The organism is Aestuariivivens insulae (assembly GCF_022662195.1).
Classification (GTDB): domain Bacteria; phylum Bacteroidota; class Bacteroidia; order Flavobacteriales; family Flavobacteriaceae; genus Aestuariivivens; species Aestuariivivens insulae.
The window spans coordinates 1-57671 of record NZ_JAKMCS010000014.1 but is presented as its reverse complement, the minus strand read 5'-3'; the positions used below and the strand labels follow the sequence as shown (position 1 = coordinate 57671).

Here is a 57671-nt window from a genome sequence, read left to right as displayed (position 1 = left end):
GCGGTAAGTAAAGCTTTAGAAATGTTGCAAAAAGAAATTTTTAAAAATTGATTAAAATTAGATTGCTATAATCTAAAGAATTAGTATATTTGCACCTCGTTTTTAAACAACAACAAATTTAAAGGTAGAAATAATGTCAAGAGTTTGTGAACTTACAGGAAAGAAGGCAATGGTTGGAAACAACGTGTCTCATGCATTAAATAGAACTAAACGCAAGTTCGATGCAAATTTAGTTAAGAAACGTTTTTACATTCCAGAAGAAGATAAATGGATTACTTTAAAAGTTTCTACTTCTGCTTTAAAAACTATCAATAAAATAGGTATTTCTGCGGCAATTAAAGAGGCTAAATCAAAAGGCTTTTTAAAATAATAGCTGTATTTAATAAATAAAATAAGATGGCAAAAAAAGGAAATAGAATACAGGTAATTTTAGAATGTACAGAGCATAAAGAGTCTGGACAACCAGGAACATCTAGATACATTACAACTAAGAATAAAAAGAACACGCCAGATAGAATGGAGATTAAAAAATTTAATCCTATCCTTAAGCGTATGACCGTTCACAAAGAGATAAAATAATAAGTCATGGCAAAGAAAGCAGTAGCATCATTACAGACAGGATCTAAAAGATTAACTAAGGCTATAAAAATGGTTAAGTCTCCAAAAACAGGAGCTTACATGTTTGTAGAGTCCATTATGAGCCCAGAATTAGTAAATGACTATTTAAACAAAAAATAAGTTATATACTTTATAATATATACAAAGCTGCTTTCAATTTTGAGAGCAGCTTTTTTTATGCTTATATTTTACTAAATTTACTGCCATAATAGCAGTAAAAAACTGTGGAATAGAAATTGACTGTAACAATATGGGATTTAACCGGTAGTTAGGCCAAGCACAAAAAAGAAGTGTTGATTTTTAAACAAGTAAACAACAAACGAACAAACATTTTTAATGAGTTTTTTTAAAAAAATATTTTCTTCAGAAAAAAAGGAAACCCTTGATAAAGGGTTGGAAAAAACCAAATCCAGTTTCTTTAATAAATTAAGTAAAGCAGTAGCGGGTAAGTCTAAGGTAGATGACGAGGTCTTAGATAATTTAGAGGAAGTTTTGGTAACCAGTGATGTTGGAGTAGAAACAACACTTAAAATTATTGAGCGTATAGAAGATCGTGTATCAAAGGACAAATATTTGGGTACCGAAGAGTTAAACCAAATTTTACGAGAGGAAATTGCAGGCTTGTTGAGTGAGACGAATGTAGGGGAAGAATCGGAATTTACCATACCACAGGATAAAAAACCTTATGTTATTATGGTGGTTGGTGTTAATGGCGTTGGGAAAACCACAACCATAGGAAAGCTGGCAAGCCAGTTTAAAAAACAAGGGCTGAAAGTCGTATTGGGAGCAGCCGATACATTTAGGGCCGCAGCTATAGACCAATTGCAGGTATGGGCAGATCGTGTAGATGTTCCTATTGTAAAACAGTCTATGGGAAGTGATCCAGCATCGGTGGCCTTCGATACACTTAAAAGTGCCGTGTCCCATGATGCCGATGTCGTTATTATTGATACAGCTGGGCGTTTGCACAATAAAGTGAACTTAATGAACGAATTGACCAAAGTAAAGCGCGTGATGCAAAAAGTGGTAGCAGACGCACCGCACGATGTACTTTTGGTTTTGGACGGCTCAACAGGACAGAATGCTTTCGAACAGGCTAAACAGTTTACTGCAGCAACCGAAGTTGCTTCTTTAGCTGTAACTAAACTTGATGGTACAGCAAAAGGTGGTGTCGTAATAGGTATTTCAGACCAATTTAAAATACCAGTAAAATATATTGGTGTAGGAGAAGGTATAGACGACTTGCAAGTATTCAATAAATACGAGTTTGTAGATTCGTTTTTTAAATAAACCCATGTTTATCATTTCTGCGAAGGCGGGAATCTTATAATCTATAAATTTTGTATTTTTATAGATATGAGTTGTAATATTTACCATAATCTTCAAATCAATGTGTCCCCTAAAGCGGTGTTCAATGCGGTGACACAACCAAAGCATCTCGATAATTGGTGGACACTTAAAAGTTCTGGAAAGCCATTGTTGGGAGACATGTATAATTTGAATTTTACAGATGACTACGACTGGTATTGCCAGGTTTCCAAATTGGAAGTAGATAAGTCCATTCACTTTAAAATGACCCAGTCGGATGCCGATTGGAATCCAACAACATTTGGTTTTGATATGGAAGAAAATGATGGTGGGACCTATTTGAAATTCAGTCATATAAACTGGCCAGAGGCCAATAATCATTTTAAACACTCGTCCTTTTGTTGGGCCTTATTGCTTAATGGCTTAAAAAACTACCTAGAAAGCGGGGTTGTAGTGCCTTTTGAAGAAAGGAATTAGTTGCTCCAGAACTAATTTATTTAAAATCCACATGCTTTCCGTATCTTTGCAGCCTTAAAAATAGGGCATGAGGACAAAATCACTTAAAAAGAACAAAATTAACGTTGTTACACTAGGCTGTAGTAAAAATGTTTACGATAGCGAAGTGCTAATGGGGCAGCTAAAAGCCAGCGGTAAAGAAGTGGTTCATGAGGATGAAGGTAATGTCGTGGTGATTAACACGTGTGGCTTTATAAATAATGCCAAAGAAGAAAGTGTTAATACCATTTTAGAGTATGTTCAGAAAAAAGAGGAAGGCGAAGTTGATAAGGTTTTTGTAACAGGATGTCTTTCCGAAAGGTATAAGCCCGATTTAATTAAGGAGATTCCCAATGTGGACCAGTATTTTGGAACTACCGAATTACCAGGGTTGCTCAAAGTACTAGGAGCCGATTATAAACATGAACTTATAGGGGAACGCCTAACTACTACTCCTAAAAATTATGCCTATTTAAAGATCGCCGAAGGTTGTGACAGGCCATGTTCGTTTTGTGCCATCCCATTAATGCGGGGTAAATATAAAAGTACCCCTATAGAAGATTTGGTTACCGAAGCCGAAAAATTGGCGGCAAAAGGAGTCAAGGAATTGATTCTTATAGCACAAGATCTAACCTATTATGGGCTGGATTTATATAAGAAAAGAAATTTGGCAGAACTACTGGAAGCTTTGGTTAAGGTGGAAGGTATTGAGTGGATTCGATTGCATTATGCCTTTCCTACTGGTTTTCCGTTGGATGTGCTGGACGTGATGAACAAAGAGCCTAAGATTTGTAATTATATCGATATTCCATTGCAGCATATTTCAGACTCAATTTTAAAGAGTATGCGTCGTGGTACAACAAAGGAAAAAACCACCAAACTTCTAAAGGATTTTAGAATAGCTGTACCAGGGATGACTGTTAGAACAACTTTGATTGTTGGGTATCCTGGGGAAACAGAAGCCGATTTTCAAGAGCTAAAACAATGGGTGCAAGATATGCGTTTTGAGCGCTTAGGATGTTTTACCTATTCGCACGAAGAAAATACCCATGCCTACAATTTAGAAGATGATGTACCCGAAGATGTTAAACAACAGCGGGCTAATGAAATCATGGAAATTCAATCGCAGATTTCATGGGAACTCAACCAAGAGAAAATTGGGAAGACCTTCAAAGTGGTTATCGATAGAAAAGAAGGCGGTTATTTTGTGGGGCGTACAGAGCATGATTCTCCCGATGTGGATAATGAAGTTCTTATAGACGCTTCAAAAACCTATTTAAAAACAGGGGAATTTGCAAACGTAAAAATTACCGATGCGGCCGATTTCGATTTGTATGCCGAAGTGGTGTAGCCCTGAGCGTAGTCACTCAGGTACTCCAAGTGCAGTCTAAGGGTTGGTCTATATGCTGAGGCTGTTAAAATCATTAAAGAACCTTTAGGGTCCTTTGTGCCTTTTTTGGTGATTTCTTTGTTTAAATATAACCACAAAGCCAGCAAAGAAGGACAAAGAACTCAAAGTTAAGTATAAGGTAAAACCTTAAGTCCGCTTCAATTGTTTTTGTATCTTTTTAATAGCCGATTCAATAGATTTTTCCGGTTCTATAATGTTGTATTCACCCCAAAATCGTGGGTCTGAAAAACCTGAAGCCTTATCGGTTAAAATAGTTGTTGGGCGTATTAACTGGCTTTTAATATGTGCTATTTTAGATTCGTTCAATTCCCAATCGGTTATGGCCATTTCACTGCTTAGCGTATAAATACTGTTAAACAGTTTGCCTCTCCAGTTTACTTTAAACGTTAACGAAATATTGCTATAGGCATAATGCCATTTGCCGTTGCTGGTGCGGTAATTCACTCTATATGAAGCTTCGGTGGGATAAACATCCACTTTTCTAGGTTTTTTTCGAATATACATTTGACTGGATAGTTCCCTGTTTTCAACATTAAGGCTGTATACCGCACTGGTAAGGGCTAAAGTTTTGGAGTCTATATAAAGCTTTCCGTAATATAACGGTTCATCAATATGGTCTCTTTGTTTGAAGTTAACCACATAAATTAAACTGTTATTTATTTGGGTAGACTCCCCAAAGTTGAATTCATAATTAGGAATGTTCTCTGGGGTAAAAATGTATTCAGGATATTTAATAATATCGGTATAAAGATTTCCAAAAGGCCCTCCCTGTAATTTTAATGCTATAGTATCAAGCCTTGAGTAATTAGTGCTTTTACGGGCTTTTATAAGTTCGATATGGTCGTTCCTGTAGTTGTTGTAGGGCTGTTTGTGGATCTTAACAACAGCTTCAGATAAGGAAGCATTTTTGCGTCTTTTTTTAATGGTTTCTCTATAAAAAGCAGTCATTAAAGTATTTTCATTAGTATAGGTCGAACTCTTTTTTTTAAGGGTTTCTAGAACCAGCTCATTAGCACTCATTTTTAGTGAAGTGATATTAATGGCACTAAGCTCGGTATAAGCAGGAGTTAGTTTAATTTTAGAGTGGTTTTCTATACGTTCAATATTGAGTATTTTATCTTCATAACCTAAATAGGAAATGGTGAGGGTCTCTTTTAGGAGGGAGGGAGGTATTTTTAATAAAAAATCTCCGTCACTATTGGTAACTGTACTAATATTGGAATTGCTAACAGTTAAGTCGGCAAATATTAAAGGCGATTTATTGGTTTCGTCTACAACTTTACCTTCAATTTCTTTAAAAGCTGTGTTGGTTTGTGTAAAACCTAGTGAGGTGTATAGGGTCACCATTAGGCAAACAAGTATAAGTCTAAAGATGGGTTTCGTTTTCATAACTAGCTTAACAATAAGTTTATAGTGCTATTAATTTACGAAAATTCGCTTAAATTTTTAAATATTTAACCTATTTTATGATTCTAGTCTTAACTAAATTTTTAGAATTTCGAAATGGAATAGCTGTATATTTACACAATTTTTAATAGCAGTATGCAACAAGATTATATTACGTTTAAGGATACAGGTTATTTTTCGTCGATTATTTGTGATTATTTGGATGAAGACAAAACGTTATCACCGTTTTATAATCGTTTTCCAAAAATAGAAAACTTCAAAGGGCAAATAGAAGAAAAATGTAAGTTGGTTCAAGCGCAGTCGAGATCTGTTTTAGTAGAAATCTTGAAAAAACAGTATCGCAACATTGATGCTTCAGAAGCTACATTAAGTCATATTGAATCCCTAAAAGAGGAAAACACGTTTACTGTTACTACTGGGCACCAACTGAATTTATTTACTGGGCCCTTGTATTTTCTATATAAAATTATTTCGACCATAAATCTTACCAAAGCGCTAAAGCAGGAATATCCCAATTATAATTTTGTGCCTGTATATTGGATGGCTACCGAAGACCATGACTTTGATGAGATTAACTTTTTCAATTTTAAAGGGAAAAAGTTCCAGTGGAACAGAGAGGCTAGTGGTGCCGTTGGCATGTTGTCGACAGAGGGGTTAGATGAGGTATTAAATTGGTTTTCAAAAGAACTTGGGCTTAGTAAAAATGCTAATAAGATAAAAGAGCTATTTGAAACGGCGTATTTAAAAAACAATAATTTAACCGATGCTACCCGTTGCTTGGCTAATGCCCTGTTTAAGGATTGTGGTTTGGTAATTATTGATGCAGCCGATAAGGAGTTAAAACAACTATTTGTTCCTTTTATAAAAGAAGAGCTGCTTGACCAAACCTCTTTTAAAATGGTTTCAAAGTCGAATCAGCAAATTAGTGCGGCATCCGAAAATTATAAAATACAGGTCACGCCAAGGGAGATCAACCTTTTTTATTTAAAAGATAACTTAAGGGAACGTATTGTTTTGGAAGAAGGTGTTTATAAGGTGTTGAATACCAACATAACGTTCGGTAAGGAAGCGCTATTACAGGAAGTGGAAAACCATCCCGAACGGTTTTCTCCTAATGTTGTTATGCGGCCCTTGTACCAGGAGGTTATTTTACCTAATTTGTGCTATATAGGTGGCGGAGGAGAGTTGGCCTATTGGCTTCAGCTAAAAGATTATTTTAAGGAAGTTAACATAGCCTTTCCAATACTTTTGTTGCGTAATTCGGTACTCATTCAATCTGAAAGCCAACATAAAAAACTTCAAAATTTAAGCATATCACCAAAAGATATCTTTTTAAAAAGGAATGCCTTCATCAATAAAAAGGTAAGGGAGATTTCAAATATAGATATTGACTTTTCAAATCAAAAAGAACATTTAAAACAACAATTTGAAGCTTTGTACAACCTGGCCGATCAAACCGACAAATCGTTTTTAGGAGCCGTAAAGGCACAGGAAGCAAAACAATTAAAAGGTCTGGATAAACTGGAAAAGCGACTGTTAAAGGCTCAAAAGAATAAGTTGTCCGATCATGTACAGCGTATGACCGAGCTTCAAAATGAATTGTTTCCTAACCAAGGACTACAAGAGCGTAATGCTAATTTTTCTGAGTTTTATTTGGAGTATGGAGATGACTTAATATCAAAATTGATAGAACAATTACAGCCTTTAAAGGAAGAGTTATTAATCTTAACTTTATGATGGATAATTAATATTTCAATTTTTTTATCATTTCATCCATTTCATCTAAAATTAAACCGCCAGCCCCCATGTATAATATTTGTTGATTTTTGTCTATCAATAAAAATGTAGGGAAAGATTTGATATTCCAAGTGTCTATAATAGTATTGGTTTTATCTTTTCTGTCAACAAAACCGTGAAACCATTGCATGTTATTTTCATCAGTGTATAGCTTGACATCATTAACATTTTCATCATAGGCAATGCTCACAAATGAAACATTGTTACCATGCCTTTTATACATGTCTATTAACTTAGGGGTAAGTTTTTTACATGGACCACACCATGTTCCCCAAAAATCAAGTAACATGTATTCTTTGTCATTCATCTCAGAAAAAAGATTTTTTTCGGTGCCATCAATTGCTGTTATTATGGGATTATTAAGTTTTTTACCTAATTGAATCCCTTTTTTTATAAGTTTAGGAGCACTAGCTACTTTTGTAAATTCTATCTTTTTAAAATCAGGAGAAATCCCTTTTATTTTATACCATTTACGCCCCAAACTTACAGTGTCCCCCTTTTTGTGTGAAAAATAGGATTGCATTAAAAGGTTATGGCTATGGTAAAAGACAGAATCTGGTTTTATAACAATATCGGAAAGAAATGGCTCTTTTCCTTGAACAGCAATAGTATAATGTATTGAATCTTTTGTGATTGTTCCTTTGGCATAATCTTTTAGCTCTAAAAATAGGGTGTAGGCATTTAAAGTTTCGTTCAAATCATTTTTCAATAAATATATATGTCTATGCCTGGCACTGGGATAAATTATTACTTTTCTGTCTATATTATGGATTTTCCCATTTTTTAATAACTGATAGGAAAAGTCCAATAACGGTAAGGTGTCCAGTACTGAAGAGTTGTCTTCTTTTTGATTATGGAATTCTTTTGGAAAAAGAAGCCTTTGGTCATCTGAGAAATCACCATTGTTATTAAGGTCTGGAATAACAATTTGTTTATCGTTCAAAAATCCAGAAATCGCATTAAATTCGTATTTGAGATTTTTATTTTTAATAATGACTGTGTCTTTTAATTGGTCATTAAAAGCCTTAAAAAGATAGTCTTTTCCGCCATAGTCATTTATATATTTTCTGTATACCGAAGGGAATTTTTGCATTGGTGTTGAAACAAACAAAAGACTATCAAATTTAGTTGTGTTTTTGAACTTTTTTATTTTTTGTTCGTAAATTTTAGGATAGGCTTTCTTTGAAGTGTAAACGGGAAAATTAGTATAATAAATTTCGAAAAAATCAAATTCGTTATCGGCTTTCCATTGTAGAGAAACACTTAAGAGGGTGTCATTTATTTTTGGAGTACTATTTTTTTTATTGTTTGAACATGAGAAGAATGTTGATGCTATTATTAGTAATAATAAACAGTTTTTCATAGATAAGATTAATATGTTATTTTATAAAGTTAATTTGTAAATATAAGTTTTTAATTACGATCGTATTATAAATACCTTTCATTTTTAAATCGAGTTATTTGTTGATTTACTGTATGGAAATGGTAACTATGCTCTTCTAAATCTTTATTTTTGCAAAAATTGATTCAAGAATGCACAAAATAGATATAGAACTTATTGAGATGACCTTAGATGTCATGAAATATGCCATTGAAAGGATTTCATCAACAAACCCCAAAATAGGGAAACCTAAAAAAGAGGAACAGCTTAAAGCTTTGGTAGGTGAAACAGTTACAGCTGACGGTGTGGGCGGAGAGTATGCCTTTAACCTTTGGAAAAAACACCTAATGAAAGCGACGGTCCCTATAGATCATCCTAGACATTTGGCATTTGTGCCAGCCTCACCAACACGCGCGGCCATTATGTTCGATTTGGTGACTTCGGCGTCCAGTATTCATGGAGCCTATTGGATGGAGGGAGCAGGAGGTATCTTTTGTGAAAATGAAGCCATGAAGTGGATCGTTTCATTAACAGGCTTGCCAGATGGTGCTTTTGGGGTCTTTACCAGTGGCGGAACGGCAGCAAACCTTTCGGCTATTGTGACGGCACGCGAGCATTGGCGGGAAGACGATACCTTTAAAAGGGAAAAAGGCTTGATTATCACGTCTATAGGGGCCCATTCGTCAATCAAGGCTATGGCCAAAGTAGCCGATGTAGATATACTGTTGGTTGATTCTGAAGAGAAATTAACGGAAATGGCCCTTCGTGAAACGATTGATAATCTAAATTTTCATCAGCGTAAGCGGTTGTTCGCGGTTGTAGCAACGGGAGGAACGACCAATGCAGGTATAATTGATGATTTAGAAGATATAGCAACTATCTGTGAAAAGGAAAAGTTATGGTTCCATGTCGATGCCGCTTATGGAGGAGGTGCTTTAGCGGCAGATTCTGTAAGGCATTTGTTTAATGGTATTGAAAAAGCAGATAGTATTACCATAGATCCCCACAAGTGGATGTTTTCACCCTACGATTGTGGAGCCGTTATTTATAAAAACCCAGAGTTAGCAAAACAGGCCCATGCCCAAGAAGGTTCTTATTTAGAAATATTTAAGGATGAAGGCGCGCAGGGCTTTAATCCTGCCGATTACCAAATACAGCTCACAAGACGGGTAAGAGGCTTGCCATTGTGGTTTTCGTTGGCAACACACGGTACCGATAAATATAAAGAAGCCGTTGAGCGCGGATTGGAGTTGGCACAAATTGCTGGTAAGATGATTGAAGACATGCCATACGTAGAATTGGTAAGGGAACCCAGCCTATCCTGTGTACTTTATAGAAGAATTGGCTGGTCACCAGACGATTACAGAAATTGGACTTACGAAAACCATAAAAAAGGTTTTGCCTTGGTAACGCCAACCAAATGGAAAACTAATGGCAGTTTTGAAACCGTGTCGCGTTTCTGTTTTATAAATCCAGATACTACTGAAGAAGATATTAGGTCGATTTTAGAAACCATGGCTTAAAAAAACAAAAAAAATAGTAATCGTAATTCGTCATTCTAAAATCAATTATTACTTTTGCGCATGCAACACGATAAGGTATTAATTTTAGACTTCGGATCGCAATATACCCAACTTATTGGGCGTCGAGTTAGGGAACTCAACATCTACTCCGAAATTATTCCATTTAACAAAATTCCAAACAACATTGAAGAGTACAAAGCTGTAATCCTTTCAGGTAGCCCTTATTCTGTAAGGGGAGAAGAGGCTTTGCACCCAGATTTGTCAAATATACGGGGTAAGAAACCGCTTTTAGCTGTTTGTTATGGCGCACAGTATTTAGCGCATTTTTCGGGAGGTGAAGTAGCGCCTTCCAATACGCGTGAGTACGGTAGGGCCAATTTATCGTTTATAAAAAGTAATGAGCCTTTTTTGGCACATATCCATACAGGTAGCCAAGTTTGGATGAGCCATAGCGATACCATTAAAAAATTACCAACAAATGGTGTTCTTATAGCAAGTACACACGATGTTGAAAATGCGGCTTACCGTATTGATGGTGAAGAAACTTATGCAATTCAGTTTCACCCAGAGGTATACCATACTACAGACGGCAAGCAGTTATTGGAAAACTTTTTAGTAAGTATAGCTGGTGTACACCAAGATTGGACACCTCAGTCCTTTGTTGAAGAAACCGTAGAAGCGCTTCAGGAAACCGTAGGGAATGATAAAGTTGTTTTAGGACTTTCGGGAGGTGTAGATTCTACCGTGGCAGCAGTATTGCTTAATAAGGCCATTGGGAAAAACCTGTATTGTATTTTCGTGAATAACGGCCTGCTTAGAAAGAACGAGTTTCAAAATGTATTGAACCAATACGAAGGTATGGGGCTTAACGTTAAGGGTGTTGATGCTTCCGATAGGTTTTTGGCAGCATTAAAAGGGATTGAAGATCCAGAGCTAAAACGAAAAGCCATTGGTAATGCCTTTATAGAGGTTTTTGATGACGAAGCTCATAAAATAGAGGATGTTACCTGGTTGGCACAAGGAACCATCTACCCCGATGTTATTGAAAGTGTGTCGGCAACTGGAGGACCTTCAGCCACTATAAAGAGTCATCATAACGTTGGTGGATTACCAGATTATATGAAATTAAAAATTGTAGAACCACTTAAGGCTTTGTTTAAAGATGAGGTTAGACGTGTTGGGGCTACATTAGGCATCGATCCAGAACTTTTGGGACGCCATCCATTCCCAGGACCTGGTTTGGGTATTCGTATTTTAGGAGATATTACTGCCGAGAAAGTGCGTATTCTGCAGGAAGTGGATGCTATTTTTATAGAAGGATTAAAATCATGGGGACTTTATGATAAAGTTTGGCAAGCAGGAGCCATGTTGTTACCGGTAAATAGTGTAGGTGTTATGGGCGATGAGCGTACTTACGAGAAGTGTGTAGCGCTTAGAGCTGTTGAGAGTACCGATGGTATGACTGCCGATTGGGTAAATTTGCCGTATGAATTCCTTCAAAAGACATCAAACGATATCATCAACAAAGTTAAAGGCGTTAATAGGGTCGTTTACGATATAAGTTCCAAGCCACCAGCAACTATTGAATGGGAATAGGTATTGAAGCATTATAAACTTCAAAAATATAAATTCAAATAAGATTTAAACAGCAACGGTAAAGTGTTGCTGTTTTTTTTATTTTTGTTTTTTGGCATATTATATGCAATAATTGAGAAATATGTATGTTGTAGCTACATCCCTAATGGCATTAACAAACGTATATAAACTATTTGGTATCAGGTTTACAAAACAAAATCATATGAATAAATTAATATCCGCCTTAGCTTTAGTTGTACTTTTTACGCTTTCGGTAAAGGCACAAAACTTTAGTACACATAAGGTTAAAAAAGGTGAGACAATTGAAGAAATAGCTAAACTGTATTATGTAACCCCTTTCGATATCTATAGTTTAAACCCCGATGCTAAAACTAAGCTTAAGCCCAATACCATACTTATTATCCCTATATCAAAAGCCAAAAAACCTAAAATAACTATAGTCAAGGAACTGAATGGATTTAAAAATCATAGGGTAAAGAAAAAGGAAACCTTATATAGTTTGGCAAAGCAATATGAAGTTACAGAAGCCGATATAAAAAAACACAATACCTTTTTGTATGCCAATCCATTACGCAAAGGGGATAAGCTTCAAATTCCAGTGTTTAAAATAACGGAAGTTGTAGAAGAATCAAAACCTACCAAAGTTTATACCGTATTGCCCAAAGAGGGCAAGTGGCGTATAGCTTATAAATATGGTATAACGGTAGCCGAATTGGAAGCGTTAAACCCAGAGATGGGTGAGGTATTGCAAGAGGGGCAGGAAATTAATGTGCCTAACTTAGAAGATACTGAAGAAAAGCAAATAGACGAACAGTATAGCTATTATAAAGTGTTGCCCAAAGAAGGGTTTTACCGATTGAAAGTGAAACTAGGGGTAACACAAGAAGAATTGGAAACATTAAACCCTGGTTTGAGCGATAGCGGATTGAAAGTTGGAATGATTCTAAAAATCCCGTTTTCTGAAACCTATTCGTTAACAAAAGAAAGCAATAGTGTTAATCTGTTGGATAGTATTAGGGATTATACCCCAAAGCATATTGCCATTATGTTGCCTTTTAGGTTGAACCGTGTGGATTACGATTCTATAACAGGAACCAAGAACAGTATTAAAAAGGATCCCTACTTAAATGCATCATTAGATTTTCATTCGGGAGTACTCATGGCTATAGATTCATTAAAGCAGTTAGGCATTTCTTTGAAGGTTGATGTTTATGATACGAAAAATGAAGTAAGTGAAGTGTCCAGAATTATTAATGACAATGATTTTGAACATGTCGATGCCGTTATCGGTCCGTTAGTTTCTAAAAATTTTGAAAGCGCAGCGATAGCATTAAAAAAGCACAATATTCCCTTAATATCTCCAACAGGAAACAATTTAAGGTTATATGAAAATGTGTTTCAAACCAGAACCCCAGAGGAACTTCTAAAAAACAAGATCATCAATTTTGTGAAGTCAGACACCTTGTCTGGTAATATTATCCTTATTGCAGATTCCAAACATCAAAATATAGCTAATGAACTTAAGCGCGAGTTCAATCAAGCAAGAATAGTGTATTCGCGTAAGGACAAGGATGGGAATGATAGCTTTTATGTGATAAAGGAAGATATAGAAAATGTGTTGAAGCCAGGCCATAATCTCGTGTTTTTGGAGACTCAAAATGAAGGCTTTGCCTCTAATGCCATAAGTATTTTGGCTTCTTTGATAAAAAAGGAAAATATAGATGAAGGTATTGAAGAAATATCAATTAAGTTAACAACAACAAATTATAATAAAGCTTTTGAAGGCGAAGAGATTTCTAATCAGCATCTTTCAAAGCTACAATTTTCTTATGCCAGTGGAGCAAGGGTTTATAATGAAAAAGACCATAGTTTTTTTGTGAAGGCTTACGAGCAAAAATATTATGTAATGCCTAGTAACCGCGCTGTTAAAGGTTTCGATTTAACTATGGATACCGTGTTGCGATTGGTATCATCTCAAGATTTTTACACTTCTGTAATCAACGCACCTTTAACGGAATACCTAGAGAATAAGTTTGCCTATAAAAAGAAATTGATTGGTGGCTATTATAACGAAGCAGTGTATTTACTCAAACATCAAGACTTAACAATTGTAGAAGTCGAGCAATAAGCATTTGCCAGTGGCGTTTATAGTATGATTGCTAAACCTTACTAAAGTATGTCTAAGGTCCTTGTGCTTTTATGTTGTTTATTTTGCTTTCAAGAAAGCCCGGTAGTCTCATGGCAAGAGGATTATAGGCTCGTATGGTCAGATTTCAAAGGAGCGCCTCAAGATCAGGGCGATGTGGCTGCAGTTACTGCTTCTGGTATAACCTTTGGGGTTTCTATAAAAGAAAAAGGCAATAGGGTAATTGGTTTCAATACTAATGTGAAGGCCTATTTTTATCCGGAACAATCATGGTATAAACCAGAAAAAGCAACTGAACATGTATTGGCACATGAACAGTTACATTTTGATATTACCGAACTGTATGCTCGTAAATTCAGAAAAAATATAGGAGAATTAAAAGTATCCAACAGTATTAAAAAACAATTGCAGGACTTGCATAGAACCATACTTAAGGAGTTGGAAGCAGCTCAAGAAAAGTACGATAGTGAAACCAATTTTTCTAGACATGTTGAAAATCAGTTGAAATGGCAGAATAAAGTTAGTGCTGAGTTGGAGAAGCTATCATCATACAAACTTAATGATTCAAATAAATAATGTATCCCGATAAAGAGTTTCTAATACAATTGGCTCATACCAAAATGCCCTATGGCAAGTATAAAGATCGTTACTTGATAGACTTACCGGAACATTATGTGGTTTGGTATCACAATAAAGGGTTTCCCAAAGGAAAGTTGGGCAACATGCTCAATCAAGTTTATGAATTAAAATTGAACGGTCTTGAGGATTTGGTAAGAAGTATACGGAAGCAGTATCCTAAGGGAGTTAATTAATGGTGTTATGTTGGTTTAATCTCTTTTATAGATTGTAGGTTGTGTCCAGGCCGTTTCGTAAATTAAGTTTTCTATAGGATTGTCGTGATGTTTTGACGATGTTACTTTGCAGCGTACAAAAAGAATATCCTTAGTGATTTTAAATGAAGCTTTGTCCCCCGTAACTGTTTTTAATGCTTCAGGTGTGTTGTTTCCTTTTTTACATCCAATAAAAGTAATTTTATAAGTTAGATTAGCTTCTTTTTTGATAGTAACTGATAGGGTGCTATTATCAGTAGATACATCGTCTAAAAAAACACCAGTACTGGCATAAAAGTTGCCAGATTCCATGGCGTTAATTATTGATTTTGGAGAGAGCGTATCAGCTTGCACCATGACCCAACCACGGCCGGCATTGCTCCACTGGTGTCCTTTTTTATGGTAGTGATGGGAGTCGTCTGTAGCAAGACCATACATCAAAGGTTTATTGTTTTCAATGTATGCGATGTTTATAAGGTCCCACATCTTTTCTGTAGATATGTGGTTAGAATCTCCAGAATTTCTAACGTCAGGATGCCCGTTATAAACTTCAAAAAATTGTTCTTTTTTTAAAGCGATCATATCTTCAACAGTTATACTATAATGAAAATTGGGGTGATTAATATGGGCTAGTATGGGGATGTTTAAACTGTCCTTTTGTTTGGCTATTTCATCTAAGTTATTTTGCATAACATCTACTACGCTATTTCCTCCCTGGGGTTGGATTTTCTTTTTAAGGTTTGTAGCGTTTATGTGTATTGGTTTGTTTTCAAAGCGATCTGAAATCTCTTCGGCTTGTAGAATTAAAAAAGTATTGGGGGCTTCAAACTTCGTTCTATATTCTTCAAATGTTTTGAGTTTTACATAGATGTTATTTAAAGAGTCTTTTTTATAGTTGACCCAATTCGACCCAAAAGTATCTAAATAGCTTTTAAACCCATTTTGATAAATGGAGTCTGGGCGAATTTTAACCCATTTATCGCCTTCTGCTAAGATATTATGATCTGTTAGGGCCACAAAATCATAATCGTGGGATTTATACCATTGCATAATGACCTCGGGAAATTCATCACCGTCACTCCAGTAGGAATGGGTATGCAAATTACCTTTAAACCACTGCTTTTTATTTGATGGTATTGGTTTTTTACAGCTAATAACAGTAAATAAAAAAAACAATAAAACAAATTTGGCACATGATAAAAAGCTAGAGGGAGGTTGATACATAATAGTTTTGTATAAAGAATGTTTTTATAATAAGGATTTGTCGCCCATTATATTAAAATACATTTAAATAGGGCTAAAATATGGTGTTTAAAGTTATAAGCTTTATTGTTAAAAAACAAAATACTTAATATAATCATACCGTAGATAAATAACTAAAAACTTATTCGGTGATAACTGTTTTAATTTTGTAAATTTGCCTGCGTTTATAAGCGCATCATGACAAGTACTACAAAATACATTTTCGTAACGGGAGGCGTTACATCGTCTTTAGGAAAAGGAATTATAGCTGCATCTTTAGCAAAGCTATTACAGGCACAAGGATACCGTGTTACCATTCAAAAGTTAGATCCCTATATCAATGTAGATCCAGGGACGTTAAATCCATATGAGCATGGCGAATGTTATGTTACCGAAGATGGAGCAGAAACCGATTTGGATTTAGGGCACTACGAACGTTTTTTAAATACCCCAACCAGTCAGGCTAACAACGTTACTACAGGTCGCATATACCAAAGTGTTATCCAAAAAGAACGCCAAGGGGAGTTTTTAGGAAAAACAGTCCAGGTGGTACCGCACATTACGGATGAAATTAAAGACCGTATTCAAATTTTAGGAAGATCTGGCGATTACGATATTGTTATTACAGAAATAGGAGGAACCGTAGGTGATATAGAGTCCCTTCCATACATTGAAGCCGTGCGTCAATTACGTTGGGATCTAGGCGATAATAATGGTATTGTGGTTCACTTAACTTTAGTGCCATATTTATCGGCAGCCGGTGAGTTAAAAACTAAGCCAACCCAGCATAGTGTTAAAACACTCATGGAAAGTGGAGTACAGGCCGATGTATTGGTGTGCCGTACCGAACATGATTTACCGGACGATTTGCGTCGTAAACTGGCTTTGTTCTGTAACGTTCAGAAAGAAGCGGTTATTCAATCTATAGACGCATCAACAATTTACGATGTACCTAACTTAATATTGAAAGAAGGGTTGGATAAAGTAGTTCTTAAGAAACTAGGGTTAGAATGTAAAACCCCAGATATTCAACGTTGGAACCAGTTTTTAAAGCGTCACAAAAATCCAAAAACCGAAGTTACTATCGGGTTAATAGGTAAATATGTGGAGCTTCAAGATTCATATAAATCCATTTTAGAAGCTTTTATACATGCCGGAGCAGAAAATGAAGTAAAAGTGAATGTTGAATCGATTCATTCTGAATATTTAAATGGTGAGAATACCAAATTAAAGCTATCACACTTAGATGGTGTTTTGGTGGCTCCTGGGTTTGGAGAACGAGGTATAGAAGGTAAAATAGATGCCGTACGCTATGTACGTGAACATAACATTCCATTTTTTGGAATATGCCTAGGTATGCAAATGGCAGTTATTGAATTCTCTCGCAATGTGCTAGGACTTACCGATGCCGATTCAACCGAAATGAGCCCAAATACGGCAAACCCTGTTATAGACCTTATGGAGGAGCAAAAAACCATTACCGATAAAGGGGGGACTATGCGATTGGGAGCTTGGTCCTGTGATTTGAAAAAGGGAAGCAAGGTTTTTAACATCTACAAAGAAGACACGATAAAAGAGCGCCATAGACACCGTTATGAGTTCAATGGTAAATATAGAGAACAAATTGAAGCAGCTGGGATGATCGCAACAGGTTTAAACAAAGATACCGGCTTAGTTGAGATCGTCGAGATACCAGAACACCCTTGGTTTGTTGGCGTACAATACCATCCAGAATATAAAAGTACTGTGGCAAAGCCGCACCCCTTGTTTGTGGCTTTTGTAAAAGCAGCTTTGAAATATAAAATAAAAAATAAAGGTGTCACTATGGCACAAAATTAATTTTTGGATAGCTTATTGTAATTGGCTATTACAATTCCTGTGAAGTGGTTGGACAAAGCCTTATGGCTGAGCGTAGTTGAGATTACTGAATTAACTAGACGTAAAGAGAAACAGGGATATTTTTAATTCATTTAGAGAATATATATGGAAGAAAAAAAATTAGACATTAATTCTATAATAGGGTTTATCCTCATTTTTGGAATTTTAATGTACATGTTATGGCAAAATAAACCTACGCCAGAAGAGCTTGAAGCTCAAGAAAAAGCCAAACAAGAACAGGTTGAAGCAAATAAAAAGGTTGAAGAAGAACAGCTAGCCAATACTGCAACTATAGAAGATATAGCCGTAGGTGACACTACAGATTCGTTGCAATTGGTAAAACTTCAGAATAAATTAGGAGCTTTTGCATATTCTGCTTTACAGACAACAGAAGATGAAACGGTTGTAGAGAATGAACGTTTAGCCTTAAAGTTTAGTAATAAAGGCGGGTATCTTTCAGAAGTAAAACTAAAAGAGTTTGTCGATTATAAAGACGAACCAATCTACTTGGTTAAGGATAATAATGTCGATTTTAATATCAATTTTGGTACTAACGATAGTAGGGTACGAAATACCAAAGATTTACCTTTTATTCCTTCGGTAACAAAAAATGGCGATAATACTGTCGTTTCTATGAAACTTAAGGTTTCAGAAACTAAGTTTTTAGAGTACCGTTACGAGATCAAGCCAAACGATTATATGATTGGTTTTACGGTGCGTTCACAAGGCTTATCCGATGTAATTAATAGTTCGCAAGACATTACACTGGATTGGGACCTTAAGGGGTATCGACATGCCAAAAGTATTTCTTACGAGAATAGATATACCGACATCCATTACGAGTACGAAGAAGGAAAAGCAGATTATACAGGAGCAAGAGATGCAGATGAAACTTTAGATAATGTGTCATGGATAGGCTATAAACAGCATTTTTTCTCGTCGGCTATATTAACCAAAACGCCTTTTAAAACGGCACATATTAAAACTGAAAATTTAGTTGAAGACCAATCGTTGGATACCATTTATACCAAAAGTTTTGCAACAAGCATTCCTTTGCAATTACAAGGTGGCGAGTTTAATAACAGCTTGGATTTATATTATGGCCCTAACGATTATAAAGTGCTGGCTGCCTACGATAGAAATCTGGATGAGCTTGTACCTTTTGGTTGGGGTATTTTTGGATGGATAAACCGCTATATTTTCATGCCTCTGTTTGGCTTTTTAGGTAGCTTCTTACCTTACGGTTTTGCCATTATTGTTATGACCATTTTGGTAAGGATTGTAATGTCTCCTGTTACCTATAAATCTTATTTATCACAGGCAAAGATGAAGGTTATAAAGCCAGAGATAACCGAGATTAATGCCAAGTATAAGGACAATCCTATGAAACGTCAACAGGAAACTATGGCATTGTACAGTAAAGCAGGCGTGAGCCCCATGGCTGGGTGTTTGCCAGCTTTAATGCAGTTACCTGTGTTTTATGCCCTATTCCAATTTTTTCCATCGGCTTTCGATTTACGTCAAAAAAGTTTCCTTTGGGCTAAAGACCTATCGTCTTACGATGCCATCTTTACTTGGGATACTCAAATTCCAATAATTTCATCAATTTATGGTAATCACGTGAGTTTGTTTCCTATTTTGGCCTCATTGGCGATATTCTTCTACATGCGTATGACTACAGGGCAGCAAATGGCATCGCAACCTACCCAAGAAGGGATGCCAGATATGGGTAAGATGATGAAGTATATGATTTACTTCTCACCAATAATGATGTTGGTATTCTTTAATAATTATGCTTCTGGATTGAGTTTGTATTACTTCATATCTAACTTAATTACCATTGGCATTATGCTGGTAATTAAGAATTATATAATAGATGAAGATAAGATACATGCCAAAATTCAGGAAAATAAAAAGAAACCTAAGAAGGAAAATCGTTTCCAAAGAAAAATGAAAGAAATGATGGAGCAGGCCGAAAAACAAAAGCAAGCGCAACAAAAAAGAAAATAATAAAAAAGTAATTCCTTCACTTTTAAAGTTGAAAGACAGAAGGGAAAAATATAAAGCTGCCAACTGTGATCGATTACTGTTCACTAAAATTGGCAGCTTTTTGTTTTTATACAATTTGTGATAATTTTATACGTTTTTTTAAAAAATACCATATGAAGTTTAATAACATTTTATTCGTATTAATTTTATTGAATGCTTTGATTGCTTTGGCTCAAGACATCAACCAATTTGATGCTAATGGGAAGCGTCACGGTGTTTGGAAGAAGCATTTTAAGGGTACTAAAGTATTAAGGTACGAAGGCCAATTTTTTCATGGAAAGGAAGTAGGTGAGTTTAAGTTTTATGAAAATGAAAATGGTAAACCCATTTTGGCAGCAACAAAAATGTTTAACGAAACAGATGGTACAGCCCAGGTTAAATTTCTTAATCCACAAGGGAAACCCATTAGTGAAGGCCGTATGAAAGGTAAAGCTTATGTGGGCATATGGAACTATTACCAGAACAATGGAAAAAGTTTATTAACCACAGAGCATTATAACGACAACGGCGAATTGCACGGTGAACGTTTGGTATATTATGAAAATGGCCAAGTAGCCGAAATGAAGCACTATGTTAATGGGAAGTTGCATGGGGAATCAAAATGGTATTCTGAAGCTAATGTGGTACTAAAAACTTATAATTATGTAAATGGAGAGCTTCATGGGCCTGCCAAATATTACGATCCACAAGGGGAACTCATTACCGAAGGACAATATAAGCACGATAAAAAAACAGGCATATGGAAGTTTTATGAAGAGGGTAAGTTGATTGAAGAAAAAGACTTTACCTATAAGCCCAAGTATATTAAAGTGGATGGTAAATATAAAAAGGCTTCCAATTAAATACGCTTCCTTGAAGAACTTCTTTAGGTTTCAGGGGAATCACCAATACTCAGATGAGGTTTCAAATGAAAAAAATCATGTACTTTTGCATATTCAAATCTAAATAATGAAACGCGTAGTTATAGGACTTTCAGGAGGTGTAGACTCTAGTGTTGCCGCTTATTTGTTAAAGCAGCAAGGCTATGAGGTTATTGGCCTGTTTATGAAAAATTGGCACGACGATTCTGTGACCATATCCAACGAATGTCCTTGGTTGGACGATAGCAACGATGCCATGTTGGTAGCCGAGAAGTTGGGCATCCCTTTTCAAACAGTAGATTTAAGTGAACAATATAAAGAACGTATAGTCGATTATATGTTCAATGAGTATGAAAAAGGAAGAACACCAAACCCCGATGTACTTTGTAATAGGGAGATAAAGTTTGATGTGTTCATGAAAATTGCCTTAGAGCTTGGGGCAGATTATGTGGCTACGGGACATTATTGTAGAAAGGGCATTTCGACTTCGTTCAATGACCAAACTGGTGAGGTAAAAGAAGTTTATAGATTGTTGGCTGGGGTCGATGGCAATAAAGACCAGTCGTATTTTTTATGTCAATTATCCCAAGAACAATTGGCAAAATCGTTATTTCCTATAGGCGAACTCACCAAGCCCGAAGTACGCGATATTGCTATGGAATTGGATTTGGTAACGGCCGAAAAGAAAGATTCCCAAGGGTTGTGCTTTATAGGTAAGGTGAAGCTGCCCGATTTTCTACAGCAGCAATTAAAGCCCAAAGAAGGGGTTATTGTAGAAATACCTGAAGAACAAGCGTTATTTCAAGAAGAACGAACAAGCTTTGCTTCAGAAGAAGACAAATTAAAATACTTATCACGTAAAATTCACTACAAAGTTACCGATGGTAAAGTGGTTGGGAAACATCAAGGCGCCCATTATTTTACAAAAGGGCAACGTAAAGGATTGGCCGTGGGAGGAACGCCAGAACCTTTGTTTGTAATCGATACCGATGTAGATGAGAATGTTATTTATACAGGACAAGGAAAGGAACACCCAGGGCTATTAAAAAAGGCTTTGTTTGTAGCTAACGACGAACTGCATTGGATTCGAGAAGACTTAGCATTGAAAGAAGGTGAGACTTTGTCTGTTTTGGCAAGGATTAGATATAGACAACCTTTGGAAAAAGCGACCTTGCATAAAGTTGAAAGCGGACTCTATGTTGAGTTCGAGAACTATCAATCGGCTATTACCGAAGGACAGTTTGCAGCATGGTATTTGGAAGATGAGTTGATAGGTTCCGGGGTAATTTCGTAACTTTCCATTTCCAAATCCGGTTAAGATGAAGAAAGGACTGCTTTTTATTGGTATATTGTGCTTTCAGCTCAATATCTTAGCACAACAGGATGCTTGGGTATACTTGACCGATAAGGAAAATGTAACGGCTTCCATAGCTAATCCAATTACCATACTTACACAAAAAGCTATCGACAGAAAAGCAGCCCATAATGTAACTATTGATGATAGGGATGTTCCGGTAAATGAAAATTATATCACACAATTAAAGAATACTACTGGGATAACCGTTATGGCTAAGTCCAAATGGTTTAATGCGGTACATGTAAGAGGAAGCCAAACCGATATTCAGAATCTTGAAAATCTTGTTTTTGTGAATTATATCGATTTTGCCGATAAAAGCTTAAATACATCAAAAACCAGTAAAAAAGCTAAAGTTTCTAAACTTAATGAGACTTTTACTATATTTAATTATGGAAGTGCCGCTAATCAAATAGAAATGTTTAAGGGTGATAAACTGCATGTAGCTGGTTATTCGGGAACAGGGATGACCGTTGCTGTTTTAGATGCCGGATTTCCCAATGTAAATGTAGTAGGAGCTTTTAAACGTTTAAGGGATGCCGGTAATTTGTTGGGGGCATACGACTTTGTGAATAGGGATAATGATGTGTATACGGGTACGACCAGTAGTCATGGTACATGGGTATTAAGTGATATGGCCGGATATATCGAAATCCAATTTGTTGGAACTGCCCCCGATGCCTCTTACTATTTATTTATAACCGAAGATGCCCTGAGTGAGAACCCTGTGGAAGAAAGTTATTGGGTTGAAGCTGCTGAGCGGGCGGATAGTTTGGGTGTAGATGTCATCAATACCTCTTTGGGATATACAACTTATGATAATCCAAATTACAGTTATACGACAGCCGATATGGATGGCAATACAACCTATATAACACGAGGTGCCAATATTGCTTTTGAAAAAGGGATGTTGTTAGTGAATTCGGCCGGAAATTCTGGAAATAACAGTTGGGGAATTGTTGGTGCTCCTGCCGATGCAGCAGGTGTTTTTTCAGTTGGTGCTGTAGATGCTAATGGAAATTACGCCGCCTTTAGTTCTAAAGGCAGTGCATTACAGCCCACCCAAAAACCAGATGTAGTGGCCCAAGGGCAGGCAAGTTATGTGGTTTCAGAGAATAACATTATTGGAACTGCAGATGGGACGTCTTTTAGCTCTCCAATTATGGCAGGAGGCATGGTTTGCTTATGGCAGGCTTTGCCAGATATGACCAATGCAGAAATTATGCAGTTGGTTAGGGAATCGGCATCACAATATAGTTCACCCGATTACTATTTGGGTTACGGTATACCTAATTTGGAAGTAGCACTCAATACGGCTTTAGAAGAAATTCAGAATGCCAATGAGCCTATAGAGCTGTTTATATACCCCAATCCAACCAAAACTACTTTGTTTGTTAAAGCCGAGTTAGATCATTTCCCGATAGCCATTAGTCTTTTTGATATCTTGGGGAAGCAAGTGCTGCAATCCATGCTTTTAGACCTTTATGATGCTTTGGATGTGTCTACTTTGTCAAATGGAGTATATGTAGCCAGGATTCATTTAGGAGGTACATCAAAAACCTTTAAGCTTATAAAAAGAGACAATGACTAATAGAATAACCCGTTTATTTGGTATCGATTATCCCATTGTGCAGGCCGGTATGGTATGGAACAGTGGTTGGCGTTTGGCTTCTGCTGCTAGTAACTCTGGTATTTTGGGGCTTATTGGTGCAGGATCGATGTACCCCGATGTTCTTAGGGAACACATTCAAAAATGTAAAAAGGCTACTCATAAACCTTTTGGGGTTAATGTCCCCATGTTGTATCCCAATATCCAAGAGATTATGGATATTATTGTGGAGGAAGGCGTGAAGATTGTGTTTACTTCAGCGGGAAATCCTAAAACTTGGACGTCGTGGTTACAAGAAAAGGGTATTACTGTGGTACACGTGGTGAGCAGTGTGAAATTTGCCTTGAAAGCTCAGGATGCTGGTGTCGACGCTATAGTTGCTGAAGGCTTTGAGGCAGGAGGCCATAATGGACGGGATGAAACCACTACATTAACTTTAATTCCAATGGTCAAGGAACAAATTCATATTCCACTAATCGCTGCTGGGGGCATTGCTACAGGAAGTGCTATGTTGGCTACGATGGTATTGGGCGCAGATGGCGTGCAAATTGGAAGCAGATTTGCGGCTAGTAAAGAAAGTTCTGCCCATCAATTATTCAAACAGGCCATTGTCAATGCCAAAGAAGGCGATACCCAATTAACCTTGAAAGAGTTGGCTCCAGTAAGGTTAATTAAAAATAAGTTTTTTAATCAAGTTGAAGAGCTTTACAAAACAGGGCCAACGGTTGAACAATTGAAGGAACTTCTAGGTAGGGCCCGAGCCAAGAGGGGTATGTTTGAAGGTGATTTAGAAGAAGGTGAATTGGAAATAGGGCAAATTTCTGGTTTGATTCATGATATAAAACCAGTGGCACAAATCGTTGAAGATATCATGACTGAGTTTGAAGATGCTAAGAAAGGAGTTGCAAAACTCTGATTTAATTTTTTACCAAAGGTTCAATATTAACTTTATATAATCTACTTGAACCATTATCATATTTGTTTAATTCAGCAAGCAGTTCTTCGGTTTTCAGTGTTTTATCGAATTGGGTTTTGGTATTATCGCGTTTGCTCGTAAAATAAAGTGTATTGGTTTTGGTGTCTACATAGGGGCAATAATCCATTTTATCAGAATTAATAGCTTGCCCCATATTTTCAGCTTTAGTCCATTGGTTTTCTACGTTGTAACTTATATACAGGTCGCCGCTACCTAAACCATCAGTTCTATTGTAACATCCAAAAATTAAATAGGATTCGTCTGGAGCAATAAAGGCGTTGTATTCATAGCCTTCAGAATTAATACTATCGGGAAGGCGTATGGGTTCAGCATAAACGCCATTTTGATTCTTGCTAATATAGATATCATCTTTTCTCTTTAATGTGGTATTATCTCTTGTAAAGTAAAGGTTTCCGCTTTCGGCAATAGAGGGATAAAACTCTCCATATTCTGAATTTATAGGAACTCCCATATTTTTTGGTTTGGACCAACTGGCGTTTAAAGCAGGTCTTTCCACATACCAGATATCAAAGTCTTTAGGCGTATTTGTTTTAGTTGATAATGGTCGCGTAGAAACAAAATAAAGCCTTAGTCCGTCGGGTGAGAAACAAGGCTCTAAATCGAAATGCTTTCCAGAAAAAGGAGCAATTTGAGCCTTACTCCATGAATTACCTTCCCTTTTTAAGTGGATAATTGTAGAAAGATTGCCCATAACACTTTGTGCGGTAAACATAATTTCATTGCCGTTGGGAGATATGGCAATGTCCCTTACGTTAGGGAATTGTTTAATGATTTCTGGTAAAAAAGGCTCTGCTAATTGTTGTTGGGAAAAACCAATAGTGCTAAGTAATACTATGTAGATTGAATAGACGTGTTTCATTGTAATTAATTATTGACCTAGCTCAAGATACTAAAAAAGTAGAACGGAATTCTCCTTGTTGTTAATTGAATATAACAAAAAGGGGGAAATTCCCCCTTTGCATATTGAAACCTATAAGCTATTCTATTTTTAATCCCTAATAAAATAAAAGCTAAATGTTTCTATATATTTTAAATTAATCTAGTGCAGGCTAAAATGAGTAGAGGACTTGGGGATTTCAAAATTACGTAAAATAACTTATTGATATTAAAGGTGTTATTAAAATTTATCAACAATAATGAGCAGATTTAACCTAAATCTTTTTGTTAAAAACTATTATTCCCAGGACTAAAGTTTATTTTTGTGCGATGCATTTAAAAAGTTACACCAAAGAGTTTAAGTACAATTGGAAATTGGCTTCGCCAGTTATGTTGGGGATGTTGGGGCATACCTTTGTGAGCTTTATTGATAACATCATGGTTGGGCAATTGGGCACGGCAGAATTAGCTGCAGTATCTTTAGGAAACAGTTTTATGTTTATAGCCATGTCTTTGGGTATTGGTTTTTCTACAGCTATTACACCTTTAACGGCAGAGGCCGATTCGGCCAAGGACTTTATAAAAGGAAAGTCAGCGTTTAAACACGGACTATTTTTATGCATTGTTTTAGGCGTATTGTTGTTTTTACTGGTGTTTTTTGCCAAACCACTAATGTACTTGATGAAACAGCCAGATGAGGTGGTCGTGTTAGCTATGCCTTATTTAGATTTAGTGGCGTTTTCCCTTATTCCTTTAGTCGTTTTTCAGGCGTTTAAACAATTTAGTGATGGCTTATCGATGACCAAATACCCCATGTATGCTACCATTTTGGGAAATATAGTTAACGTATTATTGAATTATATTTTAATATTTGGAAAGTTTGGTTTTCCTGCTTTGGGTATTGTAGGGGCAGCTTATGGCACACTGGCTTCCCGCTTTATTATGGTTGGTTACCTTTGGTTTTTGTTAAAAGGGAAAGAAAAATCTAAAGCCTTTGTTACTAACATTAAATTTTTTGTGTTAAACAAGTTAATGCTGAAAAAGATTATAAACCTTGGCGCTCCCAGTGCCATGCAAATGTTTTTTGAAGTGGCCATTTTTACAGCGGCCATATGGTTAAGTGGGTTATTGGGCAAGAATCCGCAAGCAGCAAACCAAATTGCATTAAATTTGTCTTCAATGACCTTTATGGTTGCTATGGGGTTGAGTGTGGCATCCATGATACGGGTGGGTAACCAAAAAGGGTTAAAAGCTTATTTTGAATTACGCCGTATCGCCTTTTCGTTGTTTTTAATGGGAACCTTATTTGCTATAGGATTTGCTATTATATTTTTTACGTTACATAATCAATTGCCCAAATTGTATGTCGATTTTGATGATGTGAAGAATTTAAGCGATAATACCGTTGTGTTGGGGATCGCCTCCAAATTACTAATAGCGGCATCTATTTTTCAAATAAGTGATAGTATACAGGTTATTGTTTTAGGGGCATTGAGAGGGTTACAAGATGTTAAAATTCCAACCCTAATAACTTTTGTGTCGTACTGGCTTGTAGGCTTTCCAATAAGCTGGTTTTTAGGAAAAGAAGATGCTTATGGTAGTTTTGGTATTTGGATGGGCTTATTGGCTGGCTTGACAACAGCAGCTATTTTGTTGTATATTCGATTTAATTATTTGACCAAAAAGCTTATAGCCGAAGAGGCTTGAAACAATTGATGGGAAATCGGAAAAAGAACTTTTGTCTATCTTTATCTGTAATCAATAAATTATAACTTTGGGCAAATAATCAGAATGTACTTAGTACACTTAAAACTTTAGTGCATTTTAGGCACTTTTAACTTAATATTTTAAAAATGACCTTACCAAAATTCATACTAGGCGATAATACAGAACATCCCAACGCTATTTTTGTTATCCATACCGAATTTCCAAGATTCATTATTAACCTTGAAAATGATGAGGTAGAATGGTTTGAGGATTTCGATGAAGAAGACCGAAAGGAACTCGAACAGGAGACAGAATACGCCATTAAGATGGCAACACAATTTTACGATAATGAAATAGAAAAATACGAAGAATAATTAATCTCATGCTTGACCAAATTCTACAATACGATACCGAACTCTTTTTATATTTAAACAACCTAGGGACAGCACCTTGGGATAATCTATGGTTGGCCATTACGAACAAATTAATTTTTGGAACTGTATTGGGGCTAGTGCTTTTATATCTTTTTTATAAAAAATTTGGATTGAAATCTGTATTGCTTTTTGTAATTGTACTAGCTTTAATGATAACGTTTACCGATCAAATAACAAATGTTTTTAAAAGAACCTTTGAACGAACAAGACCTTGCAGAACAGAAGGTGTTATGGAGCATATGCGTTTTATTGCTGTACGCTGTGGTTTATATGGTTTTTTCTCTGGACATGCTTCGAACTCTATGGCAGTTGCTATTTTTGGAGGTCTTTTACTAAGATCTTATTATAAATGGCTTATTTATGTGTTGATAAGTATTAGTTTAATTGTAGCCTATAGTAGAATCTATGTGGGCGTACATTATCCACTGGATATTATTTGCGGGTTAATATTTGGTGTTTTTTCTGGATGGATTTTTCATATACTGGCGGAAAAATTGCTCAGGAGATTTAAGCTTATTTGAATCAGAAATTTAATTTTGCTTACCAATTAGCATAGGAGTTAAAACAAGTTAAAGTTTGTCAATAAGTCCTTAATTTTAAAAGAGGATTTATTATTTGAGGGACAATAAATAATCGGCTGCAGCAAAAGGGGTGGTTTTATTCTGTTCAATTAAATCCAATTGCTTTTGTAATTCCTTTTTAATGCTATCTAAATTGAAAAAATTGGATTTTAATTGGGACTCTATGGTTTGAATTAGCCAAAATTTATTTTGTTCAGCTCTTTTTTTGTTAAAAAAACCATTTTTGGTAGTGAGGTCTACATAGTCTAAAATAAGTTCCCAAATGGTGTCAATACCATCGTTTTGTAAGGCACTGCAAGTGGTTACTTTAGGTAGCCAACCCGAAACCTTTTCAGGATATAGGTGAAGCGCCCTGTTAAATTCCACTTTGGCCAATTTAGCTCTCTTTAAATTATCACCATCCGATTTGTTTATAGCTATAGCATCGGCCATTTCAATAATACCACGCTTAATGCCTTGTAATTCGTCACCTGCACCAGCCAGTTTCAAAAGCAGAAAAAAATCGACCATACTATGTACGGTAGTTTCGCTTTGCCCAACACCTACGGTTTCAATAATAATAACATCAAACCCAGCGGCTTCACATAAAATAATACTTTCCCGTGTTTTCCTGGCAACACCCCCTAGGGCATTTCCAGATGCTGAAGGTCTTATGTAAGCATTTTTATCTTTCACCAAGGCTTCCATTCGGGTTTTGTCCCCTAAAATACTGCCTTTGGTAATTGTGCTACTAGGGTCTATGGCCAATACAGCTACGCGTTTATCATGAGCTGTTAGGTGTTTGCCGAAGGCTTCAATAAAGGTGCTTTTTCCAACACCTGGCACCCCAGTAATACCAATGCGAATAGACTTGTTTGCATGTGGCAGGCAGGCTTTAATAACTTGTGTGGCTTGCTCTAGATGTTTGGGGTTTTTACTTTCAATAAGCGTAATGGCTCTACTTAATGAAGAGGTGTTTTTGTTTAAAAGGTCGGTAACTAAAGAGTCTACGCTTAAAACGGCTTTTCGTTTTTTCTTTAAGGAACCAATAGATTTGGCATTGGTGGTTTCTGTTTTAGAAACACCTTTGTTTTCCTGTAATGCCGATGTTGTTTTTTTTGCCACCTATAAACGAATGTTTGACTAATTTACAATTTTAGTTTTATCTAACTACGAATAGAGGTATGATTAATAGTGTTCCTATTTGATGTTTTTATAGTAAAGTATCAGAACTGCCTACTATGACCAAATACTAAGACATCCAATTCACTTAAGTGGTACTTCAATTTTCACATCATCCCACGCCATTGTTAGGGATAGGTTGTCGGTAGAATTATCGAAAGCAATTGTAAATTGTTCAACCACGTGATCTATTTTTTCCACCGGAACCAAAATGTTAATGGCATCATATTCCGGTTCACGAAGCGGTTTTAAGGTTTCATGGTCTACGCCCCATTCATATTGTTTGGTATTAAAGATAACATGCCAGGCGGTATCGTTAGGAATGGTCCACAAAGTATATTTTCCAGCTTGTAATGAGTCGTTTCCTATTTTAAGTGATTTATTGGTTTCAAAGGTAGTGGCTTCATTAGCTCCAGTACGCCAAACTTCATTATAAGGTACCAATGCTCCAAAAATTTCCCTTCCGCGTTTAGAAGGTCTGTTGTAAAACACTTGAAGTTTTAAATCGTCTACTTTAAAACTAACTGTTTTTTTGGGACTCTTTCTTTTTTGAAAGCCATCGTTTAAGTAAGAATAAATAAAAACTCCAACAGCAACAATAAGTAGAAATGCCATTACTCGTTTTAAAAAGGTGTTCATCATAGAGCAAATTTTAGAGGTGTAAAGATAATTTATACCAGTTATTAATTGAAATTATGGGAAAATAAAATGCTGCTTTTTTATTTTTTTAGTAAGGAAAAAAGATGTTCTATCACAGTAATGTCAATCGGCAAATGGTATTTGTTCCTTGCAATCATAAAAATACAAACGCATATTTATTTAGCTTTGTTATACTTTAAAATAAAAAAACAACTGTTTTTTGCAACACATTCATTTTTGTGTCGTCTTTTAATACGAACTAACTTAAACCAAAAAGTAGACCAAAGCATGTTTCAGGTTGACATTATTGAAAAATGTAAACAAAACAATCGCAAGGCACAACTGCAGTTGTACAACCAGTACTGCAATGGTATGTATATTGTTGCTATGCGTTTTTTGAAAGATGCCAATGATGCTGAAGACGTAGTGCAGGAAGCATTCATTAAGGCTTTCACTAAGTTACATCTGTATAAAGCAGAGGTTACTTTTGGTGCTTGGTTAAAACGTATTGTCGTTAATAAGAGTATTGATCTCCTAAAATCCAAAAAACAGCGTTTAGTTGAACTGGATGAGGTGCACTTAAAGGTAATTGATACTGCCGAGGACGACAAATGGTTAGTAGACGATACTATTACGTTAGACGATGTAAAAGTAGCTATTAATGAGCTGCCGGATAAATATCGGTATGTAGTAATGCTTTACTTGATTGAAGGTTACGACCATCAAGAGATTTCGGAGATTTTAAATATTTCAGAAGTAGCATCACGTACCCAACTATCCAGAGGGAAAACAAAGTTAAAAGAACTGTTAACAATTAAAGGTTATGGCACAGGATATTAGGGAATTATTTAAAAATGAAAGAGTTACAGGCCAAGCAATGCCAGAAAATCATCAAGAACGATTTCTTGAAAAATTGGACAAGGCCTTACCGAAAAGTAAGCCCCAATCATTTAATTGGTTTGGTATGGCAGCCAGTATAGTAGTGCTTTTAGGGTTAAGTTATGGAGCATTTACCTATTTTTCGCATGGCCCTGTAGAACCAGATAAGCAATTGGCTTCAACAACAACAACAAAAACATTAGGGGATGTGTCTCCAGGGTTAAAAAAAGTTGAAGATTATTATTTGGCGAGTATCAATTTCGAGCTTTCAAAAATTAAATACACTCCAGAAACCAAAGAGGTTTTCGATGGTTACATTGCCCAGATAGAAACGCTTAACAAAGAGTATGAGCGTTTGTCTTTGGAATTGACCGAAGTAGGGCCAACCGAGTTAACAATCAATGCGCTTATTGATAATTTAAAACTTCGTTTAAACCTATTGTATCGTTTAAAAGAACAATTACAAGAATTAAACAAAACGGGATTGGAATCACAGTCCGTCTAAAACATCAATCTAAAAATGAAACAGACAATTATAAAATTAAAGTTATTTGTACTTAGTTGTTTTGTGCTCACGACATTATCGGCACAAGATAAGCTAACCAAAGTATCGCAGTCCATAAAGGTCGATAAGGATGTGACCATTGATTTAAATACAAGTTACTGCAATATAGAATTTGATACCTGGAACAAGAACACCGTAGAAATTGAAGCTTATATTGAAGGTGAAGATCTAAGTAAGGAAGAATTAGAAGAAGTTTTAAAGCAATGGAACGTAGATGTAGATGCTTCTGAAGGTCTAGTAACTATAAACACAAGGGGCAAAGCGCCAGTAGTTTGGGTTCATAGTTCCGATCACCCAAATGGAGTAGATGTTGATGCTATTTTGGAAGAACTAAAGTTTGAATTGGCAGACTTGCCAGAGATGAATTTTGATTTTCATTTTGAAGTACCCGAAGTTCCAGAGTTACCAGAAATGCCCGAAATGCCAAACCTTCCAGAATTACCGGAGCTACCTGAAGGAATAAATAAAATAAAATTCGATTATAAGGCCTATAAAAAAGACGGCGATAAGTATTTGGAAAAGTATAACAAGGAGTTCGAGTCTAAATTTGGAAAGGACTTTGCAGAGAAAATGGAAGCTTGGGGCGAAAAATTTGGAAAGGAATGGGAAGAAAAATACGCCGAGCAAATGGAAGAGTGGGGCGAGAAGTTTGGGGAGCAATATGGTAAGCAAATGGAAGCTTGGGGCGAACGATTTGCAGCACAAATGGAACGAAGAGCAGAGCGTATGGAAGCCATGGCAGAACGGAGTGCCAAAATGAGGGAAGAACGAGAAAAAGCCCGTGAAAAACACATCATAGAACGAGAAAAGCATATTAAAGAACGAGAGAAACTACATGAAAATCGTCGAAAATTAGCAAACGAAAGGCGTGTAATTGTGGAGCGTTTGGTTAATAAGAAACTTCATACTAAAGTGAAGAAAACCATAAAAATTAAAATGCCCAAAGGAGCTAAACTAAAACTTAATGTAAAGCATGGCGAATTAAAATTGGCTTCTAATATAGATAATTTAAAGGCAAACTTGTCTTACACTAAGTTTATGGCACAAAGCATTAATGGAAGTACAACTTCCATTAATGCTACCCATTCGCCTATTTATATTACCCATTGGAATGTAGGAGAGCTTAATTTAAATTATGTAGAGCAGGCTAACCTAGAAAACGTTGGACAACTGGTGCTTACGTCGAATTCGTCCAACATTAAAATTGATAATCTGTTGGGAAATGCCATAATAAATGGTAGCATAGGAGATTTAGAAATTTTGAAGATTGATGATACCTTTACCAATTTGAATGCTATTTTGCAGAATACAGACGCTGTTATTGTATTGCCAAAAATACCATATAACCTACAATTTAGAGGTGATCGTACTCGATTTAGCCATCCCAATAAAACGACAAAGGATAATGTCTCTTCGTTTTCAACGGGTGATTTAAGTTCTGGGAAAAGCATTGTGGTGAATGCCAAGTACAGTAATGTAATTATGGAATAGAATTCCTAGTTCTGGGAAAATACTATGTATAATCCCAAATCTTATAAACTCTCCTTTTCGGCATTAGTATTAAATCACCTCTCGTTTTAAAGTTACTGTGCCTTTCAAAATATACATTCCTAAATTTATCTCAAAAAGAATGATGAACTTAATGTGTCTGATGTTTTTTCTTCAATAAAAGCAATCAATCATACAAACGCCTATATTAAAGACTAAGGGGAAGTTAAAAAATGACCCTAAAACTAACATTTGGTGTGATGCCCAACGATTGATTTTCAACCTTTCTTATGGTGTTATCATCGTTTAAGGCGTAATAGGTATTTATGATATTCTTTCTGTTAAATACATTCCAAATGGAAGCCCCAATGGAGGCTTTTGTAGCATTGGAAATATCAAATGCATAGGAAGCCGAAAAATCGGTGCGTAAATAATCGTTAAGATTACTACTGTTGGGTGCTTCGTAATTAATTTCCCTAGTTGTTGAATTGTCGGTAACATCTATAGGATTGGTTGTAGGTTTTCCGCTATGCCAATTGATTCCTAAGGCAAGCTTAATATCGTTATGGGTATAAACACCACCAAATGCCATGGCGTGCCTAATATCGGCATTGTTAGGGAATGGACTCCCATTGTTTAACGATGAAAAGGTGTAATCATTTTTACTGTAAGTATAGCTTAGCCAGGTACTGAAAATGGTATTGAATTGTTTGTTGATTAATACGTCTACACCTTTAATTTTATAGCTTCCGGTATCGAAAATAAACTGATATTGGTTTTGGAACCCTTGGCTTCTGCTGGTAATCCCATCAACCTTTTTAATGTAGCCTTCGGCACTAATTAAAAGTTTATTTTGGTTGTATTGAAGTCCCACAGAGGCTTGTTTACTTTTTATAATGGGAACGGGAAAAATATTGATACCGTCATTAGTTGTAACTTCGGTAATGTTGTTAGACAATACCCAGCGCCTTTTTTCAATACCTAAAAAATCGTTTTGTAGATCAATGATTTGGGAAGTGGTTTGGCTCTTTAGTTCACTTAAAACCTCAAGCCTAAAATGATTTAAAAAACGTTGACTGAAACTTAAACGGGGTTCTATTAGAAAGGAGTTGAACTTGTTGAAGTAATTTAATCTCGTGCCAAATTTTAATTTGGTTTTGGCATCATTGGACAAAAATGTACTTTCTCCGTAAACCGAATGGCTTCTAGATACTTCCTTAATATAGCTTCTAAAATTAGGGTTGTTAACATCTTCTAGGTTGCTTATGCCCACTTCGGTAAATTGGTAACCCGTATTGAACTTAAAATTCTGGTTGTGGGTATAATCAATATCTAATCTGGCCGAACCATCGTATACTTCATTTTCTTGTATTAAACGTTGATTGTTAATAAGGTCGTGATTGGTAGCATCCAAATCGTAATTAGAGACATAAACTTGCGCGGTCATCAATAGGGCGTTAGTCCAATCTCTTGTGTAAGTCATTCCAATTGCAGAATTACGTTGTGTGAGTTTACTGTTTAAAGCTTCATTGCGATCGTTGGTTGTTAATTGTTCATCGTAATTCAAATCGTTAAAAACATTGAAAAAATGAAACCTTACCTTATCCTTTTTGGTGATATCATAAAGAAATTTGGCCGTGACATCGTAAAAGTAAAACGATTCGTTTTGTGATATGAAATCATCATTTTTCTTAGCGTCATTAAAATCGGAGTCCTGAAAGATACGCTTGGAATATTGCTCGAAAGTTGCCGTATTGATGAGGTCGGTTATAGACCGACGGGTCGACAATTGCAATTCTGTATTGTGGGATAGGGGTATTTTGGCATAACCATCGGCATTAATCAAATTAAATCCCAAACCAGCATTAAATTGGTTGTCTATGGTATTGGAAAGTTGCATATCGATAATGCTGGAAATACCATCGCCATATTTTGCGGGTGTTCCATTTTTAGAAACATTAACAGACTTAGTCGTATAAGGGTTAAAGGCAGAGATCAATCCGAAAAAATGCCCAGATTGGTACATCTTTATGCCATCCCAAAGGATTAAGTTTTGGTCGTGGGTACCGCCCCTAACATTAATGTTGGACACGGTTTCATCGACACTTAAAATTCCAGGAAGGGCCTGGATGGTCTGTAGTACATCGGGTTCTATCAACCCGGGAAGTATACCAAAAGATTCTGGTTTAAGGGTAATACTGCCATCGTTTAATTTGGTTAAGCCAGAGGTTAAATAATTAACCACCACGACTTCTTCTAACTGTTGGGTGCTAAAGCCCGTATTGTTCCCAGCTTTTTCTTTGCTAACCACAATAAATCGGTCATCAAGTAATTTAAAATCCAAATGTGTTTCTTGGCTAATATAATTTAGGGCATCGGTTAAGGTTAAAATACTTTCTGGTAATTCTAATGTAATGCCCTTTACGGTTTCATCCACATATGAAAACCTAACGTTATAAAGCGTTTCTAAGGCTTTTAGTATAGAGGTAAGGCTTAGTTTTTCTTTTTGAACTGTTTGGGCTGTGATACTAAAAGTGTTCAAAAAAAATAAGACAATAATTAAAACAGAAATAATGCCTTTTCTATTCACGCCTTAAAATAATAGTATTGTTTTCTTTACTGTAAGTTAAATGTAAAGGTAAGGTAATAGACTGTAATGCAACGTCTATATTGTCATGTGAAAAACCACCAGTAAAGTGTTGTTTGCTATCAATACCCATAAGCGTTACGCTTACCCCGTATTGCCTTTCAAATTCGGCGATAACAGCTTTGTACGGAATGCTTTTAAATTGACTTTCGTTATTTAACCACGAAGGCGTTGAGCTGCTTTCTTTTCCTTTAGCAATTAGTTTCCCATCTATAATTAAAAAGCTGTCTCCAGGTTTTAATTTCGTTTCTTGGGATTTGTAGGTCACCCCAACTAAGCCTTCGTAGCAAATAACTTCAAAATAATTGTCGCGTTGTTTTACATTAAATTGTGTACCATAAACAGTAACGGTTCCCGATGTTGTAATTACATTAAACGAAGCCCCTTTTGAAACTTTAAAAAAAGCTTCGCCCTGTAATTCCACATGGCGTTCTTTATGCCATTCCTTTTTATTGAATATTAATGTAGACTTGGCATTAAGGGCAACACTGGAGGCATCTGGCAATGCTACCGTAGTTTTTTGGGCAACATCTGTCACTATGGTGGTATCTAAAGTTGTCACGTAGTAATATAAACTGAAACAAATAACCAAAAGGGCGGCCACTCGTAAAAAAGGTTTTATCCAAAGTGTTGTAGGCTGAGGTGTTTTGGTTTTAATGGACGATAAGACCTGTTCTAATGCCGTAGATGTATTATAATCATCGGCTTTAAAATCTTGTAGGCTATCATTTAACCTTACTAAATCATCGTAGTCTTCAAGGGCTTTAAATGCCTGAAGCTCTTGATCGCTTAGGTCGTTATCTAACCATTTTGATATGAGTTTTTCTCTATCCATCATTTCTGTATTCAACTATATAACAATTAACTTTTATTTTTTCCTACCCTGTACTAAAAAAGTTTAAGGTTTATGGTTCAAGGTTCAATCTATACCTACTCAATCTCCCATCAATCTCCCATCAATCTCCCATCAATCTCCAACCAATCTCCAATCAATCTCCAATCAATCTCCTATAACTCCTTAATATCCTTTCTTAATTTTTCCAAAGCACCATAAATGCGTTTTTCCACGGCTTTGGTCGATATGTCCAAAAGTTCGGCAATTTCCTTAAAGCGTTTGCCCTCAACACGGTTCATCATAAAAGCGACACGTTGCGGTTCGGTTAAGTTTGATAAAGCCCGTTGTAATTTGTCATTATACTCCCGCTCCTGCATTAAAAACTCGGGGTTTTCATTGGTATGCATTTTAGGTTTGGTCTGTTGGTGCTTTAAAACCACTTTTTGGTGTGCTACCTCATTCAGCATTAAATTATTGGCTGTGGTAAATACAAAACTTTTGGCTTTATCTGGGGTTACTTTAGCACAGTTTTGCCACAACTTAACAAAAGCTTCCTGTACTTTGTCCTTAGGGTTTAACCGATCTCCGAACTTATAATATAAAAAGTTATGTAAGTCTTTAGCGTATTTGTTGAATATTGAGGAGAAAAGATGTTCTTCACAAATATTATCATGTAATTGTTTTGCCATTTGGTTTTGGTAGTTGGTGCCTCTAAAATAAAGCTTTTTGGAACTTGGATTTTGATATTTTCAAATTTTTTTAAGAATTAAGGGTAGGAATTTTTAAGACTATCCTGTTTTATCAACAAAACGCTATGTTGAACCCAAAATTAAACATCATGAAAACAAAATTCTTAATCCTACTACCTTTTTTTGCTCTATTACTACTTACTTCTTGTCAAGATGAAGTAGTAGATATTACGCCCCCAAATGAAGCGGAGGCTCTTGTTGCCAATTCCAATTTAACCGCTTTAGTTAGTGCCACTTCAAAACGGGATGGTTCTAAGGACAATATAATAGACAAAGCCAGTTGTTTGTCTGTAGAACTTCCTGTAACCGTAGTGGTGAACAATCTAGAGATTATTATCGATTCTGAAGAAGACTTCAAGACAATTGAAGCTATTTTTGATGAGTTTGAAGATGACGATGACCGTTTGGAGATTATATTTCCAATAACCATTATCACCGAAGAACATGAAGAGATTGTTATTGAGAACAAAGCCCACCTAGAAGAACTTATAGCTATATGCAAAGGTGAAAATGAAGAAGATGACGATATCGAGTGTATTGATTTTAAGTACCCTATTTCGTTTTCAGTATATGATGCCAATTTTCAGGTTATTGATGTTGTAAGCATTGAAAACGATTTTCAGTTGCACCGTTTTATCCACCGTGTAATAAATGCTGAAGTCTTGGCCAGTTTAAACTTTCCTGTAACAATGGTTTTGGCTGATGGTAACGAAGTAACTGTTCATAATAACCTAGAATTGGAACAGGCTATAGTGGATGCCAAAGATACTTGTGATGAAGATGATGATAATGATTATGGAGATGACGACTTTACTAAAGAACGTTTAGATAATTTATTAGTGACCTGTCCGTGGGTGGTTCATGACTTCGATAGAAATGAAGAAAATTTAGATGACAAATACCGTGAGTACATAGTTGTGTTTAGAGAAAATAACGTTGTTAAAGTGCGTGCCAGAAATGGCGATGTATTAACCGGAACCTGGACTACCAGAGTTACCGATAGAGGAGCCATGATTAAATTGGAGTTCGACACCTTGGTAGATTTCACGTTAGAATGGTTTGTTTACGACTTAGAAGCAGGCAGAATTAAGTTGTACCAAGCAGGAGGTAATAGAATCATTTTAAAGAAAAATTGTGATATTGCTTTTGATGTAACCAAAGAGCGTATAATAAACTACTTGCAAGAATGTATGTGGAGAGTGGCACGTTTAAGTGTAGATGGTATAGATAATGAAAAAGATTATATAGGGACACCTCTAAAATTCTTCCCGGAGAATGTAGTAAAAATAAGAGTGAATGGCGAGTTTGTTCAAGGTACATATAATGTGCTTGCACATAATGCAGGATTTGTGCTTCAAATACAATTAGAGGGTAGGCCTCATTTACAACTGGAGTGGTTAATCACTTTCTTGGAACCAGGTTTAATTAAGCTTGAAAGTATAAATCATCCAGATAATAAAATGGTATTGGAAAGACACTGCCCAAATACAGATGACGATTTGAATTACATAGATGGTATTTTAACCAATGGCAATTGGGAAGTTACTAGATATTTTATAGCAGAAGGTGAATTGGAAAAGGATGATGAATTTTTCATGTACACGTTAAACTTCTTTGAAACAGGAAGGGTAAAAGTTACCGATCCTAATAATGGTACTTTTGGAGGCTCTTGGTTATCGTACAGAAAAGAAGGTTTAAAGCTAGGCTTGTATTTTGGAGATCATGCCCCATTTAGTGCCTTAAACCATAGATGGAGAATAAAGGAAATTACAGAAACTAGAATTGAATTGAAAGATTTAAATGCAGATGGAGGTATAGAACGTATTTTAGTTTTGGAAAAGAAAGCATAATAACAGCATGTTTCCTGGCCTCTAAATACTTAGGGGCTAGGTTTCCTTTGAAATTGTTATCCCTACCTGTCACGTTGAGCGTGGTCACTGAGCAAAGTCGAAGTGCAGTCGAAACGTTGTTTCGGGATCTAAATAAAAAAAATGAGAAAGAAATTATTATTATGTTTTGGTTAAAAAAGGAGAACTTTTCTTATCGATTTTGTTAGGTTAAGCCCTTGAAGTTATCCTTTTTAAGGCTGTCAATTAAATATTGACAGCCTTTTTTGTTTACTTTATACAATCGGGTTTCAATAATAGACTTCAAATCGTTAACTTTGCACTTCTTAAAATTTAAAGAGCAATATGTTTAATAATTTAAGCGATAAATTAGATAAAGCCTTACACGTTCTTAAAGGCCATGGTAGTATCACAGAAGTCAATGTAGCAGAGACCTTAAAAGAAGTAAGGCGCGCCCTTTTAGATGCCGATGTTAACTTTAAAATAGCTAAGCAATTTACCAACAAAGTTAAGGAAAAGGCTCTTGGACAAAACGTATTGACAACCCTACAGCCAGGGCAGTTAATGGTTAAAATCGTTAAGGACGAATTGACCGAGCTCATGGGAGGTGACGCCGAAGGTATAAATCTTTCTGGAACCCCAAGTGTGATTTTAATGTCGGGTCTGCAAGGGTCTGGTAAAACAACATTTTCGGGTAAGCTTGCCAATTATCTAAAAAATAAGAAAACCAAAAAACCATTATTGGTTGCCTGCGACGTGTATCGTCCAGCAGCGATAGATCAGTTACATGTTGTTGGGGAACAAATAAATGTAGAGGTTTATAGCGATAAAGGAAATAACGATCCCGTTGCTATAGCAAAAGCAGGTATCGCCCATGCAAAAGCCAATGGGTATAATGTGGTAATTATAGATACCGCTGGTCGTTTGGCAGTAGATGAGGTCATGATGACCGAAATCTCAAACATCCACAAAGCCATACAGCCGCAAGAGACCTTGTTTGTGGTAGATTCTATGACAGGGCAGGACGCGGTTAATACGGCTAAGGCCTTTAACGATGTATTGAATTTTGATGGTGTTATCCTCACCAAATTGGATGGTGATACCAGAGGTGGTGCTGCTATTTCCATAAAATCTGTAGTTAATAAACCTATTAAATTTATTGGTACGGGAGAAAAAATGGAAGCTATAGATGTATTCCACCCATCTCGTATGGCAGACCGTATATTGGGAATGGGAGACGTCGTGTCTTTAGTAGAACGCGCCCAGGAACAATTTGATGAGGAAGAAGCTAGAAAACTTCAAAAGAAAATAGCTAAAAACCAGTTTGGATTTGACGATTTCTTGAAACAAATACAGCAGATCAAGAAAATGGGAAATATGAAGGATCTGGTAGGTATGATTCCTGGAGCAGGAAAAATGATGAAGGATATCGATATAGATGACGATGCATTTAAAGGCATTGAAGCGATTATCTATTCCATGACACCCAAAGAACGAGCTAATCCCTCTATTTTAAATGCTAGCAGAAAAAAACGAATTGGCAAGGGCTCTGGAACATCAGTGCAGGAAGTCAATCAGCTGTTAAAGCAATTTAACCAAATGAGTAAGATGATGAAGATGATGCAAGGCGGTGGCGGAAGGAAGATGATGCAAATGATGAAGAACATGCGCTAATTTAAGTAATCAGTCTCAGTTTACAGTTTTCAGTAGTTAGGCGATAAAACAATCTTAAATTATGGATTTTAAAAAATTATTAGCTTATCAAAGATCATTTGATTTGGCTATGGACATTTTCGAAATCTCTAAATCTTTTCCAAAAGAGGAAATTTACTCGTTAACAGATCAAATAAGAAGGAGCTCCCGTTTTGTATCTGTTAATATTGCTGAAGCTTACAGAAAAAGAAAATACGTTAAGCATTTTATAAGCAAGCTTACCGATGCTGATGGCGAAAATTCAGAAACGAGCACATGGTTAGACTTTGCATTTGAATGTAAATACCTTTCTAAAAAAGGATTACATGCAATTTGTTGAATTAGGGGAAGAAATTGGAAAACTAATAAATTATATGATTAATAATCCAGGCAAGTTTGGAGTTGATATGGAATAGTTTATTCCGCGACTGACACTGTGACTGAAAACTAATAATATATGACCATACTAGACGGAAATAAAATAAGTAACGACATTAAAGATGAAATCGCCAAAGAAGTTAGTTTAATGGTTGCAAATGGCGAAAAAACACCCCACTTAGCAGCGGTTCTCGTCGGTACAGATGGAGCCAGTATGACCTATGTTAATGCTAAAGTGAAAGCTTGCGAAAAAATAGGTTTTAATTCAACGTTAATAGATTTACCGGAAGACACTACAGAAGAAGTGCTTTTGGAGAAAATAAGCGAATTGAACACTAATGATGATATCGATGGTTTTATAGTTCAATTGCCGTTACCAAAACATATCGACGAACAAAAAGTGTTAATGGCCATAGATCCAGATAAGGATGTGGATGGGTTTCATCCTACAAATGTTGGTAAAATGGCTTTAGATTTACCTACGTTTTTACCGGCAACACCTTATGGTATTATAGAGTTGTTGGAACGCTATAATATTGAAACATCAGGGAAAAATGTGGTCGTTATGGGAAGAAGCCATATTGTTGGTCGTCCTATGAGCATATTAATGAGTCAAAAACGAAAAGCTGGCGATGCTACTGTAACGGTGGTTCACAGCCGAACAAAAAACTTAGATGAAATAACTAAAAAAGCGGATATAATTGTTGCGGCTATTGGTATTTCAGAGTTTTTAACAGGTGATATGGTTAAGGAAGGAGTTGTTATTATTGATGTGGGCATAACACGGGTTCCAGATGAAACCAAACAACGTGGTTATCGATTGGCAGGAGATGTCCATTTCGAAAGTGTAAGCAAAAAAGCAAGTTATATTACTCCTGTACCAGGAGGTGTAGGACCAATGACCATTGCTATGTTACTTAAAAATACTTTACTGGCAAGAGAAAGACATAGAGGTTAGAATTATATTTTTTTTATCTTTACACCAGCATTATGATTTTTTAATTGTGATGCTTTTTTTATTCTTAATTTTTTAGAGTGACTAAGAGTTTTTAAAGTGATATAAAAAACACTGGGGCGTTGTGTTATATTTATATTTCTTCAAGGTTATAGTAAAAATACATTATTGTCAATTTATTATCAGTTATTGCTAATTTATTATTAGTCAAAAAAGTTTAAATAATTAAATTGCATCAAAATTTTGATGTTGACTTTGTTTAAAGAGTAATCTTAGTTTTTGGGGAAGCAGGTCAATAAGGGATAGTTAAAGCAAATTTTTAACATTATTCTTTTTTTGGGGTGTTCTTAAAAGCAAAAAGTAGCCTATTTTAATGCGGGAACAAGAAGAAGATATGTGGAATAAGTTTGTAAGTGGGGATAAAACTGCGTTTGCATCCATCTACAATTTATATGTAGATTCTTTGTTCTCCTATGGTATGCGCGTATTCTCTAATAAGGACTTTGTCAAGGATTGTATTCAGGATGTCTTTTTAGATATTTATGAACACAGAAAACAACTTTCCATACCTAAAAACATCAATCATTATTTGTTTGTAGCTCTTAAGCGGACTATGTTTAGGAAATTGAAAAAGGAGCGAAAAAAGGAAGACTTTTCAGAATCTGATAGTTTTAAGTTTATAACAGAGCATAACATTGAATCAAAGACTATTGATAAGGAGGTTAAAGACTATCAAAATAAACTTATAAGCCATATCGTAAAAGAGTTAACCTCCAAGCAACAGGAAATACTATACCTAAGATTTTCTAAAGGATTTGATTATATGGAAATTTCAGAGATAATTAACATAGATCATAATTCGGTACGTAAACAAGTGTACCGAGCCATAAAAAAACTAAGGCAAAATAATGCCTTTAAAAGCATTTCAGAAATTATCATATTCTACGCGTTACTAGATAGTTAAGGCCCAAATCTATCCGTTTTGCTTTCTTCTTATTGTTATTTGAAAATTATTTTTTGAAAAAAGTGTCCACAAAAAATAATTTTTGTCCCCTATATAATGTAAAAGAAAAAATATGGAGCCTTATTCGAGGTATTTAGAAGACGACATTTTTATTGATTGGGTTTATCATCCAACAGAAGACAGTGATAGATATTGGCAAAATTATATCAATGATAACCCTAAAGAAAAGGAGGTAATACTAGGGCTTAAAGCGTTATTGTTAAGCTTAAAAACAGAGCCGTTTGTTATTTCTGAAGAAGAGAAAAAAGAAATTTTAAATCAGCTTTTAACTAGGATAAGTACTAATGAAAAGAAAGGAGGGGTTTATCCTCTTTTTAATAAGTATTATAAGTATGCAGCTATGCTTTTAATATTTTTAACAGTGGGCTATTTTGTTAACAATGGATTTAAAAGATCTAATAATTTGCCTTTTAATGATATTAATGTTGTTTCTCTTGATTCAATAACCAACACGCGTTTAACATTTGCTACAGGAGAAAATGTTTTTATAGAACAAGAAGAATCTCGAATAGAGATTAATGATGAGGGAAATGTTATTGTTAACCAAAACGATACCATAAGTAAGCAGGATAAGACTAATAGAGTAGAAGAAATAGAATTAAATACACTAGTGACTCCTTATGGGAAGCGAAGCAAAATAACCCTTGTAGACGGGACTGTGGTATATCTTAACGCAGGAACCCAGTTTGCATTTCCCAAAAAGTTTATTGGAGATAAAAGAACCGTATACTTATCTGGCGAAGCTTTTTTTGAAGTAGCTCCAAATAAACAGAAACCATTTATTGTACAGACTATTGTCGAAAAGTTATCTATTGAAGTCGTTGGAACTAAATTTAATGTGTCTGCCTATCCCTCAGACAAGGAAGTTTTAACGGTTTTAACCGAAGGAAAGGTTAATGTTGTAGAACGTAATGTGTTGAAGAATACTAAAACTAGTTTAATGCCGGGAGAATTGGCAGCTTGGAATAAGGACGAAGAGAACGTTGAAGTAAAAGTAGTTAATACAGATAATTATACCTTATGGATTCAAGGTTTATTGCATTTTGAAAGTGAATCTATGGTAAGTGTTATCAAAAAAATTGAACGGTTTTATAATATAGATGTCGACTTTGAAGAGTTAACAGAAGATAAAATAAACACTAGGATAAGCGGAAAGTTAGATTTGAAGGAGGATATTAAAACAACACTTGATAATTTAATGAAGACAACTGAGCTTAAATATGAAAAAATAAACGAGAGTACATATGAAATAAAATAAAAAAATAAAGCCAGAACATGCGCCAACATTGCTCTGGCTTAAAAAAAATCTGTTTAAAAAAACAGACATTGTTTAATTAAAACCAACAAATTTATGAAAAAAAACCAACTTTTCTACAATCTCATAGTGGGTTATAGGAACAAAATTCTGTTAGTAATGAAATACCTCAGTTTTTTCTTGCTGCTATTTGTATTTTATTCTTTTACAGATTCTTATTCTCAAAGTAAGAAACTGAAAATAGACCTAAAGCAAGCCTCTTTAATCGATATGATTAAGGAAATTGAAAGTCAAAGTGAATTTGTTTTTATTTACAATGATGAAATATTGCCAGAACTTAATAAGACAAAAGGTGATATTCAAATTAAGAACAAATCCATTTATAAGCTGTTAGATAAGGTTTTAGCCGATGAAAAACTTATTTATTCAATAAATGAGCGTCAAGTTATTTTAAATAAGAATAAGGTGTTTGAATCAACAGTAAATCTTCAACAAAATGTTATCAAGGGGACTGTAACTGATGGTGGAGGAATGCCTTTGGTTGGGGTTAACATATTAAAGATAGGAACCATTACTGGTACGCAAACTGATTTTGATGGGAATTATACTATAAATGCCCAAAAAGGAGATCAATTATCATTCTCTTTTGTAGGTATGCAAACAGTAACCCTTACCGTAGGTGATAATACTACGGTTAATGTTACAATGCAAGAAGATACAGAAGATTTAGATCAAGTTGTTGTAACTGCATTTGGTATTAAGCGTGAAAAAAAGTCGTTAGGCTATGCCGTTAGTACAATTAAATCGGAGGATATAACAATAGCAGGAGTATCTACTAACCCGGTGGTTAATTTATATGGCAAGGCCTCTGGTGTAGGTATCACTACTAATGCCGCAGGGCCTACGGGAGCTGTGGATATTAAGATTCGAGGAGCAGCTGGTTTAGAGTCTTCAGCAAATACAAGGCCGTTATTTGTTGTTGATGGTATGCCTATTTATGATACAGGCTCTAATATGGCGGCAAGAGGGTATGATCCTTTGAATTCATTTGATTATGGATCAGGTATTAATGATATTAACCCAGAAGATATTGAATCTATTGAAATATTGAAAGGAGCAAAGGCATCTGTACTATATGGTGGTGAAGGAGCTAATGGCGTTGTTTTGATAACAACTAAGAAAGGCTCTGGAACTAGAGGATTAGGAGTTAGTGTTAATACACAATATACCTATGAAATACCTAGAACCTTTATCGATTTTCAAAATGAATATGGCTCGGGGACTAGTGAATATACTAGACAGTATGAGACTTTGCCAGGTGGAGGTCAGGGGCCTAGACAAATTGTTTGGAGCCGATTCAATTGGGGACCTAAATTTGACGGTTCTCCAATGCAATTTTTAGATGGAAGTATAAAACCATATCAAGCTTATCCTGATAATTATTTGGATTTATTTAGAACAGGAGGTAATGCTATACACACTGTTGCTATTTCTGGTGGTAATGAAATGGGAAATATGCGTGTTTCTTATACTAATCAAGAGTTTAAGGGATTACTTCCTAATAATTATCAAAAGAAACATGTTTTTAATTTTAGTGGCCTTTTAAAGGCATCAGACTTTGCTAAGGTTGAAGTGAATACCAATTTATATAAAATTAAAACGCATAACAGATATCCTAATTTAGGAGATATAGTTGCTTGGGGTATTAACAGGGATTATGATTTTAATGCTATTAAGGATTTATATAAAAATGAGGACGGATCGAAATTTAATGCAGAAGATACAGGTTGGCCAGGACAATTTGCTCCTACATATTTAATGAATGCTCTTTGGGAACAACTTGAAAATAGTGATTTAGATGATAAATTACACCTAATTACATCTTTGCAGACCACTTTAAACTTTACAGATAAATTGTCATTTATTGGACAAGTTGGTTTAGATTATACGGATACCGATTTCACTACAAAAAATCCAATTACACGTTTTGAACCTGAAAATGTTGGAGGTAGGTATGCATATGCAAGGCATAATACCACAGTGGAAAATTATAGAGGATTACTAAACTATGAGTTCAGTCTTTTTGATGATCGTATGAAGATATTTTCTTTTATAGGAGGCGAATACAAGAAAACAGCTTTCAAAAGCATAAATGTTGCAACCTATGGAAACTTAAGGTTCCCGGATTTTTGGTCACTTAATAATGAACAAGATTGGCCAGATGGAAGTCAAAGAGGAAGAGTACGAGGGCACACCTATGGTTCGCAAGTTTTATATAGTGCGTTAGGGTCCGCTACTGTTTCTTGGAACAATGAATTGTATTTGGAATTACAGGCGAGAAATGACTGGTCTTCAACTTTACCCCCTGAAAATAATTCATTCTTTTATCCAGGCATTGGTTTGAGTTGGAATTTTACTAATACATTAGACATTCCATTTATGGAATATGGAAAATTTAGAGCTAGCTGGGCAGATGTAGGTCGTGGAGCTCCTGGAAGTGTTACCGGTTACTTTGCAAATAGATCATATAGTGTTGGGGGGGTAAATAATACAGATGCACTTTCGGTAACAGCACCTTCGTCTTTATTTGCTGGAGCACTTAAACCTGAACGAAAAAGAGAGTTTGAAGTTGGTTTTGATGCTCGTTTTTTTAAAGGAAGTAGATTAGAAACTAGTTTTTCTTTTTATACTAATAATGTGTATGATCAAATTATGGGAGTACCTTTATCAACTACTACTGGTGCAAGTGAAATAAAAATCAACGCTGGTAATGTAGCGAATTGGGGGTATGAACTGTTGGTTAAAGCAGCGCCTGTAGTTACTGATAAATATAGATGGGATCTTACATTTACAGCAGCTAAACAACAATCAAAAGTTAAAAAGCTGTACCCTGGAATTACACAAAAAGTTACAGGTTCAGTTGGAAATAGTATTATTCAAGTAGCTGAAGAAGGTAAGGCATTTGGTGAATTGCGTATGTTTGATTATTTAACCGATGGTCAAGGTAATAGAGTGGTTGATAATTCTGGCTATTATGTATTGGATCAATCAGAGTTAAAGCCTGTGGCCAATACTACTCCAGATATCTTTGGAGGTTTTTTGAGTGATTTTTATTTTAAAGGATTCAATTTTCATATTGGTTTAGACTACAAGTTTGGAGCTACGATATTTTCACGATCAAATTATTACTATAAAGGAATGGGAATTACCAAAGAGACCTTGAAGTATAGGGACGAGGCTCATGGAGGCATGGCTTATTATATTGATGGCTCTGGTAATAAAGTTGCTTGGCAACATGATCAAACTGCTCCAACGGATTCATCTGATGGTTTAGTTTATCATGATGGGGTAATTAATCCTGGTGTAGTTAACGTTGGAACAGAAGAAAATCCTGTTTACGAAGAGAATACAAAAATTTTATCTGCTTATGAACGTAGTCTTATATACATTAATGATTTAGGACAAAACTATGCGCCTGATGGATTAAACAAGAATGATTATATCAAACTTCGAGAACTATCACTAAGTTATAGTTTACCTGGAGATTTAGTTAAGAAAGCTGGAATGCAAAAAGTAACTGTTTCTTTTCTGGCTAGAAACTTGTTTTATCTATACAAGTCTGTACCAAATTTAGACCCGGAATCTACTTTGGGAACTGATTCTTGGATTGAAGATTCCGCCTACCCTACGGCAACTTCTGTGGGAATGGGACTTAACGTAAGTTTCTAACTAAAATAAAAAATTTAATTATGAAAAAAATAATGTTATTAATACTTTCCTTGATCATCCTCGTTTCATGTCAGGATGTATTGGAAGAAGAATTTCAAAATCCCCAGCAGTATGTGCCTAACCCTGATCAATTAGCTTCAGGGATGTTTACTAATGCTTTACTTCAATATAAATTCTACATCAAAGATTATGGAGAGTACTGGTGGCAATTAGGCGGAAATGGAATGCCTAGTTATGCTCAAATATCTTGTCGTTATATCACACCCAGATATAGTTGGTATATAGATTATGATGATGTGACCAATGGTAATGGGTTTAGTCAAAGTGGTTTCAATTGGTTCAATGATTTTTATCTAAGAATGCGTAATTGGGGTTTAATTCAAGATGTAATTAATGGATTGGATGGTCAGGAGTATGATGATAGTGTTATATATTTTAAAATGCTATCAATAATGAAGGATTGGGCCGCACTAAGAAATGTAGATTTGTTTAACTCAATTCCTTATTTGAATGCCTTTAAAGGATCTCAAGGAGAGTTTTTTACAGAGTATGATGATCCAGAAGTTATATATAAAACCGTACTCGATGACTTGAAGTCTATTGCAGATGAGTTACCAGGCATTTATTCTAAAATGTCACCAGATGGTATTACAACTTTACAGGTACAAGATATTGCATTGCAAGGAAATGTTGATAAATGGATACAATATGCCAATGCATTGCGCTTAAGGTTTGCAGTGAAACTGGCAAGTGTAGATGCTCAATTTGCTTCTAATCATATAAGTGATGCCATAACTAATTTGCCAACTCAAGATTTGGTTTTTGATTTACCACATATTGATGCGGCTGGGGCATTACCTGGAGGAGGAACATGGCAACGCGGCTTATTTGAAAGACCGTACGTAACTCATATTCCAAATATAATTATGAATAGAATGAACTTTCATGAATTAGAATATGAAGAAGATATAGATGACCCTAGGTTGCCTGTAATTGCTTTTCCGACAAAGCATAATGATTATAGAGGGGTTTCTTTAGATGCTGATGGACAAAATCAGGGATATGTTGATGGAGAACGTTATTATCCTTGGGCAGATGATTTGGAATCATCAGCATCTAATAATTCAAAATCTATGTATAACCAAGTTACATTAACGCATAATAATGTGCCTGCAGATATGTTTACTTTGGCAGAAATAGACCTTTTGTTAGCTGAGGTTGCAGCAAAAGGGTTAGCGAATACTGGAAAATCAGCAGGAGAGCATGTTGAGGATGCTGTAATGCATTCTACAGATTATTGGTATATGTTAAATGGCTTAGGGCAGTATAGAACCGATTATACAACAGAACCTTGGGCTAGTTTAATACGCCCATCTAAACCTAGCCAAGCTGTTATTGGCTCATATGCTGAAAAAGTAAAAAATGCTTTTGATGCAGTTAGTGGAGTTGATGGTCAAATGGAGATTATTATGCAACAAAAATATATACATTTGAACTTAATACGTCCTATAGAGCTTTGGAGTGAGTTAAGAAGAACTAGGCACCCAAAATTGGAGCCTATGACTTTTCTAGGGAAAGTTATGAAACCACAACCAGAACGATTAATGTATCCTTCAAGTGAATTACAAAATAATTCAGAAGCTTTCTTGAAGGTAATTGATCAAAATAATTGGACATCACCAATTTTTTGGAGAACAGATGCTAGTTCTTATTATAGAGATAATTACGTATCCTTTAAGACAGGAACATCACCCGATTTTAATTAATTCAAAAGAATTATAACATTTTAAAAAGAGGTCACATTTGTGACCTCTTTTTATTTTAAAGCCTAATTTATCATGTTAGTATTTATTCGTATGTCAAAATAATATTTAATAGTTTGTTGGCTCTAGTAAGACATTTGTAGTTAATCTAAAATAGATTAAATTGCAGCATGAATTTTAATCTACTAGACTTAATAAGATTACAGTCAAGAGTGGTTATAGGTGGTTTAGAACATGTTATTCCTATAATTATAGCTACATTATTTGCTGTTTTTTTTATTAGGTATGCCAAGAACAAATTAGATACACCTAAACAAGAAAAGTATATTCATTATTTTGCTTGCCTAATTAGTTTAACCGTTTTAGCTTTTCATTTATACTATTATTTTTTTGGGGAGTATAATATCGTTACTGATTTACCATTGTATTTGTGTAGCTTAATGGCCCTGCTTATTCCATTTTTTACCTATTACAAAAAATATTGGATGTTCGAAATATTAGTCTTTTGGGCTATAGGAGGATTTACCCAAGGTGTTATAACTCCAGATATTGCAATAGGGTTTCCTTCGTTCGATTATTTTAGGTTTTGGGCAGTACACTTAGGGGTTTTGATAATTGTTTTTTATGCCATTTTTGTTTTTAACATGCGCCCAAAATTGGCCAGTGTCTTTAAATCGTATTTTACTCTGCAGGGTTATGTGTTTATTGTTATTCTTATAAACTATGCCCTAAGAGCCAATTATTTTTATTTGATTGAGAAACCTAAAACAGCAACGATATTAGATTATTTCGGGGAATGGCCATATTATGTTATTGTAGTTCAAATTATATTGATTCCTTACTTTTTATTAATATACTTACCCTTTTATTTGATAGACCGAAAGAAAAATAAAAATGAGCTATTGGGAGAATAATTGATTAATATCCTTAAAAGCCTTAAACTCCAAAGCATTTCCTGAAGGATCCTTAAAAAACATGGTAGCTTGTTCTCCCACTAAACCTTCAAATCGAATATAGGGTTCAATAATAAATGCAATACCTTTCTTTTTTAACGTGTCTGAGAAAGTTTGGAAAGTGTCCCAAGGTAAAACCACGCCAAAATGAGGTACAGGAACAGCTTTACCGTCAACAGGGTTTGTGTGTAAATCTGTGTTACTTTCAGGTTTATAATGAATAACTAACTGATGTCCAAAGCAATTAAAATCAACCCATAGCTCACTAGACCTGCCTTCTTCAAAACCTAAAATATCCCTATAGAAAGTTCGACAAACATCAAGATTGTGAACGGGTATGGCCAAGTGAAATGGACTAATTTTATTTTCCATGCGGTTTGCGTTTATGGGGAATAGGCTTATGGACTTTGGTTGAAGCAACTAACAGTTTGTTCAGTTCGGTAAATTCCTCTGGCGTCAACTCTCGGTATGCGCCTAAGGGCACATCCAATTTAATGTTCATTATCCGTACACGCTTAAGCGTTTGTACTTCATAACTTAAGTATTCGCACATGCGGCGAATCTGTCTATTTAATCCTTGTGTTAAAATAATTTTGAATTTGAATTTACCTAATTTTTTAACAATACAGGGTTTTGTGGTCTGCCCCAAATCTTTCAGATAGATACCGTTAGACATACGCTCAATGAAGGTTTGGGAAATAGGCTTGTCTACCGTAACGACATATTCTTTTTCATGATTGTTGCTTGCCCTAAGGATTTTATTCACGATGTCGCCATCATCGGTAAGTAAAATTAGCCCTTCACTGGGTTTGTCTAATCTACCTATAGGGAAAATACGTTTGTGATAATTTATAAAATCTATGATATTATCTTTTTCAACCCGGGTGTCTGTAGTACAAACAATACCAACAGGCTTATTAAAAGCAAGGTAGACAAATTTATTTTTTGCATTTGTAACAGTTTTTCCATCTACAGCAACAACATCTTCAGACCCTATTTTTGTGCCTTTTTCGGGAACGTTGCCATTAATGGTTACCCTGCCAGCTTCAATGAGCTTATCGGCTTCTCGGCGTGAGCAATAGCCCACTTCACTTAAAAATTTGTTGATGCGTTTTAACTCTACGTTCATCTATTTAAAATTTTACAACAACCTATTCGGGTAGCGTTTTATTTATTTTGGTTGAAATCGACCAAGGCCTGCTAAATACCCATTATGGGCTTTCATGTTACAAAAATACAATAAACTAACTGGAGATAAATTCTAAAATGCGCTTATCTGTATATTCAGATTTTAAACTGTGGTCTAAGTTATTAGTGGTAATAAGTGTGGTATTAGGAAATTGTTCCTTGTAGTCCAGCGCATCGTTGTAAGGAATAATATTATCATTTATATCATGAATAATTAATCCTTTTGCCTTGATACTTTTTGAAAACTCTGCTGCATTATAGTAGTCTGGAGTATTTCCAAAGTGTTGTAATACAAAGGCATCTATGGCTTTAACGACTGAAGGACTGTACCCCATCATATTGGTATAGCGTCTAAATACATCCTTAATGTTTGAAGGGGCGCCAAGAAGCACTAATTTTTTTAACTGGGGGAGCTGGTATTTGTGTTGAAAGAAAATAGTAGCCGTACCTCCAAGCGAATGCGCAACAACCGTCTGGGCATTGAATTTTTTAGCAATACGGAAAAGGCATTCGGAGTAGTCAACAACGTTAAACGAATTGCTTCCTGAATTGCCGTGGGCAGGGGCATCTAGGGCAATAACCTCAAAACCATTGGATTTTAGGTTTTCTATTAAAGCTTTCCACCTAAAGGCATTGCTTTCCCAACCATGAACCAATAAAACAGGGGCTTTTTTACCAGGCCACCTGTATGTTATTATATCATAGTTTTTATAGCTAACGGCTTCTTGAAAGGATGTGTTTAAAAAATCTATGCCTTCTGTAGTATGTTTCCCTTTTTGAGGGGAAGAAAATAATTTAATGGCCAGACTTGCAGCATATTGTGGGGAGAAAATAGCTATACAGTTTATAAAACAGCCAATAAGCTTTGCTATTAACCGTTTCATTCCTGTTCCCTATTAACTAAATCCATGGAAAAAGCAGGTAGGCATATAGCAATATACTCGCATACTTCTGTAAATGGATTTGAATATTGAACCCGTGTATTTTTTTCAATCTTAATAGATTGCCCTGCTTTTAAAACTACGATTTCATCTTCTATTATAAATTGCTTTTTCCCTTTTATTATAAAAGTATACTCATCAAATTCTGGTGTTTGAAATGGTTCACTCCATCCAGCAGGTGCCTTCATGTGGGCTATGCTTATTTGTGAACTACCATTACTGGCCAGGCCAAAATGTTCTTTAATAATTTTGCCGTCTGTGGTTGGAAAAATGAAAGGGCTATCTTGAATGGTGTATTTCTTCATTTTTAATCTTTTAAAGGCTTGCGTTTTATCATGCCACCTTTTATATCTTTAACAATTCCCATAACTAAGAATGCTTTTTTGTCGATTTTATCAACTTCGGTTTTAAGTTTGGCAATTTCAAGCCTTGTAATAACCGTATAGATAATATCTTTATCGTAAGATTCTTTTTGTTTGCCAAAACCACCTTTACCTGAATAAATGGTGCAGGCTCTTTGTAGCTTTTCTATAATCATAAGACGAATAGCTTCATGCTTTTCAGAAATTATGGTAACACCCACATATTCCTCAACACCATCTACTACAAAATCGACCGTTTTAGCAGCAGATAAATAGGTGAGAATGGCATAAAGAGCTACTTCAACAGATAAAATATAAGCTCCAAATGAAAATATAACAATATTTATAATCAATAAAACATCCCCAACAGTTAAGGAAAGTTTCCTACTCAAATAGATAGCCAATACTTCGGTCCCGTCAATAACGCTTCCCCCTCGCATAGACATTCCTATACCAAGGCCTAGGAAGAAACCACCGAAAACAGCAATAAGCAGTTTGTCTTCGGTCACCGTAGGGTAATCTACATAATGTACTACGAAAGCCAATAGTATTATGGCAATTATACTGTGAACAGCAAATTTTAAGTTTATAGTCTTTGATGCCAGAATAATAAAAGGGAGGTTAATAGCTACCAATAAAAATTCTAGCTTTATACTGGTTATATTTTCCAATAAAAGGGAAATACCTGTAGCGCCTCCATCAATAAAACGATTAGGAAGTAAGAACCCTTTTAGCCCAAAACCTGCTGAAAATACACCTACTATTATAAAAATATATTTTTTTATAGCATGTGATAATTCTACTTGAAGGTTTCTAACCAATGGAACAATCTCCCTCTTTCTAACGGGTTTGTTAGGATGTTTGTGCTCAAGTCTTTTCCGAGCAATATCAACTAATAATTTAGAAAGAAAGGGATTCATTATATTTTGTTTATTGTCTCCAGTTTATAAAAAAGTATTTAATTTTTGCATGGTCTGGGATATGAATGGCTTCAATAGTTAAATTTCTATCAAAACGAAGGTTGGCAGGCAACTCTTTTTTATCTATGGTAAATGACGCATTGATTTCGTTTACAGAAACAACTATAGAATTTATTAAGTTATTAATTCTGGTAATCTTGTAAGCGTTATTAATGTCCTTAAAGGTACTTAAAGTAGAAATGTCCTTATGGGTTTTATAACGTGAATCTATTACTTGTACACTAGTTATTACCGATGTTGAATCACCTAGTTTCTTTGGTGAAAGCACTAAAAGTTTATTGCCGTTTTTATCGAATACATCAATAGTGTTGATGTTATTGGAAAATGCTTTGCCACTATCGAAATTGGTAATGGAATCATTGTTAAAGATGGTTTTTAAATCTTTTACTTGTGTAGAGTCGTTTAACAGCCCAATATGTTGTTTGCCAATTTCAAACGGATTCTGTTCTTGTTTACAACTGGTAAAGCAAATGGCTAAAACAACGATGGGTAAAAATAGTTTGTTCATTAAATTTAGTGTTATAAATGGTTTTGTATAGATTATTTTTTCATCAATTTAGTTAAGATACCAAACACACTTCTTATAAAAGTAGCACTTGTAAGTACTTTAACAATAGGGTTCATTCGTGTGCTTCTTCTTGTGGTTGTGGTTCTTCTCTTGGATTCGGCTCTTTTTAGGGCTTCACGTTCTTGTTTGGCTTTTTCCTTGGCTTCTTCGGCTTCGGCGTGTTTTATCTTTTCATTTAGCAATTCATAGGCGCTTTCCCTATCTACGGTTTCATTATATTTTTTTACAAGTTGGGATTTCGAAATCAAGTTACTTAATTCAATATCCGTAAGGACATCCATTCTACTCATGGGCGCGCGCATCATAGTAGCCGCTAAGGGCGTTGGGCGACCTTTTTCACTTAGGGCCGAAACCAATGCTTCACCAATACCTAACGATGTTAAAACCTCTGTGGTATCGTAATATTCAGAATCTGGATAGTTTTGGGCCGTAAGTTTAATGGTTTTCCTGTCCTTGGCAGTAAAAGCACGTAAGGCATGTTGTATTTTTAATCCCAATTGGCCTAAGACAGCTTCGGGAACATCGGTAGGGTTTTGGGTTACAAAGTATAAACCAACACCTTTACTTCGTATTAATTTTACAATACTTTCTATTTGATTTAACAGAGGCTTTGAAGCCTCGTTAAAAATTAAATGGGCTTCATCGATAAATAGGATAAGCTCTGGTCTGTCACTATCACCTTGTTCTGGAAATGTCGAATAGATTTCGGCCAATAAGCTTAGCATAAAGGTTGAAAATAACTTGGGGCGGTCTTGTATGTCGGTAAGACGTATAATGTTAATGTAGCCTCTGCCGTCTTCGTCAATACGTAACAGGTCATCTACATCAAAAGAGGTCTCTCCAAAGAACAAATCGGCGCCTTGTTGTTCCAATTCAATAATCTTTCTTAAAATAGCTCCCGTTGATGCTGTAGATATTCGTCCGTAGGCTTTCGTGAATTCTTCTTTGCCTTCATTGGTGGCGTAATGTAGAATTTTCTTGAAGTCCTTTAAGTCCAGAATAGGCAGTTTGTTGTCGTCGCAATACTGAAAAAGCACAGCAACCACGCCCGTTTGGGTTTCAGACAAATCTAATATTCTAGAGAGTAATACTGGTCCAAATTCACTAACAGTAGCTCTTAAACGTACTCCATCCTGTTCCGATAAGGTTAATAATTCAACAGGAAAGCTTTTGGCTTCAAAGGGTAAACCTATTTTTGCGTGGCGTTCATCTATTTTAGGATGCCCAGGGCTGGGTTGTGCCAGTCCGCTTAAATCACCTTTAATGTCCATTAATAAAACAGGAATGCCTTTGTCGCTTAAATTTTCGGCAAGGACCTGTAGCGATTTGGTTTTTCCTGTTCCCGTTGCTCCGGCAATCAAACCATGACGGTTTAAGGTCTTCAAAGGGATGTTTACATGGGCTCCAGTTACCGTTTCGCCATCTAACATAGCGGCTCCAATAGGTATAAAATCGCCTTTAGTAGTATAGCCTTCGTTTATATAGTTAAGAAAGGTTTCCTTTTTGCCCATAAGCATGAAATTTGGATAAAAATAACTATTCTGTATGAATTCAAATGAACAAGATATACAAAACTTTGAACAATTAAGTAGCAAACTGCTATCTTTGCAGCCTTATGAATAAAGAGATACAACAATTGGTAGATAAAGGCGAAATGCTGCCTTTAATGGAGGAGTTCTATACCATACAAGGGGAGGGCTACCATAAAGGAACTGCGGCATATTTTATTCGTGTGGGAGGATGCGATGTGGGCTGCCATTGGTGCGATGTTAAGGAAAGTTGGAATGCCGATTTACACCCACCAACAGAGACTTCAAAGATTGTAGCTAATGCCAAAAAGTATAGTGATACTATTGTTGTAACAGGAGGGGAGCCTTTAATGTGGGATATGGCTCCATTAACAACTAGGCTTAAGGCAGAAGGATTGCAAGTACATATTGAAACCTCGGGAGCTTATAAGTTAACCGGTACTTGGGATTGGATTTGCTTGTCGCCTAAAAAATTAAAACAGCCTACCCAGGAAGTTTACGAAAAAGCCAATGAGCTTAAGGTGATAGTTTATAATAAGGACGATTTCCGCTTTGCGGAAGAGCAGGCCGCGAAGGTAAATAAAGATTGCATTTTGTATTTACAGCCCGAGTGGAGCAAACGCGATAAGATAATTCCGGAAATTGTAGATTATGTGATGGAGCATCCCAAATGGAAAGTGTCCTTGCAAACCCATAAGTATTTGAATATACCATAGTAAGTGGTGTTGGCTAGGGGGCTTAACTTTATACGCTTGGTTCTTGTTTGGTTTTCCAGTTGTAATTTATCTAAAATTTTAGTTTATAGGTTCTGAACATCTTCTGATTACTTTGTCATTTTTATACGTATTCATTAAAATTATGTAGCCTTTATTTTAAACTGGAGACGCATTATATAAAAAAAGCCCAGTGCTTTTACACTGAGCCTTTACTACTGTAGCGAGATCGAGATTTGAACTCGAGTCTCGCCCTTGGCGGATATGGATCCGACGTTTAGATGGATTTAGGTAATATATTATTTTTAATAAATGTTCTGCCCTGTCCCGATTTCAACCATTTTTCATGGGCCAAGGCCTCTCTTTTGGTGTAAAACACTTTAACGTAAACAACATGCCAAGGCCTATACTTTTTGGTGTAGCCTTTTGTAGCTAATTGATTGTGTGAATGGAACCTGTCTATTAAATTTGAAGTGTAGCCAGTATAGGTTTTGGCATGTTTTTCAGAGTACAATATGTATACGACAAATTCATCCATAAAAAAACCTCCTAGGTTTTAGGAGGTCTAACATTTAGTAGCGAGATCGAGATTTGAACTCGAGTCGCGCCCTTGGCGGATATGGATCCGACGTTTAGATGGATTTAGGTAATATATTATTTTTAATAAATGTTCTGCCCTGTCCCGATTTCAACCATTTTTCATGGGCCAAGGCCTCTCTTTTGGTGTAAAAC

The 57671-nt window shown here is 35.6% G+C and carries 51 protein-coding genes and 1 pseudogene (1 of these 52 running past the window's edge); 35 read left to right on the top strand and 17 right to left on the bottom strand.

The features are described 5' to 3' along the window. The 7 genes from MR062_RS14725 to rimO all read left to right on the top strand — a co-directional run. Nucleotides 1-51, top strand: the final stretch of a protein-coding gene (locus tag MR062_RS14725; protein ID WP_242205624.1) for a competence/damage-inducible protein A. Its footprint begins 1200 nt before the window's first position; the window shows 51 of its 1251 coding nt (coding positions 1201-1251); the start codon falls outside the window, past its left edge; the stop codon is at nucleotides 49-51. Nucleotides 52-133: 82 nt separating this feature from the next. Continuing rightward, a complete protein-coding gene (gene rpmB / locus MR062_RS14720) occupies nucleotides 134-370 on the top strand; it encodes a 50S ribosomal protein L28 (RefSeq protein ID WP_226696837.1) in 237 nt (78 codons plus the stop codon). A 26-nt stretch (nucleotides 371-396) separates the two neighbouring features. Beyond that, nucleotides 397-579: a 50S ribosomal protein L33 gene (gene rpmG, locus MR062_RS14715; protein WP_007648529.1), complete on the top strand. Its 183-nt coding sequence runs from the start codon at nucleotides 397-399 to the stop codon at nucleotides 577-579. A 6-nt stretch (nucleotides 580-585) separates the two neighbouring features. Beyond that, nucleotides 586-738 (top strand): DUF4295 domain-containing protein, encoded by a 153-nt coding sequence (locus MR062_RS14710; protein WP_242205622.1) that lies wholly within the window; start codon nucleotides 586-588, stop codon nucleotides 736-738. Nucleotides 739-954: 216 nt separating this feature from the next. After that, complete coding sequence (ftsY, locus tag MR062_RS14705; protein WP_242205620.1) at nucleotides 955-1908, top strand: signal recognition particle-docking protein FtsY; 954 nt, start codon at nucleotides 955-957, stop codon at nucleotides 1906-1908. 66 nt (nucleotides 1909-1974) lie between these two features. Next, a complete protein-coding gene (locus MR062_RS14700) occupies nucleotides 1975-2403 on the top strand; it encodes an SRPBCC family protein (RefSeq protein ID WP_242205618.1) in 429 nt (142 codons plus the stop codon). Nucleotides 2404-2470: 67 nt separating this feature from the next. Then, nucleotides 2471-3772, top strand: a complete 1302-nt coding sequence (rimO, locus tag MR062_RS14695) for a 30S ribosomal protein S12 methylthiotransferase RimO (protein WP_242205616.1) — start codon at nucleotides 2471-2473, stop codon at nucleotides 3770-3772. A gap of 186 nt (nucleotides 3773-3958) precedes the next feature. On the opposite strand, the gene MR062_RS14690 is transcribed toward rimO, so the two are convergent. Next, nucleotides 3959-5221 (bottom strand): carboxypeptidase-like regulatory domain-containing protein, encoded by a 1263-nt coding sequence (locus MR062_RS14690; protein WP_242205614.1) that lies wholly within the window; start codon nucleotides 5219-5221, stop codon nucleotides 3959-3961. 153 nt (nucleotides 5222-5374) lie between these two features. On the opposite strand from MR062_RS14690, the gene bshC reads away from it, so the two are divergent. Continuing rightward, on the top strand, nucleotides 5375-6976 hold the full coding sequence (bshC, locus tag MR062_RS14685; RefSeq protein ID WP_242205612.1) for a bacillithiol biosynthesis cysteine-adding enzyme BshC: 1602 nt from the start codon (nucleotides 5375-5377) through the stop codon (nucleotides 6974-6976). Between the two features lie 7 nt (nucleotides 6977-6983). Here the strand turns inward: bshC and MR062_RS14680 are convergent, their stop codons facing one another. Then, the gene (locus tag MR062_RS14680) at nucleotides 6984-8399 is read right to left on the bottom strand and encodes a TlpA family protein disulfide reductase (protein ID WP_242205610.1); all 1416 of its coding nucleotides are present in this window, start codon (nucleotides 8397-8399) and stop codon (nucleotides 6984-6986) included. A gap of 170 nt (nucleotides 8400-8569) precedes the next feature. Between MR062_RS14680 and MR062_RS14675 the strand changes: the two genes are divergently transcribed. From MR062_RS14675 to MR062_RS14655, 5 genes are all read left to right on the top strand, one after another. After that, nucleotides 8570-9940, top strand: coding sequence for a pyridoxal phosphate-dependent decarboxylase family protein (locus tag MR062_RS14675; protein WP_242205608.1), 1371 nt, complete (start codon nucleotides 8570-8572; stop codon nucleotides 9938-9940). 60 nt (nucleotides 9941-10000) lie between these two features. Further along, entirely contained in the window at nucleotides 10001-11536 is a 1536-nt protein-coding gene (gene guaA, locus MR062_RS14670; protein ID WP_242205607.1) for a glutamine-hydrolyzing GMP synthase, read from the top strand. 202 nt (nucleotides 11537-11738) lie between these two features. Continuing rightward, complete coding sequence (locus MR062_RS14665; RefSeq protein WP_242205605.1) at nucleotides 11739-13664, top strand: LysM peptidoglycan-binding domain-containing protein; 1926 nt, start codon at nucleotides 11739-11741, stop codon at nucleotides 13662-13664. A gap of 48 nt (nucleotides 13665-13712) precedes the next feature. Then, complete coding sequence (locus MR062_RS14660; protein WP_242205603.1) at nucleotides 13713-14258, top strand: DUF922 domain-containing protein; 546 nt, start codon at nucleotides 13713-13715, stop codon at nucleotides 14256-14258. Then, the gene (locus MR062_RS14655; RefSeq protein ID WP_242205601.1) at nucleotides 14258-14494 is read left to right on the top strand and encodes a DUF3820 family protein; all 237 of its coding nucleotides are present in this window, start codon (nucleotides 14258-14260) and stop codon (nucleotides 14492-14494) included. Before MR062_RS14660 ends, MR062_RS14655 begins: the two co-directional genes overlap by 1 nt. A 15-nt stretch (nucleotides 14495-14509) precedes the next feature. Here the strand turns inward: MR062_RS14655 and MR062_RS14650 are convergent, their stop codons facing one another. Then, nucleotides 14510-15736, bottom strand: coding sequence for a PHP domain-containing protein (locus tag MR062_RS14650; RefSeq protein WP_242205599.1), 1227 nt, complete (start codon nucleotides 15734-15736; stop codon nucleotides 14510-14512). Nucleotides 15737-15952: 216 nt separating this feature from the next. Here MR062_RS14650 and MR062_RS14645 point away from each other — a divergent pair, with 216 nt between their 5' ends. The 6 genes from MR062_RS14645 (at nucleotide 15953) to MR062_RS14620 (ending at nucleotide 24420) form a co-directional block, all read left to right on the top strand. Beyond that, entirely contained in the window at nucleotides 15953-17593 is a 1641-nt protein-coding gene (locus MR062_RS14645) for a CTP synthase (protein ID WP_242205597.1), read from the top strand. 144 nt (nucleotides 17594-17737) lie between these two features. Then, nucleotides 17738-19642, top strand: a complete 1905-nt coding sequence (yidC, locus tag MR062_RS14640) for a membrane protein insertase YidC (RefSeq protein WP_242205595.1) — start codon at nucleotides 17738-17740, stop codon at nucleotides 19640-19642. Between the two features lie 152 nt (nucleotides 19643-19794). After that, a complete protein-coding gene (locus tag MR062_RS14635; protein ID WP_242205594.1) occupies nucleotides 19795-20523 on the top strand; it encodes a toxin-antitoxin system YwqK family antitoxin in 729 nt (242 codons plus the stop codon). A 106-nt stretch (nucleotides 20524-20629) separates the two neighbouring features. After that, entirely contained in the window at nucleotides 20630-21835 is a 1206-nt protein-coding gene (gene mnmA / locus MR062_RS14630) for a tRNA 2-thiouridine(34) synthase MnmA (RefSeq protein WP_242205592.1), read from the top strand. A 25-nt stretch (nucleotides 21836-21860) separates the two neighbouring features. Further along, nucleotides 21861-23486 (top strand): S8 family serine peptidase, encoded by a 1626-nt coding sequence (locus MR062_RS14625; protein ID WP_242205590.1) that lies wholly within the window; start codon nucleotides 21861-21863, stop codon nucleotides 23484-23486. Beyond that, complete coding sequence (locus MR062_RS14620) at nucleotides 23479-24420, top strand: NAD(P)H-dependent flavin oxidoreductase (RefSeq protein ID WP_242205588.1); 942 nt, start codon at nucleotides 23479-23481, stop codon at nucleotides 24418-24420. Before MR062_RS14625 ends, MR062_RS14620 begins: the two co-directional genes overlap by 8 nt. A 1-nt stretch (nucleotide 24421) precedes the next feature. On the opposite strand, the gene MR062_RS14615 is transcribed toward MR062_RS14620, so the two are convergent. Further along, nucleotides 24422-25360, bottom strand: a complete 939-nt coding sequence (locus tag MR062_RS14615; protein WP_242205586.1) for a TolB family protein — start codon at nucleotides 25358-25360, stop codon at nucleotides 24422-24424. 347 nt (nucleotides 25361-25707) lie between these two features. Here MR062_RS14615 and MR062_RS14610 point away from each other — a divergent pair, with 347 nt between their 5' ends. The 3 genes from MR062_RS14610 (at nucleotide 25708) to MR062_RS14600 (ending at nucleotide 28039) form a co-directional block, all read left to right on the top strand. Further along, nucleotides 25708-27084 carry an MATE family efflux transporter gene (locus MR062_RS14610; RefSeq protein WP_242205584.1) on the top strand — a complete coding sequence of 459 codons (1377 nt, stop codon included), beginning with the start codon at nucleotides 25708-25710 and terminating at the stop codon, nucleotides 27082-27084. Between the two features lie 146 nt (nucleotides 27085-27230). Further along, entirely contained in the window at nucleotides 27231-27458 is a 228-nt protein-coding gene (locus MR062_RS14605; protein WP_242205582.1) for a hypothetical protein, read from the top strand. A gap of 8 nt (nucleotides 27459-27466) precedes the next feature. Further along, complete coding sequence (locus MR062_RS14600) at nucleotides 27467-28039, top strand: phosphatase PAP2 family protein (RefSeq protein ID WP_242205580.1); 573 nt, start codon at nucleotides 27467-27469, stop codon at nucleotides 28037-28039. Between the two features lie 90 nt (nucleotides 28040-28129). Here MR062_RS14600 and meaB read toward each other — a convergent pair whose 3' ends face one another. Beyond that, entirely contained in the window at nucleotides 28130-29203 is a 1074-nt protein-coding gene (gene meaB / locus MR062_RS14595) for a methylmalonyl Co-A mutase-associated GTPase MeaB (RefSeq protein ID WP_242205578.1), read from the bottom strand. 141 nt (nucleotides 29204-29344) lie between these two features. Continuing rightward, the gene (locus MR062_RS14590) at nucleotides 29345-29902 is read right to left on the bottom strand and encodes a DUF2911 domain-containing protein (protein WP_317235850.1); all 558 of its coding nucleotides are present in this window, start codon (nucleotides 29900-29902) and stop codon (nucleotides 29345-29347) included. 285 nt (nucleotides 29903-30187) lie between these two features. Here MR062_RS14590 and MR062_RS14585 point away from each other — a divergent pair, with 285 nt between their 5' ends. Genes MR062_RS14585 through MR062_RS14575 form a run of 3 tightly spaced genes read left to right on the top strand, consistent with a single transcriptional unit; the run spans nucleotide 30188 to nucleotide 32834 of the window. Next, nucleotides 30188-30739, top strand: a complete 552-nt coding sequence (locus MR062_RS14585) for an RNA polymerase sigma factor (RefSeq protein WP_242205577.1) — start codon at nucleotides 30188-30190, stop codon at nucleotides 30737-30739. Further along, complete coding sequence (locus MR062_RS14580; RefSeq protein ID WP_242205575.1) at nucleotides 30723-31283, top strand: hypothetical protein; 561 nt, start codon at nucleotides 30723-30725, stop codon at nucleotides 31281-31283. Before MR062_RS14585 ends, MR062_RS14580 begins: the two co-directional genes overlap by 17 nt. A 15-nt stretch (nucleotides 31284-31298) precedes the next feature. After that, on the top strand, nucleotides 31299-32834 hold the full coding sequence (locus MR062_RS14575; protein WP_242205572.1) for a hypothetical protein: 1536 nt from the start codon (nucleotides 31299-31301) through the stop codon (nucleotides 32832-32834). Between the two features lie 223 nt (nucleotides 32835-33057). Here MR062_RS14575 and MR062_RS14570 read toward each other — a convergent pair whose 3' ends face one another. The 3 genes from MR062_RS14570 to MR062_RS14560 all read right to left on the bottom strand — a co-directional run bounded on the left by MR062_RS14570 (nucleotide 33058) and on the right by MR062_RS14560 (nucleotide 37002). Further along, on the bottom strand, nucleotides 33058-35421 hold the full coding sequence (locus MR062_RS14570) for a TonB-dependent receptor plug domain-containing protein (RefSeq protein ID WP_242205570.1): 2364 nt from the start codon (nucleotides 35419-35421) through the stop codon (nucleotides 33058-33060). Beyond that, a complete protein-coding gene (locus tag MR062_RS14565) occupies nucleotides 35414-36328 on the bottom strand; it encodes a FecR family protein (RefSeq protein ID WP_242205568.1) in 915 nt (304 codons plus the stop codon). The genes MR062_RS14570 and MR062_RS14565 overlap by 8 nt, the downstream gene beginning before the upstream one ends. Before the next feature lie 158 nt (nucleotides 36329-36486). Continuing rightward, a complete protein-coding gene (locus MR062_RS14560; protein WP_242205566.1) occupies nucleotides 36487-37002 on the bottom strand; it encodes an RNA polymerase sigma factor in 516 nt (171 codons plus the stop codon). Nucleotides 37003-37151: 149 nt separating this feature from the next. Between MR062_RS14560 and MR062_RS14555 the strand changes: the two genes are divergently transcribed. The 9 genes and pseudogenes from MR062_RS14555 to MR062_RS14515 all read left to right on the top strand — a co-directional run bounded on the left by MR062_RS14555 (nucleotide 37152) and on the right by MR062_RS14515 (nucleotide 50619). Then, a complete protein-coding gene (locus tag MR062_RS14555) occupies nucleotides 37152-38912 on the top strand; it encodes a hypothetical protein (RefSeq protein ID WP_242205564.1) in 1761 nt (586 codons plus the stop codon). Nucleotides 38913-39254: 342 nt separating this feature from the next. Further along, nucleotides 39255-40583: a signal recognition particle protein gene (ffh, locus tag MR062_RS14550; RefSeq protein ID WP_242205562.1), complete on the top strand. Its 1329-nt coding sequence runs from the start codon at nucleotides 39255-39257 to the stop codon at nucleotides 40581-40583. 61 nt (nucleotides 40584-40644) lie between these two features. Continuing rightward, nucleotides 40645-41017: pseudogene (locus tag MR062_RS14545) on the top strand (four helix bundle protein). A gap of 41 nt (nucleotides 41018-41058) precedes the next feature. Next, nucleotides 41059-41937, top strand: coding sequence for a bifunctional methylenetetrahydrofolate dehydrogenase/methenyltetrahydrofolate cyclohydrolase FolD (folD, locus tag MR062_RS14540; RefSeq protein ID WP_242205560.1), 879 nt, complete (start codon nucleotides 41059-41061; stop codon nucleotides 41935-41937). A gap of 370 nt (nucleotides 41938-42307) precedes the next feature. After that, entirely contained in the window at nucleotides 42308-42898 is a 591-nt protein-coding gene (locus tag MR062_RS14535; RefSeq protein WP_242205558.1) for an RNA polymerase sigma factor, read from the top strand. Between the two features lie 112 nt (nucleotides 42899-43010). Beyond that, nucleotides 43011-44216, top strand: a complete 1206-nt coding sequence (locus MR062_RS14530; RefSeq protein WP_242205556.1) for a FecR family protein — start codon at nucleotides 43011-43013, stop codon at nucleotides 44214-44216. 156 nt (nucleotides 44217-44372) lie between these two features. Further along, on the top strand, nucleotides 44373-47942 hold the full coding sequence (locus tag MR062_RS14525) for a SusC/RagA family TonB-linked outer membrane protein (protein WP_242205553.1): 3570 nt from the start codon (nucleotides 44373-44375) through the stop codon (nucleotides 47940-47942). A 50-nt stretch (nucleotides 47943-47992) separates the two neighbouring features. After that, on the top strand, nucleotides 47993-49708 hold the full coding sequence (locus tag MR062_RS14520) for a SusD/RagB family nutrient-binding outer membrane lipoprotein (protein ID WP_242205551.1): 1716 nt from the start codon (nucleotides 47993-47995) through the stop codon (nucleotides 49706-49708). Between the two features lie 167 nt (nucleotides 49709-49875). Beyond that, entirely contained in the window at nucleotides 49876-50619 is a 744-nt protein-coding gene (locus tag MR062_RS14515; RefSeq protein ID WP_242205549.1) for a YwaF family protein, read from the top strand. Here the strand turns inward: MR062_RS14515 and MR062_RS14510 are convergent. The 7 genes from MR062_RS14510 to MR062_RS14480 all read right to left on the bottom strand — a co-directional run bounded on the left by MR062_RS14510 (nucleotide 50605) and on the right by MR062_RS14480 (nucleotide 56208). Continuing rightward, complete coding sequence (locus MR062_RS14510) at nucleotides 50605-51030, bottom strand: VOC family protein (RefSeq protein ID WP_242205547.1); 426 nt, start codon at nucleotides 51028-51030, stop codon at nucleotides 50605-50607. The genes MR062_RS14515 and MR062_RS14510 overlap by 15 nt on opposite strands. Next, nucleotides 51020-51787 (bottom strand): pseudouridine synthase, encoded by a 768-nt coding sequence (locus tag MR062_RS14505; RefSeq protein WP_242205545.1) that lies wholly within the window; start codon nucleotides 51785-51787, stop codon nucleotides 51020-51022. Before MR062_RS14505 ends, MR062_RS14510 begins: the two co-directional genes overlap by 11 nt. Before the next feature lie 115 nt (nucleotides 51788-51902). Further along, nucleotides 51903-52730, bottom strand: coding sequence for an alpha/beta hydrolase (locus MR062_RS14500; RefSeq protein WP_242205542.1), 828 nt, complete (start codon nucleotides 52728-52730; stop codon nucleotides 51903-51905). Beyond that, the gene (locus MR062_RS14495) at nucleotides 52727-53092 is read right to left on the bottom strand and encodes a cupin domain-containing protein (protein WP_242205540.1); all 366 of its coding nucleotides are present in this window, start codon (nucleotides 53090-53092) and stop codon (nucleotides 52727-52729) included. Before MR062_RS14495 ends, MR062_RS14500 begins: the two co-directional genes overlap by 4 nt. A 2-nt stretch (nucleotides 53093-53094) precedes the next feature. Next, complete coding sequence (locus MR062_RS14490) at nucleotides 53095-54069, bottom strand: YitT family protein (protein ID WP_242205538.1); 975 nt, start codon at nucleotides 54067-54069, stop codon at nucleotides 53095-53097. A gap of 10 nt (nucleotides 54070-54079) precedes the next feature. Continuing rightward, nucleotides 54080-54637: a hypothetical protein gene (locus MR062_RS14485; protein ID WP_242205537.1), complete on the bottom strand. Its 558-nt coding sequence runs from the start codon at nucleotides 54635-54637 to the stop codon at nucleotides 54080-54082. A 32-nt stretch (nucleotides 54638-54669) separates the two neighbouring features. Continuing rightward, nucleotides 54670-56208 (bottom strand): helicase HerA-like domain-containing protein, encoded by a 1539-nt coding sequence (locus MR062_RS14480; RefSeq protein ID WP_242205536.1) that lies wholly within the window; start codon nucleotides 56206-56208, stop codon nucleotides 54670-54672. Between the two features lie 104 nt (nucleotides 56209-56312). Between MR062_RS14480 and MR062_RS14475 the strand changes: the two genes are divergently transcribed. After that, the gene (locus MR062_RS14475; protein WP_242205535.1) at nucleotides 56313-56942 is read left to right on the top strand and encodes a 7-carboxy-7-deazaguanine synthase QueE; all 630 of its coding nucleotides are present in this window, start codon (nucleotides 56313-56315) and stop codon (nucleotides 56940-56942) included. Between the two features lie 274 nt (nucleotides 56943-57216). Here the strand turns inward: MR062_RS14475 and MR062_RS14470 are convergent, their stop codons facing one another. Beyond that, nucleotides 57217-57477, bottom strand: coding sequence for a GIY-YIG nuclease family protein (locus MR062_RS14470; RefSeq protein ID WP_242205534.1), 261 nt, complete (start codon nucleotides 57475-57477; stop codon nucleotides 57217-57219). Nucleotides 57478-57671: the final 194 nt, after the last annotated feature.

Excerpts from the sequence above, each read along its gene's own strand:
- MR062_RS14620 (WP_242205588.1), top strand. The coding sequence starts at position 23,479 with ATGACTAATAGAATAACCCGTTTATTTGGTATCGATTATCCCATTGTG.
- MR062_RS14555 (WP_242205564.1), top strand. The coding sequence starts at position 37,152 with ATGAAAACAAAATTCTTAATCCTACTACCTTTTTTTGCTCTATTACTA.
- MR062_RS14590 (WP_317235850.1), bottom strand. The coding sequence starts at position 29,902 with ATGATGAACACCTTTTTAAAACGAGTAATGGCATTTCTACTTATTGTT.
- MR062_RS14515 (WP_242205549.1), top strand. The coding sequence starts at position 49,876 with ATGAATTTTAATCTACTAGACTTAATAAGATTACAGTCAAGAGTGGTT.
- MR062_RS14480 (WP_242205536.1), bottom strand. The coding sequence starts at position 56,208 with ATGGGCAAAAAGGAAACCTTTCTTAACTATATAAACGAAGGCTATACT.
- MR062_RS14505 (WP_242205545.1), bottom strand. The coding sequence starts at position 51,787 with ATGAACGTAGAGTTAAAACGCATCAACAAATTTTTAAGTGAAGTGGGC.
- MR062_RS14605 (WP_242205582.1), top strand. The coding sequence starts at position 27,231 with ATGACCTTACCAAAATTCATACTAGGCGATAATACAGAACATCCCAAC.
- MR062_RS14665 (WP_242205605.1), top strand. The coding sequence starts at position 11,739 with ATGAATAAATTAATATCCGCCTTAGCTTTAGTTGTACTTTTTACGCTT.
- mnmA (WP_242205592.1), top strand. The coding sequence starts at position 20,630 with ATGAAACGCGTAGTTATAGGACTTTCAGGAGGTGTAGACTCTAGTGTT.
- MR062_RS14535 (WP_242205558.1), top strand. The coding sequence starts at position 42,308 with ATGCGGGAACAAGAAGAAGATATGTGGAATAAGTTTGTAAGTGGGGAT.
- MR062_RS14700 (WP_242205618.1), top strand. The coding sequence starts at position 1,975 with ATGAGTTGTAATATTTACCATAATCTTCAAATCAATGTGTCCCCTAAA.
- MR062_RS14525 (WP_242205553.1), top strand. The coding sequence starts at position 44,373 with ATGAAATACCTCAGTTTTTTCTTGCTGCTATTTGTATTTTATTCTTTT.
- MR062_RS14710 (WP_242205622.1), top strand. The coding sequence starts at position 586 with ATGGCAAAGAAAGCAGTAGCATCATTACAGACAGGATCTAAAAGATTA.
- MR062_RS14510 (WP_242205547.1), bottom strand. The coding sequence starts at position 51,030 with ATGGAAAATAAAATTAGTCCATTTCACTTGGCCATACCCGTTCACAAT.
- MR062_RS14600 (WP_242205580.1), top strand. The coding sequence starts at position 27,467 with ATGCTTGACCAAATTCTACAATACGATACCGAACTCTTTTTATATTTA.
- MR062_RS14650 (WP_242205599.1), bottom strand. The coding sequence starts at position 15,736 with ATGTATCAACCTCCCTCTAGCTTTTTATCATGTGCCAAATTTGTTTTA.
- MR062_RS14610 (WP_242205584.1), top strand. The coding sequence starts at position 25,708 with ATGCATTTAAAAAGTTACACCAAAGAGTTTAAGTACAATTGGAAATTG.
- MR062_RS14530 (WP_242205556.1), top strand. The coding sequence starts at position 43,011 with ATGGAGCCTTATTCGAGGTATTTAGAAGACGACATTTTTATTGATTGG.
- MR062_RS14575 (WP_242205572.1), top strand. The coding sequence starts at position 31,299 with ATGAAACAGACAATTATAAAATTAAAGTTATTTGTACTTAGTTGTTTT.
- rpmB (WP_226696837.1), top strand. The coding sequence starts at position 134 with ATGTCAAGAGTTTGTGAACTTACAGGAAAGAAGGCAATGGTTGGAAAC.
- folD (WP_242205560.1), top strand. The coding sequence starts at position 41,059 with ATGACCATACTAGACGGAAATAAAATAAGTAACGACATTAAAGATGAA.
- MR062_RS14680 (WP_242205610.1), bottom strand. The coding sequence starts at position 8,399 with ATGAAAAACTGTTTATTATTACTAATAATAGCATCAACATTCTTCTCA.
- ffh (WP_242205562.1), top strand. The coding sequence starts at position 39,255 with ATGTTTAATAATTTAAGCGATAAATTAGATAAAGCCTTACACGTTCTT.
- yidC (WP_242205595.1), top strand. The coding sequence starts at position 17,738 with ATGGAAGAAAAAAAATTAGACATTAATTCTATAATAGGGTTTATCCTC.
- MR062_RS14660 (WP_242205603.1), top strand. The coding sequence starts at position 13,713 with ATGTCTAAGGTCCTTGTGCTTTTATGTTGTTTATTTTGCTTTCAAGAA.
- MR062_RS14560 (WP_242205566.1), bottom strand. The coding sequence starts at position 37,002 with ATGGCAAAACAATTACATGATAATATTTGTGAAGAACATCTTTTCTCC.
- MR062_RS14675 (WP_242205608.1), top strand. The coding sequence starts at position 8,570 with ATGCACAAAATAGATATAGAACTTATTGAGATGACCTTAGATGTCATG.
- MR062_RS14645 (WP_242205597.1), top strand. The coding sequence starts at position 15,953 with ATGACAAGTACTACAAAATACATTTTCGTAACGGGAGGCGTTACATCG.
- MR062_RS14485 (WP_242205537.1), bottom strand. The coding sequence starts at position 54,637 with ATGAACAAACTATTTTTACCCATCGTTGTTTTAGCCATTTGCTTTACC.
- MR062_RS14490 (WP_242205538.1), bottom strand. The coding sequence starts at position 54,069 with ATGAATCCCTTTCTTTCTAAATTATTAGTTGATATTGCTCGGAAAAGA.
- MR062_RS14495 (WP_242205540.1), bottom strand. The coding sequence starts at position 53,092 with ATGAAGAAATACACCATTCAAGATAGCCCTTTCATTTTTCCAACCACA.
- MR062_RS14690 (WP_242205614.1), bottom strand. The coding sequence starts at position 5,221 with ATGAAAACGAAACCCATCTTTAGACTTATACTTGTTTGCCTAATGGTG.
- MR062_RS14655 (WP_242205601.1), top strand. The coding sequence starts at position 14,258 with ATGTATCCCGATAAAGAGTTTCTAATACAATTGGCTCATACCAAAATG.
- guaA (WP_242205607.1), top strand. The coding sequence starts at position 10,001 with ATGCAACACGATAAGGTATTAATTTTAGACTTCGGATCGCAATATACC.
- MR062_RS14475 (WP_242205535.1), top strand. The coding sequence starts at position 56,313 with ATGAATAAAGAGATACAACAATTGGTAGATAAAGGCGAAATGCTGCCT.
- MR062_RS14470 (WP_242205534.1), bottom strand. The coding sequence starts at position 57,477 with ATGGATGAATTTGTCGTATACATATTGTACTCTGAAAAACATGCCAAA.
- ftsY (WP_242205620.1), top strand. The coding sequence starts at position 955 with ATGAGTTTTTTTAAAAAAATATTTTCTTCAGAAAAAAAGGAAACCCTT.
- MR062_RS14585 (WP_242205577.1), top strand. The coding sequence starts at position 30,188 with ATGTTTCAGGTTGACATTATTGAAAAATGTAAACAAAACAATCGCAAG.
- MR062_RS14635 (WP_242205594.1), top strand. The coding sequence starts at position 19,795 with ATGAAGTTTAATAACATTTTATTCGTATTAATTTTATTGAATGCTTTG.
- bshC (WP_242205612.1), top strand. The coding sequence starts at position 5,375 with ATGCAACAAGATTATATTACGTTTAAGGATACAGGTTATTTTTCGTCG.
- MR062_RS14615 (WP_242205586.1), bottom strand. The coding sequence starts at position 25,360 with ATGAAACACGTCTATTCAATCTACATAGTATTACTTAGCACTATTGGT.
- rpmG (WP_007648529.1), top strand. The coding sequence starts at position 397 with ATGGCAAAAAAAGGAAATAGAATACAGGTAATTTTAGAATGTACAGAG.
- MR062_RS14580 (WP_242205575.1), top strand. The coding sequence starts at position 30,723 with ATGGCACAGGATATTAGGGAATTATTTAAAAATGAAAGAGTTACAGGC.
- rimO (WP_242205616.1), top strand. The coding sequence starts at position 2,471 with ATGAGGACAAAATCACTTAAAAAGAACAAAATTAACGTTGTTACACTA.
- MR062_RS14625 (WP_242205590.1), top strand. The coding sequence starts at position 21,861 with ATGAAGAAAGGACTGCTTTTTATTGGTATATTGTGCTTTCAGCTCAAT.
- MR062_RS14500 (WP_242205542.1), bottom strand. The coding sequence starts at position 52,730 with ATGAAACGGTTAATAGCAAAGCTTATTGGCTGTTTTATAAACTGTATA.